The sequence below is a fragment of the Cupriavidus pauculus genome (assembly GCF_008801835.1).
GTDB classification, from domain to species: Bacteria; Pseudomonadota; Gammaproteobacteria; order Burkholderiales; family Burkholderiaceae; genus Cupriavidus; species Cupriavidus pauculus.
In genome coordinates, this window is sequence record NZ_VZOW01000046.1 from 1 (window position 1) to 40,927 (window position 40,927).

The following is a 40,927-nucleotide window of genomic DNA, read 5'->3' on the forward strand; positions in this document are numbered from 1 at the left end:
AACAGGACCGTGAAACGACTTTGCGCCGATGATAGTGCGGACTACCCGTGTGAAAGTAGGTCATCGCCAGGCTCTTATCCCCAAAACCCCCAAGCCCTAAAAGCTTGGGGGTTTTGCTTTTGAGCGAACGGTTTACAGCGCCCATCCGATCTCGGAGTCGGAGTGCTCTGAAGCCGCCGCCAGGGCCTCGACAACTCACTATTCCAAGCGGGCCATTCTGGTCAGCCGCTACCAATCCTGTAGCCGCTTTCACGGTATGATCGGCAACGCCATGACCGTCGAAAATGATCTCCCGCCGCAGGAAGAGACTCCCTGGTTTCTGTACTTGATCGAATGCGAAGGTAATTCGATCTACACCGGCATTACCACGGACATCCAGCGCCGCTACGCCCAGCATCTGGCCGGGACAGGCGCGAAATATACCCGCGCCCGCAAGCCCTTGCGGTTGCTGGGCTGGGTGCAGTTTCCCAATAAATCAGAGGCCTTGAAGGCCGAGATACGAACCAAGAGCATGTCTCCCGCGCAAAAGCGGGCATTATGTGCCGGCATGCCGGAGATGCAGCAACGGTGCGAAATAAAATGAGAACGCCGGCTAATTGCCGGCGTTTTTGCGTCTACCTGCGGCAGGGCATTACACGACGACCAAATTGACGTCGATATTCCCGCGCGTCGCGTTCGAGTACGGGCAGACCTGATGTGCAGCTTCCACCAGCTTCTGGGCCGCATCCTTTTCCATCCCCGGCAGCGAGATCTTGAGTTCCACCTGGATACCAAAGCCCTGGGGAATCTGGCCGATGCCGACCGCACCTTCGATCTTGGCATCCGGCGATACGGTAATCTTTTGCTGGCCGGCGACAAAACGGATTGCGCCCAGGAAGCAAGCGGAATATCCGGCGGCAAAAAGCTGCTCGGGGTTCAGGCCATTGCCTGCGCCGCCCATTTCCTTGGGTACCGCCAACTTGACGTCGAGTTGCCCGTCGGACGTCACGGCACGACCGTCGCGACCACCAGTGGCTGAGGCGTGGGCGGTATAAAGGACTTTTTCCAGTTTCATTTGTACTCTCCTAGTTTGCCCAGAAGGGCTGCGAATAAACATGCCGATATCGGCGATTAATCTTCGGAGCGCGCATCTTCCAGCGAGGCCCGCAAGGCATGCAGGCGTGACGTCAATTGCTGAATCTCGTCGATCGAGCACTGCGTCGCGCACAACAACTTTTCCGGAATGTCATTCGCCTGCTCGCGCAGTTTCCGGCCGGCAACCGTCAAATGGACCAGAACGCGGCGCTCGTCTTCTACATCGCGCTGACGATTCACAAAGCCAGCTGCTTCGAGCCTTTTCAGAAGCGGCGTCAAGGTGCCTGAATCCAGCTTTAACCTGGTGCCCAAATCCGAAATCGTGATTCCACTCTGTTCCCAAAGGACCAGCATCACCAGATATTGCGGATAAGTAAGTCCAAGCTTACCCAGCAGTGGCTTGTAGATCTTCGTCATGGCCAACGAAGTCGAATACATGGCAAAGCACAACTGCCGATCTAACTGGAGCCAATCGTCCGTCTGCGGGGCACTTGTCGATGTCGTCGTCATGTAGCTATCTTATACACAATTAAATTGTGTGCAAGATATTTTTCCAATCGGGCTCATAGAGCATAGGTCCCATGTGTACTGGATCAAAGTCGGAGCTGCCGCCCGGCGAATCCAGGCGCTCCTTAAGTCTGGTTTAAGTGTGCGTCCCTACTATGGCTCTGTCACGCCATACCGCATCGGCGTTACCCATCCTCCAGAAAGGAACGCATCATGATTCGCCAGACTCTTGCCCGCTCCGCTGTCGGTGTTGCAGCCCTTGCCGCGCTTGCCGGCGGCTACGCCTATTTGCAGAAGGATGCCATTACCCCGGGCTACGCCGCGCCAACGCCAGTCACCGCGAGCGCGCCGGTTGCCGTCGCTACGCCAACCGATTTCTCCGGCATTGTCGATCAGTTCGGGCCGGCGGTCGTCAACATCAGCGTTACCGCCCGCGCACAACATACTTCCGCGCAAATGCCTCAGGGCATGGATCCGGACGATCCGCTGTTCCAGTTTTTCAAGCGTTTTGGTCCGCAATTCCAGGGCCCGCAGAATGCGCAGCCGCAATTGGTGCGCGGATTGGGCTCCGGTTTTATCGTCAGCCCGGACGGTCTGATTCTTACCAATGCCCACGTCGTCGATAACGCCACGGAAGTCACGGTAAAGCTCACCGATCGCCGCGAGTTCAAGGCAAAGGTCCTGGGCAGCGATCCGCAGACCGATATCGCGGTGATTCGCATCGATGCAAAGGACCTGCCCACGGTACGTCTCGGCGATCCGTCAAAGACTCGCGTCGGTGAACCGGTGCTGGCCATCGGCTCGCCCTATGGATTCGAAAACACCGTGACGGCCGGCATCGTCAGCGCCAAATCGCGCTCTCTGCCCGATGACACATACGTGCCCTTCATCCAGACTGACGTCGCGGTGAACCCCGGCAACTCGGGCGGCCCGCTGTTCAACCAACGCGGCGAAGTAATCGGCATCAATTCGCAGATCTACAGCCAGACGGGCGGCTATCAGGGCCTGTCGTTTGCCATCCCAATCAATGTTGCGACCAAGGTGCAGCAGCAACTGGTGGCCCACGGCAAGGTCACGCGCGGGCGTCTTGGCATTTCGGTGCAGGAAGTCAACCAGGCGCTGGCGCAGTCGTTCAACCTGCCACGCCCGGCGGGTGCGTTGGTGAATTCCGTGGAGAACGACAGTCCTGCAGCCAAGGCCGGCCTGAAGCCTGGCGACGTGATCGTGCAGCTCGGCGACGACGTGATCGATCATTCCGGCGATCTGCCGGAGCACGTCGCCGACATCCGGCCCGGAACGGAGATCAAGCTCAAGGTCATCCGCAAAGGCGAGCCGATGACGCTGGCCGTCAAGGTCGGCGCAGTGAAGGAAGACGCGGTCGCGCAAGGCAAGAATGGTGGCGAAACAGGCGGTCGTCTCGGACTTGCGGTGCGCCCGCTTACGCCGGCCGAAAAGCGTGACAGCGGCATCGATGGCGGGCTCGTCGTCGAAGACGTTGCCGGTCCGGCCGCGCGCGTTGGCATTCAGCCGGGCGATGTCATCCTGTCGCTCAACGGCACGCCGATTTCCTCGGCCGAACAACTGCGTGCGCTTGTGTCGAAGTCGGGCAAGCAGGTCGCTTTGCTGGTGCAGCGCGATGATGCGCGAATCTTCATTCCGCTGGACCTCGGCTAAGCCTTGTCGCAGATTTTTACCGAAGCGGTATACGCGTCATGCGGCGCGTATACGGCAGGTATACATGGGCGTATACGTGGGGACGTATACGCCCGCAAACCCAAGCCAGAGGCCGATTCCGGGGTGACAAAACGCACCAAAGACGCGTTTGAACGGGTATGATCTCGACTGCGATGCATGAAACTTGCGGAGACGCGCGTCTCCGTTTCTGGTTCTGCTAAATCGACAGAAGAAGGAAGTCTATGCAGTTGGATTTCACCCGCGCCCCTATCTCGCCGGGTACCGACCTGGCACGGCGGTTGACGTCAGCCACCGCCAAGCCGACACCGCGTCGGCGCAAGAAGGAAGCCCCGCCCCACTGGGAGCGCGGCTATCGTTCCCACTATTACCGCAGTGAACGCGGCGACAAGCTCGGCGAAGTTCGCTTGTCCGATCGCGGCGAATGGCCCGTCGTGTATCGCTGGGCTGCCGGCAATTATTCAGGCGCCGAAGGTTCGCTTGCGCATGCGCGCGCGCGCGTAGAAGAGACCGTTGGTTTCGGAATGCGCCAACTGTCGCTGTTCTGAGCAGCCGATCCGCTGAACCGCGAACAACATTTGCGGGCATCAGCAGCCCATCCGTGGCGGCGACGCGCCGTCATAGCGTATAGCGTCCCCATCGTCCCGACAGCCGGGATTTGTCCCAGCGTCGATGCCTGCGGACGCAGCCTGTGCAGCACTGCCTGGCGTTGCAAACACCTGGGCTAATCCAGCCGGCGTTGTGCCAGCATGAAGACCGCAGCCACTACGGCAAGCGCGGCAATCAATCGATACAGATCTTCACAGGCGATCAGCCGCGCCTGCTGATCGACGATGGCCGACAATTGCGCCAATGCGCCGGCATGGGCCTGACCGGGATCGAAGCCGCGCGCCATCAAGGCCGTCTGGGCGGCATGCATCCATTGTTCCGTTTCCGCCGGGCGCTGGCCCATTGCATGCACCAGGCTCGTATGCACCGCGAACTGCCGGTTTTGCAGCAGCACGGCACCCAGGGCCGACGCAAACGAGCTTGCGATCTGTCGAACCAGATTCTTGCTGCGATAGCCATGCGCAAAGTCATCGCCCGCGAGCGAGCGGAATGTCAGGCCGGCGATTGGGATGATCACCATCACGCCGAACAGTCCCTTGCCAAACAATCCCAAGACTAAAGCCGAGGGACCGACGTCGGGCGGCATGAACGAAAACCACGTCATGGCCGCCGCCATGAGGAGCAGGCCAGCAACCATGATCGGCTTCTTGTGCGTGAGCTTGCGGGCAATCTGCAGGTAGATCCAGATGCCGACCAGACTGATGCCGGCGGCCAGCGTATTGAGCCATCCCGTCGTAGCCAGCGGAAAGCGCAGCGCCTGTTCCGCATAGATCGGAAACACATAGCTGCTGAGATTGCTGATCATGTAATAGACGAAGTACATCGCCAGTCCGGTCATGTACACGGGCTGTCGCAGCGCCCGCAAGTGAAGTACCGGCGAGATGTGATGCCATTGATGCCAGATGAATGCGCCGAGCAGTGACAGCGCGACAGCCGCGACGATGGCGACGCGCAGCGGATGTGAAAAGATGTCGAAGCGCGCTTCGGTCATCGATGCCTGTAGGGCCACGATCGCAACGCCGAACAGCAGGAGCGGACCAAGTGCCGGTCCTTCCATGTCATCGCGGGGCTCGGCATCGGGCAGAAGTACCCACGCGCCCAGCGTTGCGAGCGCGGCAAATGGCAGCACGCCGTAGAACACGTCTTGCCAGACTCCATGGTCGACCAGTTCCGCGGCCAGCGCCGGCGCAAGGGCCGATGCGCCGAAAATTCCCAACATGAAGATGCGCGACGCGCGCGGCCGGTCTGCCGGCGCAAACATCAAGTTCACCAGAATCCGGCAGCTTGTAAACAACGCGCCGCCGCCGACGCCCTGCATGAAGCGCGCGGTCACCATCTGCGGTAGCCCGGTGCTGGTCGCGGCTACCAGCGTGCCCGCCATGAAAAGCAGAAGTGCCCCGGTCAGATAGCGGCGATAGCCAAACCGCTGCGCCAGCCATTGCTGCTTGAGGATCATCATCATGCTGCCCACCGCATAGGCGGCCTGCACGAGCGCAAAACTGCGCGGATCCGCGTCGATGCCGCCCACGATGTGGCTCGACGCAAAGACGAACATGATGTTTTCCAGGAATTCGACGCCGGTGGTCAGGCCCAGCAGCATCATGACCAGCGTCTGGCGTTGCTGCCGGCTCAGCAGCCGCAGCCAACGCAGGCTGGCCCGCCAGCGCCGGCGGCTAGCGTGCCCGATCACGGCTTGATTGCCTCGAGCGAGACCAGATGCTGATGCAGCCGCGACAGGTCGCGCGTGGCCACGGCCAGCCCGCTTTTGCCGATGGGCGCCCATGCCTCGGCGTATGCGGCGTGCACGACAGGCGCGACCTTTTCCAGCAACGCGCGTGCGGCAGGGGACAGCGTCAGCTCAAGACTGCGGCGATCGTGCTCCGACGTCTTGCGCCGGACCAGTCCGCGCGCCTCCAGTCCATCGATCAGCCGGGTCATCTGCGTCCGCGTGGCGTCGATGGTCATGCCAAGCTCCGAAGGCATCGTCGGCTCGCTGGCGTCGATCGCCAGCAGACTGATCACCAGGTATTGGTTCAGATCGAGGTCGTATGGCGCAAGCGCGCGCTCGATATGGTGACGCAGCAGTCGCGCGGTCCGCAACAGAAGGCGCGAAGCCAGAATCAGATCGCGCGGTGCTTCGGGATGTTCGGCACAAAAACGGTCAATGCGTCGTTCGAACGACATATAGTTTCATTCGGGATAATTTCGAATGAAACTATATGAGTGGCCGCGGGTAAAAGCAAGGTCGGCGACAAGAACAAACTGATCGTCTGGCCGGATATTCCGGCATGCCGCTCAGCGACGCAGACTCGCGGAGAGGTCGCGCAACGCGGCGCGCAGATCGTGCACGATCACGCTTTCGGCCAGCGAGCCCGGCGCACCATAGCGCGAGGCGACGTAGCTGTCGGTGAACAGCCGCACCGCGGCGGCGGCACGCGGCAGCGCCCGCGCGGCCCGCGCGCCAAAATCCCGCGGTCCTTCCGAAGCCATCCGCACGCAGCCGTGCCGTGCGAGCAGCGCACAAAAGCGGTCGTAAAGGGCCTGAACCGGATCGACATGACGCCGGCGCAGCCACATCGGTGCCAGCGCCAGCAGCCCGAGCACGCTGAGTCCCGCTGCCAGCACGCTCGGCAACTGATTGCCGAAGCCGATCTGATCTAGTAACCGGGTCTGCTGGCCGCGGTCGTACTCAAGCACCCAACGCTGCCACTTGTAGGCCAACCCGTCGAATCCCCAGCGAAGATCGCGCAGCCATCCGGGGGCGCGCAGTTCACGTAGGGCCGACAAATCTTCCCCGGCCAGCGCGGCGTCCACGCCCTCCTCGACCCGGCTCGGCGCTACCGCGCTGGTCGGATCGACGCGCACCCAGCCGCGCCCATCGATCCAGACTTCCGACCACGCATGCGCATCCGACTGACGAATCACGTAGTGCCTGCCGACCGGATTGAACTCGCCGCCCTGATAGCCCACCACCACGCGGGCGGGCACCCCGGCCGCCCGCATCAGAAAGACGAAGCTGCTGGCATAGTGCTCGCAAAAGCCACGGCGCGTATCGAACAGAAAGCTGTCGACCTGCTGCTTGCCCAGCGGCGGCGGCGACAGCGTGTATGCAAACGGGGCGGCAGCGAAAAGCCGCATGGCCGCCTGCACGCGTTGCCACGGATCGGGGTATTGCGCCGCCCACTGCGCGGCCAGTTCCCGGCTGCGCGGATTGCCTTCCGGCAAGCTGAGCGACAACTGCAGTGTTCTGCGTGTCAGAGGCTGCGGCGCGCCGGACAGCGACGATTGCGCGCGATATCGCAGTGGGCGATCCACGGGCGTGCGCGCGAAGAACTCGCCGTCGGCCGAAACCTGCGCGGACAAGCTGCCGGACACCGCCGTACCGCGGTCCAGCAGATAGAGCCACGTCTTTTGGGTGGGCTCCAGCGTGACGTTGTACTCGCGCAGCCCCGCCTTTGCCGTCGCGCTGGGCGCGTCGTCGGCGACATCATCGCGCAGGGCCTCCGCCAGCGGCATCGGCTGCGGTATCGCGGGGCGCCAAGCCTGGCCATCGTAGTCCCACAGCACCAGCGCACGCCAATACAGCGAGCTGGCCGGCAGCGGCGCGCCGATGATGTCGGCGCGAAACGCGACTTCCGGCGAGCGAATCAGATCGCCCACGCTGCCCGGCTTCAGCGTGTCGGTGATACCGGTCCTGCCGGTGGGCTCCGCTTGTGGCAGGCGCCAGAGCGGGTGGTCCAGCCGCGGAAACAGCACGAACAAGAGCAACGCCCACGGCAGCCCGAACAGCGCCATGCGACCCAGCAACGGCCAGATCGCAAGCCGGCCCCGTGCTTCCGGATGATGGAACAGCAGCCAGTTTCGCAAGATCCATGCGCCAATCACCATGCTGTAGATGGCCAGCCAGAATGGCTGGTCGACCAGATAAAGCGTGAGCAGCAAATAGAACGACAATTGCGTCACCAGCGTGGCGTCCGTCAATGCGCGCGTTTCCATCAGTTTCAGGATGACAAACGCCGCCAGCAGCGCCACGCACAGTTCCCGCCCGAGACTGCCGCCAGACTGCCAGATCAGCGCCGCCGCAATCACCAGCACCAGTACGGCCGTCAAGCCGACCATCGGTTTCGACGGAAGCGGCGCGTGCTGTCGCCATAGCAGCCATCGCCAGCCCAACAGCAAGATCAGTAACAGGCTGACCGACACCGGCAAGGTGCGGGTCTGCGGCGCCAGGACTAACGCCAACTGGCCGATCAGCATGCCGTGCTCCTGGTGTCCCAGGGGCCGGGCCGACATCGCGGTGGTCTTCATGGCGCGCGGCGCTCCGGCCAGACGGCAAGCGCCTCCAGGCACGCCCTGCGATGGGCAGCGCCGCGCGCGGGCGCGACTTCCACGCCCGGTAATCGCAAGCCGACGTCCATCGTGTCCCCGGCTGCCAGGACCCACGCGCAAAGTCGCGATAATCGCGCCTCGGTTTCCATCGACAGCGGCAGTGCGTTCCAGTCGATCCAGCATTCGGGCTGACGCTGGCTGTGGCCCGTCCGGCTGAGCCAGCGTCCGGTGCGCGCGCTGTGTTTCCAGGCGATGCGGTGCAGCGGATCGCCCGGTCGGTATCTGCGCAGTTGATCCACGCCGTCGTCTGACGCGGCGCTGTCGGTGCCCTGGTCGCCTTCGTCGGCGTGCGGCGCCACGGGCAACGGCGGCGCATTGGCTTCTGGTGACGGATAGACCAGGGTGGCGAGCGGAAAATCGGCGTAGCTCCAGACGTGGAACAGGCCGAAGGGAAAGCGGCTCGAGATCGTCACTCGCGGCAACGCCAGCCTTCCTCGGCGCGGTGCGGGAAGGTGGATGGTCAGGTCGCCGGCGCCTTGGCTGTCCAGCGTCAGCGAGGCCGGCTCATGCGGTGCGGTGGAGGCTGTGCGCGCTTCCACGCCGATCCGCGCGCCGTCGTCGCGGTTGGTCGCGCGCAAGGCAAAGGTGGCCGGGTTGCCTGCAAACGTTGAAGATACGGCGCCGGCCGATAGCTCGAGGTCAAGCAGGTTCCGATAGGCCATCCACATGCACGCCATGCCGATGCCGGCCAACAGGAATGTCAGCGCAAAGCCCAGGCTGATGTTGTAGTTGAGCGATGTCGTCAGCATCGCCAGCAACAGCACGAAAAAGCCAAGGCCGCCGCGCGTGGGAAGGATATACAGATGTCGGCGATCCAGCGTCACCACGCCATTGACCGGCCGGCGTGGACGACGCGGCCGCGGCGTCAAGGCCGATGGCGCGCCGCGCGAGCCGGGTATCGGAGTGGCGTTCCGCATGGCTGGGTCGGGACGTGGTCGCAGTGACCGCGCATCAAGGGATGGCAACGCCAGCCAGCAAACGGTCGATCGCGGCGGCGCCGTGACCCGACGGCAGAAGCCGGTGCGCCGCAACAGGTTCGAACACGGCCTGGACGTCTTCCGGGACGACCATTTCGCGCTGATCGAGCAAGGCCCACGCACGCGCGCACGCCAGCAACGCCAGCCCGGCGCGCGGCGACAGCCCGGCCGGAAACGCCGCGTCGGCGCGCGTGGCCTGCACCAGCGCCAGCACGTAGTCCACCAGTGCCGGGCTGGTGTAGACGCGGGCCGCCGCGGCCTGGAGCGCCTGCACTTGTTCGGCGTCCATCACGGCAGTGGCTTCCTGAGTGGACGCGCCGCCCAGGTACAACACGCGCTCGAACGCGGCTTCGGGATAGCCGAGCGAGATCCGCATGGTGAAGCGGTCCAACTGGGATTCCGGCAGGGCGTGTGTGCCGATTTGCTCCAGCGGATTCTGTGTGGCGATAACGAAGAACGGCGCGGGCAACGCATGCGTGACGCCGTCGTGCGTGACCTGGCGTTCGGCCATGGCCTCGAGCAAGGCGCTTTGCGTCTTCGGCGGCGCGCGGTTGATCTCGTCGGCCAGCACCAGCTGCGCGAAGACGGGGCCGCGATGGAAGCGGAATTCCCCGGCATCGCGCATGAAAACCGATACGCCGACCAGATCGGCCGGCAGCAGATCGCTCGTGAACTGCACGCGCTGATACTGCAGGCCCAGCGTCTGCGCCAGCGTATGGGCAAGCGTTGTCTTGCCAACACCGGGCACATCCTCGAGCAGCAGATGGCCGCCGGCCAGCATGCACGCCAGCGCCAGCCGCACCTGTCGTGGCTTGCCCAGGACGATGCGTCCGAGCTGATTCTGGGCTTCGGCCAGCGAAGCGACAATTTTGGGACGGGCAGTCACGGTGGCGGCATCCGTTGGAGGTTGGCTGCGGCGTTACATGCGGCAGGGTCCGGCCATTGTAGCGGCGCAAAGCGGGCGCCGGACAGTGGGTTTGCGCACGCTTGCCGCCCCTGACAGATCGCTTGCGCGCGCGGAAAACCCGCCCATTCACCCGCCAGGCCGCGCCGGATCTCGCGGGTTCTGGCATCATCGGCCTGTTGGCGCCTTTGCCATTTTCCGAATCGTCTCATTCGCTGCAATGACTGCTTCGCAACAGCGCACCCCCGGCGCGTCCCGTTCCCTCGATTTCGATTCATCTGCCCCGCTCGCCGACCAGGCCGGGCTGGCCAGCCTGGCGCGGGAATTCCATGGCGGTGGCTATATCGTGTTGCGCAACTTTGCGGACGAGGCCACCTGCGCCGCGCTGGAAGCGGTCACGCGCCAGCACCTCGCGGGGGCGGTGCCGCCGGTGGAATTCGAAGCCGATCTCGGTTATCCCGGCGCGCCGGCCACGCGGCAGGCGGCTGGCGGCAGCACGGTGCGGCGGCTGCGGCAGGCCTATGGCCGCGACGAGGTGTTTCGGCGCTGGGCCAGCCACCCGCAGGTGGTGGCCACGGTCGAGGCGCTGCTTGGCGAGCCGGTGCGCCTGACGCTGGCGCACCACAACTGCGTGATGACCAAGCATCCGCACTACGGCAGCCAGACAGGCTGGCACCGCGACACCCGGTACTGGGCCTTCGTCAAGCCGGATCTGGTCACGGTCTGGCTGGCGCTGGGCGACGAAGACGAGCGCAACGGCGTGCTGCGCGTGATCCCGGGCTCGCACCGCGCCCGGCTCGATCCGGCGCAGCTCGATCCAGCCGAATTCCTGGTGGAGGCACATCCTGCCAGCCAGGCGCTGCTCAAGGGCGCCATGCCGCTGGCGCTGCACCGGGGCGATGTGCTGATGTTCGACAGCCGGCTGTTCCACGCCGCGGGCCGCAACGATTCGGACGCCGTGAAGCTGTCGGTGGCATTCGCGTATTTTGGCGCCAGCAACCGGCCGCTCAGCGGCACGCGCTCGGCGGAATTCGGCAGTGTGGAGATGCCGCCCGCCTTGCTGTAGCCGAATCGAATCGGCCGTCGCGCCGATCAGCCCCGCCACAAGACAAAAGCCGCCTCGATGAAGGCGGCTTTTTGCTGGGGCCTGCGAGCGGGCGGCTCAGGCCGCGTTGCGTCGCGCAGTCGCGCTGCGGAACAGCGCAAACAGATCGGCAAAACGGAAGGGCAGCAGCGGCGTGGCGTGGCGGACGGCGTCACGGCGTGCGAAGTGGCTCAGAAGCTGCTCGCCCACCGGACGGTCGAAATACGAAGCCTCCGGGTAGTTCATGGTCATTCCCTATTGTGGTCAACAAACGCCTACAGTATACACCGCGATGGTGCACTGCGCCATTTCACGGTGCGCAACGGGGATTTGTGTGACCAGAAAGGGTGCGGACTGCATCCCCGGCATGCCTGGGAGGCATGCAGGACGGCATGCAGAACGGCCGGCATGCACGCCCGGCATGAACTGCCGGCAGCAGCGCGCATCAGGCCGCGTCGCCGCCCGCGCGAGCAATCAGCCGTGGCTGCCGGCCGTCGGCGCGGTGGTTTCGCCGCTATTGCCCTGCATCGATTCGACCGCCTTGGCCGCGCTGAAGACATGGCGCGTGGCCAGTAGCGCGGCCAGATCGGCATCGCCGGCGATCACGGCCTGCAGAATCTGCGCGTGCTCGTCCCAGTTGATGCGGGCGCGATTCAGATTGGCTGGCGCAAACAGCAGCGCCGTGCGCTCGCGCAGCGATCGCATCATGTCCTGCAGCACGCTGTTCGCGGCGATATTGCCCAGCACTTCGTGAAAGCGGGAGTTGAGCTCGACAAAGCGCTCGGTCTGGCCGCTGTCGACCGCTTCGTTGCCTTCCTTTAGTACCTTCTCGAGTTCCTGGATCAGCGCCGGATCGCGGCGCTGCGCCGCCAGCTTGGCGTTCAGTCCCTCGAGCGTGGCGCGTACTTCCACCATCTCGCGCGCGATATTGGGCGACAGCCGCGCCACCGATGCGCCGCGGCGCGGTTCGATACGCACCAGTCCTTCGGCCGACAGCGCGCGCAGCGCTTCGCGCACGGGAATGCGGGAGACGCCAAGTTCCAGCGACAGCGTGTTTTCCACCAACCGCTCGCCTTGTTCATAGTGGCCGGCGAGGATGCGTTGCCGCAAGGTGTCGGTCACCAGCGCGAAAAGAGGGGAATGCTGGGCGCCCAGGCTAGCAGCCGGGGTGTCCGGATTCAGCTTGGTGGCACTGGCGGTGGCGTCGTTCATGGTCGGGATCGGCCGTCGGGATTCTGTGAAGCGCCGCGGTCGGTTGGCCACGGCGTGAATGCCGCTATTGTATACCGTCACCTCCGTATCGAAGACATTTGGCAGACATCCACGCGTATCCACGCGCACCCACTCAACCGGCCGTGTGCTGGAACGTGAACCCGTCGGCGTAGATAAACGGCGCCTGTGCACCCAGCACCATGAAGGTCTCTTTGGCGTCGCGGATCATGTTGGGCGATCCGCAAAGATAGATCGCGTGTTCCGACAAATCGCCCAGATCCGCGGCGACGGCCTCGTGCACGTAGCCGCGCCGGCCTTGCCAGCTATCGTCGGCGCGCGACAGCACGGGCACGTACTGGAAGTCGTAAAGGCGCTCGGCCCAGCCCGCGATCTCGTCGTGCAGATACAGGTCGGCTGCGCTGCGCATGCCCCAGTAGAGCCACACGGGCGGGCAGTCCGGATCGTCCATCAGCGATTCGAGCATGCTCTTGATAGGCGCCAGGCCAGTGCCGGTGGCCACCATCAGCAGCGGCCGGTAGTCTTCCTTGCGCAGGCTGAAGTTGCCATGCGGCAGTTCCACTTCAAGCGTATCGCCGGCGCGCAGTTGCGGAAGCTGATGCGACGTGAAGCGTCCGTTTTCGATCTGGCGCACATGAAAGTCGACCACGCTGCTGCCCGGCGCCGATGCCATCGAAAAGCTGCGGTGGCTGCCGTCGTCGAGCAGCACTTTCAGGTACTGGCCAGGTGCGAACTGGAACGGTTCCTCATCGGGCAGCGCCAGATGCAGGTGCAACACCTCCGGGCCGAGCGGCGCCACCGACTGGACCGTCGCCGTGGTGCGCCGCGCCGGCGCCAGTCCGTCCGCGCCGCGCGCCGTGCTGATCACGAGATCGCCATTGGGCCGCGCCTGGCAGGCCAGCGCGAATCCTTCGGCGCTTTCCGCCTCGCTCAGCCCCATCGGAAATTCCTCGTACGAGACCGACCCTTCCAGCACGCGCATGCGACACGTGCCGCAGCCGCCAAACGTGCATTCGTGGGCCAGGCGGACGCCGCTGCGCAGCGCGGCGTCGAGCACCGATTCGCCGGGCGCGACGGTGAACACCTGCTGCGTTTCCGCGATTTCTACGCGATGGGACATGACATCTCCTTGGCGCGATCCATGGCGGCTTACTTCTTGATGTCGGCCTGCGCGAGCACGGTCAGGTCCTCGGCGGCCAGCAGGTCGCGCAATGCTTCCAGCGCTGCCACGCCGCACGCGGTGTCCTGCTCGCCATTGCCCCCAGACAGGCCCACGCCGCCGATCACCTCGCCGTTGACCACGATCGGATACCCGCCCACGAATACGGCGAACTTGCCGTCGAAGCTCCACTGGATCCCGAACGCCTCGTTGCCGGGCAGGGCGGGGCCGTTGGGCGGCGTGTTGAACAGATGCGTGGACCGCTTGTGGCCGGCTGCCGTAAAGGCCTTGTTCCATGCGATCTGCGGCCCTGTAATGCGCGCGCCGTCCATGCGCTCGAGCAGCAGCGGATAGCCGCCGTCGTCGACAATGCACACCGATTCCAGCACGCCGATTTCCTCGGCCTTGCGAATGGCGGCCGCCACCATGTGGCGGGCTTCCTTCAATTCAAGCTTGATGGCTTTCTTCATGTCAGTGTCCTTGCGATGCTTTTGTCTGGCGTGGCGCCAGAGTGGCGCTAGACGCCCTGGTAGACGGTCTTGATCTGCGTGTAGAACTCCAGCCCAGCGCGGCCCGATTCGCGGAAGGTCGACGTGCTGGATCGCTTGAGCCCGCCAAACGGCGCATTGACGAGATTTCCCGTGGTGGTGCGATTGATCTTGACGGTGCCCGATTCGATATCGCGGGCAAACGCGTGCATATGGCGCGGATTGCGTGTGGCGATGGCCGCCGACAGGCCGTATTCGGTGTCGTTGGCCTTGGCGATCGCGTCGGCATAGCTGTCGACTTCGATGATCGCCAAGACGGGCCCGAAGATTTCCTCGCGCGCGATCCGCATCGCCTGCGTCACGTCCGTGAATACGGCGGGCGCCACGTAATAGCCGTGCGCGAATTCGCCGTCCGTCAGTTGCTGTCCGCCGCACAGCAGCGTGGCTTCCTGCTTTCCGGCAGCGATGTAGCCGAGCACGGTTTCCAGTTGCTTGCGCGTGGCCAGCGGGCCGAGATCCATGCCCGGCGTCATGCCGTTGCCGATCTTCAGCGTCTTCACCTTGGCCACCAGCTTTTCGGTGAATGCGGCCTTGACCTCGCGCATCACCAGGATGCGGCTGGTGCCCGTGCAAGCCTGGCCCGACAGCGACAGTCCGCCCTTGATGGCCAGGTCGACCGCGCGGTCCAGGTCGGCGTCTTCCATCACGATCAATGGATTCTTGCCGCCAAGTTCCATCTGCGTGCGCGTGGTCATCGGCACGGACTTGTGGATCTGCTCGCCGGCGGCGGTCGATCCCGTGAACGATACGGCGCGCACGGCGCGCGATTCGACGATCGTCGGACCCACTTCCGCCGCGCTGCCGGTGATGAAGTTGAGCACGCCCTTCGGAATGCCGGCCTTCACGAAGGCCTCGGCCAGGCGATAGCCGGACAGCGGCGCATCTGATGACGGCTTGAACACCACGGTGTTGCCCGTGATCAGCGCCGGTGCGATCTTCCGCGCCGGAATCGACACCGGAAAATTCCACGGGGAAATCACGGTGACCACGCCCAGCGGTTCGCGCAGGCTGTAGACCAGCATGTCCGGATCGTCGTTCGGATAGCTTTCGCCGCTGAAGGTCTGCCCTTCCACAGCATAGAAGCGCAGCGTCTGCGCGGACCGCATCACCTCGTCGCGCGCCAGGTTCAGCGACTTGCCTTCCTCGCGCGTCAGCTCCGCGGCGATGGCATCGGCGTTGGCTTCGAGATGCGCGGCGGCATCGTTGAGGATTTTCGCGCGCTTGCCGATCGGCGTCGCCTTCCAGGCGTCGAACGCGGCGGCTGCGGCGGCCACGGCGGCGGCCGCGTCGTGCGCATCGGAGGCGGCGTGGCGGCTGACGATGTCCCGCGTATCGGCGGGGTTGATGTTGTCGGAGGTGCGGCCGCTGGCGCTATCGCACCATTCGCCGTCGATGTAGTTGCGGTACGTCTCGGTCATCTTGCGGGGCCTGTTCTGGAATTCGGAAAAGGCCGGACGCGCAGCGCATCCGGCTTGAGCGCTTCGCCTCAGGCCGCCACGGCTTCCTGCTGGGTGTTGACGTAGTCGTAATAGAGCGCGGTGGTATAGAGCAGCCGCATTTGCGCGCCGATTTCGCAGATCTTCAGGCAGCGCTGCTGCAACTCAGGCGTATTGGCGTGCTCGAGCACGATCTGGTAGCCGCGTTCGCCGTGGATTTCATCGGACACGATATGCAGGTCGAAGAATTCCACCTCTTCGTCGGTGAAACCGTACTTTTCGCGCAGCGTCGGGGTTTGCTTGCGATAGATCGACGGCACCTGCGATTCCAGGCCCACCACCAGGCCGGCGACGGCCACCACAGGGTCCTCGCGCATGGCCACGGCATAGCACCAGCTCTGCAGGCCGCGCGTGGTCGGCGACATGTTGTCCGGGTTGACCACGCGCTCGCGCGTGGTGCCGCACGCTTCGGCAAAGCGGATCAGCAGGTCGGTGTGGCGATCGCCGCCGATCTCTTCCTCGTACATGTTGGCCAGCAGGAAATCCTTGGCCTCCGTCATGTGGTCGGGCGTGCGGGCGTAGATATAAGCCAGGTAATCGGCGAAGGGGCCCACGTAGTGATAGTGGTTTTCCGCCCAGCGCGCCAGATGGTCGCGGCTCAGCGTGCCGCTGGCCCACGCCTTGCTGAACGGCGCCTGGTTGGCGCTCTTGCCTTTGATGGCGTTTTCGAGGGCGGCACGGAAATCTTCACGGTTCATCAGTTCGGCCATTTGGGGCTCCTGTTTTTGACGCTTCGGGGTTGGATGTCCGCGGCGCGCAATGCGTCTCGCGGCGTTTCGTGATTTGTATACTTTCTACAACAATGAATCGGCGAAAAAAAATCCGCGCTGGGCGGCACTTGCTGCATAAAAACGGTCAGGCGGCTGCGGACGGCTCCTGGGCGGCGGCGATGCGTTGCCATGCTGCGCCGGCCAGCGCGACATCCTCAAGTCCCACGCCGACCGACTTGTAGATCACGATGTCGTCGGCATGCTGGCGAATCGGGCGGGTGTCGAGCAGCACATCGGCAAGTTCGACGATCTTGCTGTCCGGCAGCACGGCTTTGTCGGCCAATACCAGATCGCCGGCTTCGCGCAGCGATTGCTGGCGCCACTCCACCACCACCGTCGCGGCGCGCGATAACAGCGTGTCGTCCAGTTCGCGCGTATGCGGCAGGCTCGATCCGATAGCGGCCACGAACGTGCCGGGTTTGACGAGTGCGCCGGAAAACAGCGGCGTGGTCGATCGCGAAGCCGTCACGATGATGTCCGCCGCTGCGGCGGCGTGGTCGGGCTGGCAAAACTCCACGGGCACGCCGCATTGGTCGGCAAGCCGTTGCGCCGCGCCGGCGTCGGCATACGGATCGCTGATCAGTACACGCGTCAGCGGCAGCGCGGCGCACAGCTGCAACGCGTGCTGTACGCCCTGCGTGCCGGCGCCGAACAGCGCCAGCGTTTGCGCGCCGGGGCGGGCGAGGCGGTGCGCGGCCAGCACGGTGCAGGCGGCGGTGCGCAACCGGGTGATCGCGCCGGCATCGAACGACGCCAGCGGGCGGCCGTCAACCGTCGAAAACAGCAGGATGACAAACGAGAACTGACCGGCGATGGTCGTGTAGACCTTGGCGCCGGCCACGTGCTGATCGGGAATGACCGCGCCCAGCGTCGACAGCTTCACGCCGCCCGCTTCGGTGCGAATACGCTCCTGCATGGCGGCGTCGCCTCGGCCGAAGCTGCGGAAGGCTTCCAGCATCGCGGCCTGCGCGTCGGCGGCCGTAACGTGGCGATCAATCATTGCATCGGTGACATGAAGCATGGGCTAGGCGTCTTATTGGCTATTTCGGTATACAGTCTACACAAAGTTTAGAAAAACACCAGAGGGTTTTCCCAACGCGACAGATGCTCCCGAACTGGTGCGCAATGCGCTGAAACCGTGCTTGGGAGCGGATTTCAGCACCGTGCGGGTGATTTCCCTAGGTCAGGCAGTTTTTGCTTGTTCTTAGATCTAGTCGGGATATAGTATACAAAACTAGTAACGTCACAAAATTCCTATACCGCCCCCACCAGGGCCTCCATGAATCAGGGGAGCCTCATGCATCAAACCGTAGAGATTGGCCTGGCACATTGGGTATATCTGCTAGGTGTCGCAGTGATCGTGTTGACCATGATCCTGCGGGCCAATGTCGTGGTGCCGTCCATCGTCGGCACGTTCCTCGTGATTCTGGCCATTACGGGCAACCCGGTCAGCGCGCTGGGCGGAATCTTTTCCGCCAGCCTTGTTGCCGCAAAGGAGCTCTTCAATATCTTTCTCGTGATCGCGTTCATGACGGCGCTGCTCAACGCGCTGAAGTCGCTGCGATCCGATATCCGCATGGTCGAGCCGTTCCGCGTGGTGATGAAGAACGGCCACAGCGCCTATTTCATCCTTGCCGGCATCACCTATGTGATATCGCTGTTCTTCTGGCCCACGCCGGCCGTGCCGCTGGTGTCGGCCATTCTGCTGCCCGCCGCGATCGCCGCCGGATTGCCGCCGCTGGCCGGCGCCATGGCGATTGCCATCGCGGGCCAGGGCATGGCGTTGTCGTCCGATTACGTGATCGGCGTGGCGCCCGGCATCAGTGCCAAGGCGGCCGGCGCCGCAGTCAGCGCGGCGGTGGTGGCGGATCGCGCGTTGATCTTGTCGATCATCACCGGCGCGATTGCGCTCTCGTTGGCGTACCTGTCCATGCGCCGCCACATCGTGCCGGCTAGCGGCGCATTGCTCGATCGTTGGCAGGCGCGCGCCACGGGCGTCGATCCCGCCGTCGAGGCGACCGGCACGTTCGACAAGGCTGAAATTGCACGCGGCACGTCGCATTCGGAACCGCTGGTCACCGAGGCCAATATCGAACAGAGCCTGGCGATGGTGGCGCGGCGCCGTATCAAATGGTCGAAGTTCTTTGCGGTGGTCACGCCGCTGGCCTTTGTCTGCGTGGTGACGTTGATGGTGCTGCCGAAGATCGCCTCGGGCATGCCCGATCTGAAAGGCGGAGCCGCCGCGGCGCTGGTCGGCGGCGTGGCCGCGCTGCTGATGATGCTGGCCACGCTGGCCGCCGAGGGCCCGCGCAAGATGCTCGACGTCTGCCCGGAGCACATCACGGACGGCTTCGTGTTCGCATTCAAGGCGATGGGTTCAGTGCTGCCGATTGCAGGCTTCTTCTTCGTCGGCGCCGGAGAAACCGCCGCGCAGATCCTTGGCGTAGATGCGGGCAAGGCGCCGAGCCTGCTGTTCGAACTGATACAGGCTTATCAGCACATGATTCCCGACAACCACGTGTTCGTGGCGTTCGGCGTGTTGCTGGTGGGCATGATCACCGGCATCGACGGGTCCGGCTTTGCCGGCTTGCCGCTGACCGGCACGCTGGCCGGGGCGCTGGGTCCGGTGGTGGGCTTCGATGCGGCCACGCTGGCAGCGGTCGGCCAGATGGGCGCGGTGTGGACGGGCGGCGGCACGCTGATCGCGTGGTCGTCGCTGATCGCGGTGGCCGGCTTCGCGCGGGTGCCCGTGCTAGACGCCGTGCGTGCGCTGCTATTGCCGGTGGTGACGGGGCTGATCGTTTCCACCATCTGCGCCATGCTGATCTGGCGCTGACGCCGGTCCTTCCTTTTGCGATTTTTCTGAATAGTCCTATGCCGAAAGTTGTTTTCCACAAGAACGGACAGGTGTTCGTGGACGAGGTCAAGCCCGAGACCAATCTCGTCGTGCGCGCTGGCATCAAGCAGTTTCCGTATCCGAATCTGCGCTACGAATGCGGCATGGGCAAATGCTCGAAATGCGCATGCCGCGTGCTGGCCGGTGCCGAGCATCTGCCGCCGCCGAACTGGAAAGAGAAAAAGCAGCTCGGTGATCGGCTGGAGCAGGGTTTCCGGCTGGCGTGCCAGATCTGGCTGACGCATGACATCGAACTCGAACAGGAAGAGCTGAAGGTCTGACATGTTCGTGATTCTGACCAGCAAGCCGGGCCAGTTCCGCACCGAAGCCGTGGCTGGTGTGCAGCCCCTGGAGACGTGGGAATACCTGTTCTACGGGCGTACCAAGGCCATCTTCGTGATCGCCGAACTGGTGGAAACGCAAAAGACCGTGAAGGTGCGCGTGATAGATGAAACGGGCGACGCCGATGCCGACCCGGTTGTGAATCATGTGCCCACCAAATTTCTCGAGCGCTTCGACACGCTCGACGCTGCCCACGCCGCGCTCCAACAGCTCGCGCACTTCGGCAGCATGGATCTTTCCCTGAGGAAACAACAATGATGGCCGACACCGAAGCGGGTGCCACTGTGATCGACGATACCCAAGCCCCGGCAAAGACGCCCACGGTTGAAATCACCTTCGTGACCAACCAAGGCAAGACCGTACGCGCGCCGCACAACAGCAATCTGCTGCGCGTATCGCTGCGCGAACAGGGTGGTATTCCGTTCAAATGCGGCGGCGGCATCTGCGGTACGTGCAAGTGCCGGATCGAACAGGGCCTGGAAAATACCGACGACGTGAAGCCGAAGGAGCGCAAGCATCTGAACGATGACGACCTGCGTGCCGGCTATCGCATGGCGTGCCAGACCTTCATCAAGGGCGACGTCGCGGTGTCGTGGGAGCCGCGGACGACGCCGCGCTGAATGTCGAGGGAGCGACGCCGATCGTCACTGGCAAAGCAATGCGCACCGCAGCCGGTTCAGGTGCGCAGGCCCACCATCGCGGAGATTTTCTCGGCCGCTTCCAGTAACGGCGGCAGGAACTGGTCGACCATTTCCTGCGCGCTCGTGCGGTTGGCCTGGCCGCTGATATTGATCGCGGCGATGACTTGTCCGGCGCGATTGCGGATCGGCGCTGCCAGCGACACCAATCCTTCTTCCAGTTCCTGATCGTTCTGCGCCCAGCCGCGCGTGCGGATATCGGCGATCAGCGATTTCAGCGCGTCGATATCGGTCACGGTACGACGCGTGCGCCGTTGCAGGTCGGACGCGCGCAGCACGCGGTCCAGCTCCGCGTCGTCGAGTCCGGACAGCAGCACGCGGCCCATCGACGAACAATACGCGGGCAGCCGGCTGCCGATCGACAGATTGATCGTCATGATCTTGCGCGCCGGCACGCGCAGCACGTAGACAATCTCAGCGCCATCCAGCACCGATATCGAACAACTTTCGTGTACCGATTGCGAAAGCGCCTCCATGACCGGTTCGGCCAGGTTCCAGAATGGCATCGAGGTCAGATACGCAAAACCGAGATCGAGAATCTTGGGCGTCAGCCGGAACAGCCGGCCGTCGTTCTGCACGTAACCGAGCCCGACCAGCGTCAGCAGGATGCGCCGCGCGCCGGCGCGGGTGAGGCCGCTGGCTTGGGCGATTTCCGTAAGCGTCTGCGCCGGATGGCTGGCATCGAACGCGCGGATCACCGACAGCCCGCGCGCAAACGACTGCACGTAGCTGTCGCTCGGCTTTTCGGTGGAACCGGCAAGCGGTGCGCGGGACGTTGCGGAGTCGGCAGGGTTCGCCATGGGTCTGAAAGGGCTCGGAAAGGCCGAAAGGGTAGAGGAAATGCGCGGGCATTGCCAGTCCCGGCATCCTGTCGCGCGCGACTGTTCGGGCGCAGAACTTTCTTGCGGACTGCCGGGACCAACCTGTCTATCGCATAATGTGCGTTTGCACAACGCCGCAACCCGCCGGCGACAAGCGGTTTCGACAACCGTGTGAACAAGGAAAACCAGTGCTGTGAACGAGACAATCCAGTGGAATGATTGGGAGGCTTTCTGCTGTGTGGTGGAGCAGGGGACATTCACGGCGGCGGCGCAGACGCTGAACTGTCCGAAATCGCGGGTTTCGGCCGCGGTGGCCCGCCTGGAAGAGGCAATCGGCGCAAAGCTGCTGGAGCGAACGACGCGCCGCATGCGCCTGACCGACGCCGGCGGCGCGGTCTATCGCGACATGGCGCCGCTGTTTGCCCGCCTGCGCGAGATCCGCCAGGAGACGCTGGCGCGGGAAGAGCGCGTGCAGGGCATGCTGCGAATCGCCACCCCGTACGAGTTCGGCGCCCAGCAGCTCGGCGGCGTCATCTGCCGCACGCTTGCCGCCCATCCGGCGCTCGATATCACGGTGGAAATCGCACAGGGCCTCGTCGATCCGATTCGCGAAGGATTCGACATTGCCTTCGTGACCGTCGACGCAGACCTGCCCGATTCCGGCACCATCGCGCGCCGCATCTGGCACGTCGAACGCGGCCTGGTGGCGGCGCCATCGCTGGCGGCCAGCTTGCCGGCGCAAATGCAGCCGGAAGACCTGTCCAACCTGCCGACGCTGGCCACGCCGGGCGTATCGGTCTGGGAATTTTCCAGGGATGGACAGCGGATCGCCGTACCCATCCGCCCGCGCATGCAGACGTACAACGCCGAATTGCGGATGCAGGCGGCACTGGCGGGCTTGGGTATCGCGCGGGTGCCGATGACGTCGGCCGGATCGGAAATCGCGCAGGGCAGGCTGGTGCGGGTGATGCCCGACTATCCGTTGCCGCCGCTGCGGGTGTTTGCGCTACTGCCCGACCGGCGGCTCCAGCCGCGCAAGGTGCGGGCCTTCATGGAAGCCATCGAATCGATGATGGGGGCGGATCTCGACGATCTCGGGCAGTAGCTTGCGCTGTCTGGACGTTCGATCGGCGTGGGGAGCGCCACATCGAACTGGCCGCGCCTGGAGGGCAGCGCGGCCGAGCGCTTGGAAGTGCTTCAGGGACTTAAGCGCCTTCGCTGTAGATGTCGCGCTTTTCGGTGACGGTGCGGGCGCCTTCGGAGTAGACGTCGCGCTTTTCGGTCACGTCGCGCGCGCCTTCCGAGTACACGTCACGCTTTTCGGTCACGCTGCGCGCGCCGTCGAGGTACGGGTCGATCTTGCGGCCGATGCTGCCATCCAGGCGGGCGAGGTCCGAAACGGGTTGCGATGCCTGGGCGGCGGTGGCGCCGGCCGACAGGCCGATGGCGCAGAGCAGAGAGAGGGCGAGGGTCTTCATGGTTGTGCTGTTTTCCTACTTTTGGCAGAGATCGCGGTTGGTTCCGCGTTGGCTGTAATGTAGGCTTCGGCACGCCCAGGAAAAAGGGCGAATCCTCGACACACTGTCCATTGTCTCGAACAATACGGGAAAACCCTAGGGTGACGCTCGGTGCTACGGGGGTATTTCCGCCACCCGTGGGCGGTGTGGGGTCAGTGATCGCTTACACTACGCCGCGGCTCAGGCCGGCGATTACCATCAGCAGAATCTGCGCGATCACAAACAGGATCAGCGGCGAGATGTCGAAACCGCCCAGGCGCGGCATCACGCGCTGGATTGGCCGCAGCAGCGGCGCGGTCAGATGCCAGATCGGACCGGCCAGCGGCGATTGCGGATTCACCCACGACAGCACAGCCATCAGCAAGGTGACCCACATGACCATGCTGATGCCCCACTTCAGCATCGTCAGCAGCGCAATACCAAGAATCACCGGCAGGAACGCGATCGGGTCGGCCTCGAGCACCAGTGCACGGCAAACAAGGAAGGCCACGGCGGTCAGGTAGGCCGCCAGCACCGTCGCCCAGTCGATCCCGCCAATGCCCGGGATGATCCGGCGCAGCGGGCGCACCAGCCAGTCGGTGACCTGGAAAACCCCTTGCGAAACCGGATTGCGGGATGGCAGGCGGGTCAGTTGCATCCACAGGCGCAGCAGCAGCGCCATGCCAAAAAGCGTAAAGACGGTGTCGAGCAAAAACAGGATGATTTCCGTGAACATCTGGCGGATTTCCCTTTTCAGGCGTTAAGGCCGCGGAAGCGGCGGTAGACGGCGACAGGGTGTCGGCGACCGCACAGATTCTGCCATACCGCGCTGCCGTCTCTTTGAGGAAATGCGGGGCAAATGCGGCCTGTCGCACCGGAAGCGCAGTCATCGCCTCATATAATGGCCGGCCAATCTTCCCGCAATGCTCGCCCCGTCTATGCCCCGCAAGCCCGCCTCCGCGAAACCGCCCAGCGCATCCGCCGCACTGAGCAAACAGGATTTCGAAGCGCTGTCCGATTTTCGCTATCAGTTGCGTCGCTTCCTGCGGTTTTCGGAGGACGCGGCGCACGCCGAGGGCGTCACTGTGCAACAGTATCTGCTGATGCTGCATATCCGCGGCAGCCGCGACCGCAACTGGGCGTCGATCGGCGAGCTGGCCGAACGCCTGCAGGCCAAGCAACATGGCGTGGTGGCGCTGGTCAATCGCTGCGAGGCGTCCGGACTGGTGACGCGGCGCACCCACCCCGAGGATCGGCGCGTGGTGCAGATCCATCTGCTGGCCAAGGGTGAGCGTTGCCTGAACCGGCTGGCCGCGCTGCATCGGGCGGAACTCGAATCGCTGCGCGGCACGTTTCGCGTGGCCCGTATCACCGCGTTCAACGACGACGAATCGGAACGCGACTGAGCGACTGAGGCATCGGCGGACCGCAGGAGCGAGCCCGCGTTACAGCCGGTTACCCATCACAACTTCCCGTGACACCTGCCGCGATGGCGCGGCCCTAGACTCCCGCGCAATATCAACACGCGCAGCGACGCAGGAGCCCCCATGATGTCCTTCCCATCGAGTCTTGCCACGCGCACGGCCGCCAGGTCGATAGCAGTTGCCGCAATGGCCGTTGCAGCGCTGGCGGGCTGCGCCGCACCGTACGGGACCGACTTCGGCAATGGCTACGGCACGGGATACCAGCCGCAGGCCGCCTATCCAACCGGCTACCAGAACGGGTATCCGGCCGGATATCAGACGGGCTACAGCAACGCGGGATACGGCAACACCGGCTATGCCAACACCGGATATGGCAATACCGGATATGGCGCCCCCTATGGCACGTCGGGTACGCAGATCAGCGGCGCGCCCGGCTATGCGCCGCCGGCCCAGTATCCGGCGTACCCGCAGCAACCGGGCTATGACCAGTATGGCTATCCGCGACAGGCGCAGGGCGGCAACGACAACAGCTACGGCGGCAATGCCAGCGGCTATGGCGATCCCTATGCGGTGCGCTACGGCTGGGTCGAATCGATCGAACAAGTGGGCGGCCAGCCCGCCGACACCAGCGGCGCCGGCGCGGTAATCGGCGGCGTGGTCGGCGGTCTGCTGGGCCATCAGGTGGGCGGCGGCCGCGGCAATACCGTGGCGACGATCGGCGGCGCGGTAGCCGGTGCGCTGGCCGGCAACGAGGTGGAAAAGCGCTCGGGCACGACGGCGCCGGCGTTCCGCGTGCGCGTACGTACCAATGACAACGGCAGCCTCACGCTGACGCAGGCCAGCCCCTACAACCTGCGCACGGGCGACCGCGTGCGGATCCAGAACGGCGTTGCCACGCCGTACTGAATGTCGCGCGGCGCGCCGCGAGCGCCTTTAGCCAGCGTTGTCGATCACGACAGCGCGTTGGCCAGGAACGTCAGCGCGCGGCCATGCGCCAGCGCTGCGGACCGCTGGTGGTACGACTCGCGCGCCCAGCAGTTGAAGCCGTGGTCGGCCTGGTCGTAGACGAACACTTCGGTGCCGCGCTTGCCCGCCACCGCCTGCCGCACCTTTTCCACATCGTCCGGCGTGATATGCGCATCGAGCGCGCCGTAGTGGAACTGCACCGGCACGTTGAGCGCGGCCGCCTCGTGCAGATTGTTCTGGATGCCGCCGCCGTAGTACGGCACAGCGGCGTCCACCATGCCGCGCGCGGCGGCCAGGTAGGACATCAGCCCGCCAAAGCAGTAGCCCACGGCCGCCACCTTGCCGCCAGCGCCGATTTCCCCGCGCAAGGCTTCGATGGTGGCGCCGATGTCAGAAAGCGTCGCTTCCACATTGACGGCCTTGCGCAGCGCCATGGCCTGCTCCCAGTCCTTGCCGGAATAACCGAGTTCCACATGCGGTGCGCTGCGCCAGAACACATCGGGGGCCATCACCACGTAGCCGTCCGATGCATATTGGTCCGCCACCGAGCGGATGTGCTCGTTGACGCCGAAGATTTCCTGTACCAGCACGATGCCGGGATTTGCGACCTGCTTGCCCGCAGGCGGCAAACTCAGGTAGGCGTCGAAACTGCCGTCGGGGGTGTCGATTTGAATCCAGCGGCTATTGGGCGAATTGCTCATGATGTGATGGCTCCGGGGCTGCGTGAATGACTTCAGGACGTATCGGGCTCTCGCAGGGCCGACGGCTCCGCGCAGAGCCGAAAGTGTGCCACCGGCCCGCGAATCGTGCAGGACATCCGCGTTCACGCTTCCGACCACACAACCGATCGCGCAAAAAAATGCCGGCATCCGCGGGGCGATGGCCGGCATGGCGTCGCACCATCGTGCGACGCAGTACTGCTTGACTCTCGGTTAAGCGCTGTCGTTTCGCGCCATCGTTAAGGCGCGCCTACCAGCGCAACTGCACATTCTTTTCGCCGGGGCTCAGCGTCGTACGTTTGGACGTGCCATCGTACGTCGCCACCACCTGATACGACGCGCGCGGCCCCTTGATCAGGCAACGCGGGCCGGTCGAGGTAAATTCCGCCACCTGCTGGCCGTTGCGCATCAACTTCACGTTAACGTCCGACAGGTACTCGCCGCGCCCGCCCTGCGTGAACAACAAGCCCATGTCGTAGTTGCGCGCCTCGCTGTTCAGTTGGGCTTGCTCGTCGGCCGCCACGCCGCCGCAAACATAGGTGAACGGGCCGGCGCTGGCGGTGCTCATGTCGGCATGCGCAGATAATGACAAGCCCATCGATGCGGCCAGCACGGCGGCTGCAAGAACCACGCGGCCCTGTCGGCGCAGCGGCAACTGCATTTCAATCGAATCGGTTTTCATCGCTTCCTCCTGCCAGGTTGACCGGATGACGCGAGGCGGGCCGTGGTGCAGGTTCACAGCGGGCACACAGGCGCGGAAAACAGCCTGTCGCGGCATCCGCGGATACTCACCTGTAGTAGACGCCGGGCCGCGGCGACGTTCTGTCGGCGTTTCGCTGATCTTCCTGCGGGACGACGCCGAGGCATACGTGGAACAGCGGGGATTTCTCCCGCTTTCAGTCAGACATCGTGCGAATGAGAGGCTGCGCACACATCGATTGCAACGCACATGGCCGCGGTTTGCAGCGATGCATGCCGCGCCGCACCCGCCGCTCAATATGCCGTCGATTGTTCGAAGCGCGTGTGCCAGTTGTCGGAATACGCCTTCACCACGGTCTTGTCACCGCGGATCAGCATGCCGTTCTCGGCATTGCGTTCCTGCGCAGATTTCGTGAAATTGAACGATCCGGTAAACACGGCCTGATCGTCGAACACCATCACCTTGTTGTGCGCAATGGCCGGCCGCTTGTCGATCACCACGGGAATGCCCGCATGCTTGAGGAACGTGGCGCTGGTATAGCGCTCCGACACCTGGCTCTTGTCAACGATGACGCGCACGTCCACGCCGCGCTGATGCGCTTCGGTAACGGCCTTTGCAATCGGCGCGCTGGTGAAGGAATACGCCTGGATCAGCAGTTTGCTGCGCGTCTTGTTGATGGCGTCGATGATCATGTCCTGGCAGCTCGGGCCGTCGGGCACGAAGCAAAGCGTGTACGTGCTGCCGCTGGCGAACTGGTTGGCTTGCGCGCGCGGCGCGGTCAGCGCGTCGGCCAGGCGATCGAGCGTCGAGGTGCTGCGTGCCTGCGCGGTGCTGGCGCAAACGGATGCCAGCGCGAGCAGGCCCATCGCGCTCGCCGTAGCAAGCTGCCTGCGTCGATTCAAGGGAGGAAACATCAGGTTACACGGGGTGATGAAAATGCGGGGCACGCAGCGTAACAGGCCACGCGCATCTTTCGCAACAGGAAACCGCGCAGTTTGCCCGCGGATGCATTGGAGAGGAACTGCAATCGATCTTGGGACTCGATCCGGTGATGCCTATGATGAATGGACATCGCGCGCGGCGGCTCGTCGCACCGCGTGAACCGAACAAAGGAGACCCCTATGTCCAGCCACACCTACAAGCTCGTGGAGATCGTTGGATCGTCGCCCGACGGCAGCGACGCCGCCATTCGCAATGCGCTCGCCAAGGCGGCCGAAACCATCAAGCATATCGATTGGTTCGAAGTGACCGAGACGCGCGGCCATGTGGAGGACGGCAAGGTCGCGCATTTCCAGGTCACCCTCAAGATCGGCTTTCGCGTCAATTGAGCCGCATGGTGCGAACAACGATGGCGCCGCTCGCGCTATGAGCACGTAAGTGCGTGAGCGCGTCGGCGGCGCCTTTCAGTCGAACTGGTACGACCAGAGCAGGTTGATGCGCGGCGAGCGGTGGCTGGCATTGGTCGGTTTGTCGCCCACGGGTTGCGCCACCGAGACATCCATCGTGTAGAAGCGGCGATCCGAAAAACGCAGCCCGATCGCCACCGACTGCAGCGTGCGATGCGACAGCGATACGCTGTTCGAATACACGCGCGCCATGTCGGTCACGATGAACGGCTGCAACGTCTTCAGGTACGTGAAGTCGACGGTGAACAGCCGGTTGATTTCCGCCGACGCGCCCCAGCCCTTGTCCCCGGCCACTTCCCCGGCTGGATAACCGAGGCCGAAGAAACGGCCGCCGAAGCTGATCTGCTCGCTCGACGCCAGGCGGTTGTCGCTGTACTGGCCGGCGGCGGACAGCGCCATGCCGAAACCGAACGGCAGGTCGTTGGCCTGCGACACCAGCAGCCGCGTGCGCCAGAAGCTCAAGTCGTTGAGATTGTTCTCGCGATTGGCACCCAGCGCATCGAAGCCCTTGTAGAGGCCGAGCGTGGCATTGCGCGTGACGCCGGTGCCGCGCTGCAGATACGACACCTCGGCACTGGCAACGCGCACGCTGGTGGAAAGTTCCACCTTGCGTCCCGCGCCCGGATTCACCGCCTGCGTGTAGCGTTCGAACTGGCTCGTCGCGTAGAAGCCGCCGGTCAGCGTCAGCGCATGGCGGTTGTTGAGGATAAGCGGATAGGCCAGCGTGCCGCCCAGGCGCTTTGAGTCGTTGACATAGCGCGATTCAAAGCCGATGGGCGCCAGCGATGCGTTCTCCGGCACGCCGCGATAGTGCGAAGCGGTGATCTTCGCCAGCATGCCTTCGGTGCCGAGCGGCTGCGCGTAGGTGGCGGCGTAGTATTCCTCGCTGTCGCGGCCTTTCGGGAACAGCGTCGAGAACGACAACTGTTCGCCGAACGGCGTCAGGCTGTTGGTGGTGGCCGTGGCGATGGCGCGAATGCCGGGCGACATCCATTCCACGCCGGTGCCAAACGTGAACGGTTTGCGCTTGACTTCCAGAACCATCTCGCAGGCGCCGTCGGTGGTGGTCGGCGGCTGCACCGTTGCATTGACCTGCATGCCCGGCTGTTGCGCCAGCACGTTGACGTAGTGCTCGAAGCTTTCCTGGCGCAGCGGGCGGTCCTTCTTCAACTGCTCGGCAATCTTGCGCAGGCGGCCTTCGGCCGGGCCGGGCTTGCCGCGCACCGTGACATTGGCCACATAGCCTTCCACCACGGTAATCAGCACCGTGCCGTTCTCGAACGCTTGCGCGGGCACGAATGCGAACGACAGCGGATAGCCGGCGTCCTTGTACATCTGCGTGACGGACTCGGCCGCCTGCAGCAATTCGGCGACCGTGATCTCGCGATTGGCCAGCGGCGTGAATTTTGCGGCGATCTGGTCGAACGGCAGCGTCTTGGCGCCTTCGATCTTGAAATGCCTGGGCGTGAGCCGCGAGGCCAGCAGGTTCTGCAGCGCCGAATCCGGGCGCTCCACCTGCACGGTGACATTGCTTTGCGCGGGCTTGCTAGGTGCGATGGCGGGCAGCGTCTGGGTAGGATCGCCCTGTACCGGGCCCCGTTCCGCATGAGACAGACCACTGTGCATGGCGCCGACGCCGATCAACAGCGCGGCAACGCGTTCGCGTGTACGCATGGTATTACCCCTCGATCGAAAATTGCATTGCGGCTATTGAGGTCGCGTGCCACGGGCGGAAGGAATGCCGCTCTTCCTGCCGCCCATCTGTAGCCGTGACGCTTTGCTGATACGGACGCGCGCACGCGCCCGGACGTGTCTTCCGCTTTGTCGCTAGCGCTTGCCGCCCAGTGCACCGGTCACGCCGCCGAGCAGTCCGCCGACCAGACCCGTTACCGGGGCCAACGGATTGGCGGGTTTGCCGCCCGAAGTGCCAGTGCTGCCGGTGCTGCCGGACGCCGGCGCGTTGCCGCCGGTCAGGCCCGCCACGATGCCGGTAACCGGTGCCAGCGGACCGGCGCTGCCGCCCGTTGCGCTGGTAAGGCCGCTGGTGATGCCGCCGACAAGTCCCGTCACCGGCGCCAGCGGACCGGCCTGGCCCCCGGCCGCGCCCGTCAGTCCGCTGGTGATGCCGCTGACGAGACCCGTTACAGGCGCCAGCGGGCCGCCACTGCCGCCCGTCGCGCTGCCGAGGCCGCCGGTAAGGCCGCTGACCAGGCCGGTAACCGGCGCCAGCGGGCCCGCGGAACCGCCCGTGGCGCCACCGAGCCCGCCCGTGAGCCCGCCGATCAGTCCGGTCACCGGTGCCAGAGGGCTGCCGCCGGCGCCGCCTGCGGGACCGTTCACCACGCCGCCCAGCGATGCCACCGTATTGCCCGCGCCCGTGACGACACCGCCCACGCCCGAGACCACCGGCGTGTTGGTATTGGCCAGTTGCGTGCCGGCCGTCGCCAGCGTGCCGCCCACGGTGGCGAGCAGGTTGTTGACGGGCTGGCCCAGACCGGTTGCCGCGCCCAGTGTTTGCGTGCCGTTGGTCAGCGTCGAGGTCAGCGGCACGATGGCCTTGCTGACGCTGCTGGTCAGCTGTTCGACGGGGCCGGTGGATAGGGCCGTGCCCAGCTTGTCGCCGAGCGTGTTGACGGCGCCGCCCACTTGCGAGACCACGCCGCCCAGCGGCGTGGTCACCGCGGCCAGCGGCGCCAGTGCGCCACTGCCCAGGCCGCTGACCGCGCTGCCGGCGCTGGTCACGGCATTGCCGACTTGACTCACTACGCCGCCGGTGCTTGCGACCGTGGTGCCCAGCGGGTTGGTCGCGTTGGGCATGTTGCCCAGGCCCGATTGCACGCCGGTGCCAAGCACGCTGACCGCATCGCCCAGCGATCCGACCACGCCGCCGAGGCCGCTGGTGGTCTGCTTCGGTACGCCGGGCAAAGTTGCGCTCTGGATCGCGTCGCCCACGCCGCTGACGGTGTTGCCGACACCGCCGACGATCCCGCCAGCGTTGTTGACGATGGTGCTGGTCGGCGTCAGCGCGGCGGTGCCACCGCCGTTGTTGTTGTCGCCGCCACCATTGTGGTTATCACCCCCGCCGTTGTTGTTGTCGCCCCCGCCCCCGTTGTTCTTGGTGCCGCCGTTGTTGGCGGTGTCCGTGCTGCCCGATCCACCGGTAGCGATAGATCCGGTCGATCCCGTCGATCCACTCGAGCCGCTGGTACCCATCGAGGTGGAACCGCTGCCGCTTGCGCAGCCGCCCATTGCCAGCAAAGACCCCAGCAGCGCGGTAATTACCACCTGCCTTGCAAGACGTTGTTGTTGACGCATGACCTTGTTCCTTTCGTTGTTATGAGTCGCTTCCCGACCAGGTTCACGTGCGCGTCCGGATCTCGATGCTTTGCTGCAGCGTGTGCGGCGTGCCGTGTCTGACATGCATTGCGCAAGCGGTGTGCCAATGCGAAGCGCCGCGCGCAGCGCACCCCGCCAAAGCCGGAGGCGCGCGTCGCAAACGCCCGTCTGACAAGGCTTTGCGGGCGGCCGATCAAACGCGCGCATAAAGCGGCCGCGCGTTGCGAGGCGCGTGTTTCGCGCTGGTTTCGCGTTACGCGTTACGTAACGCGCGGTGACGCCAAGGGAACGGAAACAGGGACTTGATGGACGGTGCGGCGCGGACTCGGGCATCCACGCGACGCGATTGCGACGAAGCAGGTGCGGTCAGCTCGGTGACTGTCGTGTCGCGAGCGGGCGTACTCGCGCGCATGCGTGGGACGTCGACATGGAAAGCGCGTGCCGCGGCAGACCGAAGCCGTGCCAGCCGCGCGCATCGCATGCATGACGCATCGCGACGCACCCGCATCGTGGGAACACGCCGCGTAACACGTTACGTAGCACGTAACGCGCGCGCAGCCTCTGCGACGGCTTGCCGCGCCTGCCGCGCTGGCGCCAATCGGTTCTCGACATCGCACCGCAAAGCCGCGCCGCGCAAGGCTTTGGGGGACGCATGGCGCGCACCCGCAGCGCTCGAATCGAACGTGCGATTGAGCCTGGCACAGCGATTGCGCTATCGGGTTGCGACGCCACACCAGTCAACGCTCATATCGCAATGGGGTAGATCAGGGTCGCGGCGATGAGCGGGAAAACCCGAACACACAGAACATCGAAGGAGATCAGGTCATGAAAGCAACGATGCAAACGCGCTCACTCAACATGATGGCCATCGCTTGCGCCGCGGCTGCCGCGTTGCTGGCGGGCTGCGCCTCGGGCGGTTCGAGCGGCGGTGTCAGCCCGGCGTCGCCCACCACGCCGACCAATCCCGGCACGACCAACCCGACGCCGACCGCCGAAACCACGCCCACCGCCAAGGTGCTGGAAGGCGCCGGCAACACGGTGACCGCTACAGGCAATGCCGTGAGCCAGATCGGACAGCAGATCAAGGACACCAACGTGCCGCTCGTGCCGGCCGGCGCCAAGAACGCCACCGGCGATGTGGTGATCAACGCGGGCGAAACAGTTGCCACGCTCGGCGCCGGCGTGCGCGACGGCCTGGGCAAGATCGGCGCGGTCGATAACCCTGTTGGCGTAACGGTGGCCAATACCGGCAACGTGGTGACGCAGGCCGGCGTGACCGTGGTCAGCGCCGGCGATCTGGTCAAGGCCGTGGGCAGCGATCAGCTTGCGCCGCTGTCACCGGTCACCAATCCGGTCGGCGGCTTGGTGCAGACCGTGGGCGGTGCGGTGATCGCCGGCGGCAGCAAGCTGGGCGACGCGCTCTCCACCGGCCCTGTCGCGCAGCTGACCGACAGCACCAGCAAGGCCATCGTGCCGCTGACGACGACGCTGACCAACACCACGCAGACGGTGGGCGCGGCCACTGGCCTGGGCGCACCGGTGAACAATCTGCTCACGCAGGTTGGCGGCACGCTGGCCACCGGCGGCAGCATGATTTCCGGCACCAACACGCCAATCGTCTCGCCGCTTGGCGGCGTGGTGACCGAAGCAGGCAAGACCGTCGCGACGGCGGGCGTGCTGCTCAATGGCAATGGCAGCGCGACAGGCAGTCCGCTGGGCGGGCTGCTCAACACGCTGCCGCTATCTGGCCTTGGCGGTGCCGCAGGCGGCAGCAGTCCGCTGGCGCCGGTGACAGGTCTGCTCGGCGGCGCGTCGGGCGGCAGCGGCCCGCTGGCTCCAGTCACCGGATTGCTCGGATCCGTGGGCGGCGCGGCGGGTGGCACGTCTGGCGGCAGCAATCCGCTCGCGCCAGTCACCGGCCTGCTCAATACCGTGACCAGCGGGCTGACCAGCGCAACGGGCGGCGCCACGTCCGGCAGCGGCAGCGCGGCTTCCCCACTGGCACCGGTCACCGGCCTGCTTGGCGGACTGACGCGCCACTGATTCCCGCACGGATGACACGGGACTTTCCCTGTCATCCAAAAAGACTACTTTACGGTGCGCTGTCGTCCTTACCCCGCGCGGCGCATCCTTTTATTTCTTGCCGTGCGGTGAGCCTGCATCCATACGTGCAGGCCGCCGCACGGCATGCTGCATTTATTGCGCGTTCTTTAACAATTCGCTTTTGTTCATGCCGATAGTCAGTGCGGATCGGCCGTTGTTTCAAACGTCTGTGCCACTTTAAGCTGGCGCACCCCTAGTTCGAATGGGGGGTATGGTTGAGACATACCATGTCTTATAAATGTTCTGTCAGCGGATAAAACAAATAATTACGTCACAGCTTCACAAGATGACAAATCGGATCGGGTCAGGAATTGCCGCTGGGATCCAATTAGGGGTAAAACCGCACTTCGGGAGTGACTACCATGAACAAGAAGCTGGCGCGCTTCAACCATCGTCAACGCGGCGCAACCGCGATCGAATATGGCCTGATCGTAGGCCTCATTGCCATTGCCATCGTCACGGGGGCTACCAATCTCGGTAACAACCTCGGGACGGCTTTCGACGGACTGGCGACGAAAGTCACCACCTGGTTCAAATAACGGCGAAAAGGCGCGTCTGTCACGCGGGCTGATCGCGTGGCAGGCGAACTTACCTTTTACGAAGTACTGCAATGCATGCGTTTCCGCATGAGCGTCCGCTCGTGCGCGGGACGGATATCGTCCTGACGTCTGCGGTGCAGTGCTTCGCTTTCGACCTCATCGGTACGACGGATCCTGGCGATCGCGTTGCGGACGCGGTTCGTCCTGTCGCTTGCCGGTAGGCATCGCAGTCTGCATCGGAAGTGGTAGCACGGCACTGGCCCGCAGGCAATCACGGACGGCCAGGCAAGAGAGATAAGAGTGGTGCCAAGTCGCGGTACGTTGTAGGTGTACGCCCATAAGGCAAGCCGTCCGCTGGCGTTGGCAACGCGCCGGCGCCAGCGGTACGGTGTTTCGTGGGATCTGATTGCGCGATTAAAAAAATACCGGGTAAAGCATGGCGTCACGGGGGAATGCACGCCGTCGTAGTGGCGGGGTTGCGGCGATTGAATTCGCACTGATTTTTCCGGTGCTGCTGGCATTGATTTTGGGCATTGTCTATTACGGCATGGTGCTCGCAATGCAGCAGGCCCTCACGCTCGCGGCCGAGGAAGGCGCGCGGGCTGCATTGCGTTATCCGCTGACTTCCAACGGCGGAACGCTGGCCAACACCATCGACTTGCGCGTGGCCGCCGCCGAGCAGACCGCGCGCAGCACCCTGCCCGCGAGCATTGCCGCGCATCTGGCCTCGGGCGCGTTGGCCCAGCCCGTTGCATGCGCCGCGCCCGCGGGCGCCCAATGCGTGCAGGTCACGCTGAACCTGCTCACGCAATCGATGCTCCCCACTGTGCCCTTCATGCCCGTGCCTTCCAGTCTGACGGGATCGGCCGTCGTCCAGCTTTCTCCAGATACCTGAGGACATGATGCAGAGCCGTCGCGTCTCATCGCTCCCAAGCCATCCCAATCCAACCCGGACAACCGTGACATGACCAGCAAACAGATAAGGATTCTTGCGGTTGTTCTGCTTGTGCTGGCGGGTTTGCTCGCTGTGCTGGCCTGGCAGGTGGCGCGCCACCAGCGCGTGCCGTTGCCCACGCAGAACGCCGTGGCTACCCATGCGGTGGTGGTCACCACGCGCGCCGTCGAAGCCGGCAAGCCGTTGAGCACCGACGCGCTGACCGTGATGCAGTTGCCGATCGATCCGACCGGCGCCTACCAGGAAGTGGCGCGCGTGGCCGGACAAGTACCCGTGATCAATCTCGGCGCCAATGTGCCGGTGCTGGAAAGCCAACTGGTATCCGGGCTGGCGCGCCAGATTCCGGAAGGCGATCGCGCGCTTGCCGTGGCGGTCGACGAAGTGGTCGGTGTCGGCAACCAGGTGCAGCCTGGCGATTTTGTCGATGTATTTGTGATCCTGCGCCGCGACAACCAGGAGATCGGCGAAAGCCAGACGCGTCTGCTGCTGTCGCATCTGCGTGTGCTCGCGTATGGCAGCGGGGCAGTCAATGAAGCGCCGAAAGCGCAGTCCGAACAGATGATGACGCGGCGCGAAGGCGCCAAGACCGCCGTGCTGTCGGTGCCGCTGGAACAGGTGAGCAAGCTGGCCATGGCGCAGCAGGCCGGACGCCTGATCCTTGCGCTGCGCAATCCGAAAGACGAGGCCATGCCGAGCGAAGGGATGTTCGCGGATCCGCCGCCGGTGTTGCAGGCGCGCGCGGGTGTGCCGCCGCAAGCCGAACGCGCGCCAGTCGATCGTGCCGTGGCTGGCGTCAGCCTGTCCGGACTGGTTGGCGACGCCGCGCCGCGATCGCCCGCGCCGGCCATGCGGCCCGCGACATTGCCCGCCGCCGCGACGCTGACGGCTGCCACGCCGCGCCGGCAGGCGCAGGACAACCAACAAGGCGTGGAAGTGATCCGCGCCGGCAAACGAGAAATCGAATAACGGACGACACGGCATGACCCATTCGATGAAAGACCGTGTGTGGACGCCAACGCGTCGAATCAGGCAGCAACTGGCCATCCCGGCATGGATGGCGATGGCGATGACGGTAGCGGTGGCCGTGGTGGCGGCGATCCGGCCGCTTGGCGCGCAGGAAATTGCCGCGAGTGCGCCGGTGCGGACCTTGCAGATGTTGGCTGGCGCGCAACAGGAAATCCGTCCCGGCCAGGCCCTGGAGCGCGTGGCGGTAGGAAATCCGGCGGTGGCCGATGCGCTGCTGCTCAAGCATCGCGGCGCGTCGCCCACCGTGCTGGTGGTCGCCAAGAAACCGGGCGTCACGGACCTGATGATGTGGAGTGGCGGCGCAGCGCCCGTGCGTTACGCAGTGCAGGTCAACGCCGTGGCGCAGGACCCCGGCGGCCCGCAGGTGGATCTGTCGACGGCAGGCGCCACTATCACCGGACAGTCGCAGGACGCCCGGGCCGCTGCACGCGCGCAGATGTCGGCGCGCGCGGCATTTGGGCGGTGTCGACAACAAGGGTGCGGTGGTGGTCGACCGCTCCACCGTGCCGGTATCGGGCACGGTGCAGGTCGACGTGAAAGTGGTGGAAATCAGCAAGACCGTACTCAAGCAGATCGGCCTGAATTTCGTGCGCAACAATGGCGGCTTCACCTTCGGATCGTTCAGCCCGACGTCGCTGACCAAGGCGACGATCGGCCCGAATCCAACGTTCGAAAGCACGCAGCCGATCAGCAGCGCGTTCAACCTCGTCGTGGCGTCGGCGTCGAAGGGCATCTTCGCCAACCTGAGCCTGCTGGAAAGCAATGGCCTCGTGCGCGTGCTGGCCGAGCCCAGCCTGGTGGCGCTGTCCGGCCAGAGCGCCAGCTTTCTGGCCGGCGGCGAGATTCCGATTCCGGTGCCCCAGGCGCTGGGCACGACGACGATCCAGTTCAAGCCGTTCGGTATCGGCCTGACCGTCTCGCCCACCGTGATCGCACGTGACCGTATTGCGCTGAAGGTGGCGCCCGAAGCCAGCGATCTCGACCCGTCGCGCGGCATCTCCATCAACGGCGCGTCGGTGCCCGCGATCGTCACGCGCCGGGCCGACACCACGGTCGAGCTGGGCGACGGCGAGAGCTTTGTCATTGGCGGACTGGTGAGCCGCAACACCGTCAGCAACGTCGACAAGATTCCTTTCCTGGGCGACTTGCCGATCATCGGCAGCTTCTTCAAGAACCTGAACTTCCACCAGGAGGACCGTGAACTGATGATCGTGGTCACGCCGCATCTGGTTCAGCCACTTGCCAAGGACTCGCAGGCCGCCGCCAACGTGGCGAACGACGGGCGCACCAGCGCCAGCCCCAATGTCTGGGGCCGTTTTGTATTGGGTGAATATGCCGATCCAACCCTGCCGGGATTTTCCCGCTAGGGCGGACCATGGAGCGAGACGAGCAGATGGATCACTTCCTGCTGAACACCACGCGTGACAACGTGCGCCACTGGCTGGGCCAGGCGCTCGCGGGCGTGGGCACGCTGGTGGCCGAAGACGGCGCGCAGGAGACCTTTGTCGAACAGATCGGCACCTTGCGCCCCGGTCTGGTCTTCCTGGATTTTTCGACGCCGCATACGGTGGCATCGACGCGGCTGGCCGAACAGATTGCGCGGCTGTTTCCGCAACTGCCGCTGGTGGCGGTCGGCAACGCCGGCGAGCCCGAGGCGATGCTGGCCGCATTGCGTGCCGGCGTGCGCGATTTCATCGACCTGCGCGGCGCACCGGCGCAGGCCACCGCCGCCGTGCAGCGCCTGATGGTGCCGCGGGCGCAGGTGCGCGCGGTGGCGCCCGCGCATCGCCACGGCAGGACCGTCGCGGTACTCGGCGCGCGGCCCGGCGTTGGCGTGACCAGTCTCGCCGTCAACCTGGCCGCCGCGGTGCGCCAGCGTGAAGGCGCCGAGGTGCTGCTGCTGGACTTGGGCCTGCCCGCGCGCGACGGTGCGCTGTATCTGAACATCGCGCCCGAATTCCATTTCGTCGAGGCCGTGCGCAACCTGCGTCGCTTCGACCACGTCTTCGTGCAGACGGCGCTGGCCCGCCACGCCAACGGCGTCTCGGTGCTGCCGCTGCCCGCCACGCTGGCCGAATTGCGCGACATCTCGTTTTCGGAGGCGCTGGCGCTGCTCGATCGCCTGCGCGCGTTCTTCGATCTGCAGGTGATCGATCTCGGCGGCTTTTCGAATGCCGAATTCATGGCGCAGATCGTCAAGGCCGCCGACGCCGTGGTGGTGGTGGCCGAGCAGAGCGTCGGCGCCATCGTTTCGGCCGCCGAACTGCTGCAGGAACTGAAGAAGCGCGAGATCGACCGGCAGGACATCCATCTGCTGGTGTCGCGCTTCGATCCCGATCTTGGCGTGGATGCCGGCGAAATCGCCCGGCGCATCGGCGTGGCTTCGGTCGATACGCTGCCGGACCGGCGCGCCGCGCTGCTGCAAGCCGCCAATCGCGGCGCGGTGCTGGCTGACCACGCACCGGCCGACCCGTACGTGCGCGCCGTGGGCGCGTTGATGGAGCGACTGGGATACCACGCCGGACCGACCACCGAACGCGGGCTCCTGGCCCGGATCAAGGACAAATTGCCCGAAGCATTGCGTGTCGCGCGTACTGCACGGGCAGGGAACTGACATGACCGACGCGATCGAATTCTCGGACAACCACGCTGCTCCGTTTCCTGTCTCGCAGGAATTCCACAAGATCAAGGAGGCCGCGCACGAGCATCTGCTCACGCGGATCGAGGAGCTCGGCGCGGAGTTCGGCCGCTGGTCGCGCGCGGCCATCCAGCGCTTTGTCGATCTCGAACTCGAGAGCTTCACGCGTTTGCGCCGCATTCCGATCAACGAGGCCGAGCTGCGCCAGATATCGGAAGCGCTGACCAAGGAGCTGGCGGGTTTCGGGCCGATCGAGGACCTGCTCAACGATGTGGCCGTGGAGGATATTCTCGTCAACGGCCACCTCGACGTGTACGTGTCGCGCCACGGCATCCTGGAGCGCATCCCGGTGCGCTTTGCGGACAACGGCCATCTGCTGCGCATCGTGCGCCGTATCCTGGCGCCGATCGGCCGGCGTCTGGACGAATCGAATCCGATGGTCGACGCGCGCTTGCCCGACGGCGGGCGCATCAACGTGATCATTCCTCCGTTGGCGCTGGAAGGCCCGGTGGTGTCGATCCGCAAATTCCGCAAGGATCCGCTCACGCCGCTGGACCTGCAGTCGCTCGGCACGATGAGCCCGGAAATCACGGAATTGCTCGAGGCCGCAGTGCGCGCGCGCTGCAACATACTCGTGAGCGGCGGCACCAGTTCAGGCAAGACATCGCTGCTCAACGCGCTGGCCACGTTTGTCCCGCCGACCGAGCGTGTCATCACGATCGAAGATACCGCCGAGCTTGCGCTCAACCACCCGCACGTGGTGCGACTGGAAAGCCGTCCCGGCGGATTCGAGGGCACCGGAACGGTCACGATCCGCGATCTGCTGCGCAACAGCTTGCGCATGCGTCCGGACCGCATCATCGTGGGCGAAGTGCGCGGCGGCGAAGTGCTGGAGATGCTGCAGGCGATGAGCACCGGCCACGATGGATCGATGGGCACGATCCACGCCAGCAGCCCGCGCGAATGCCTGTACCGGCTGGAAATGCTCGCGGGCTTTGCGGGCTTCCAGGGCAGCGAAGTCAGCCTGCGCCGCCAGATCGCCAACGCCATCGACTTCATTGTGCAGATCGGCCGGCTGTCCAGCGGCAAGCGGCGCATTCTGTCGATCACCGAAGTGACCGGGCTGGGCGACAACATCATCTCGACGCAGGAGCTGTATCGCCACGAGCCGGTGCAGAACCCGGATGGCACCGAGACCGATCGTTGGCAGTCGCTCGGCATCCTGCCGCATTCGCCAAAGCTCGCGCGCATGCGTCCCGCCAACTTCACGCTGGATGACCGCTTTGATCTCTAGCGCCGGCCTTTTCCTCTGTGCGTTGGCCCTGGTGCTGTTGGGACTGGGGCTCTTGATGCTGGCGTCCGCGCGCGGACGCGCCAACGCCGAGCGCGCGCGCGCCCATCTGGCCGCGCAGACCGAGCAGGTACGCGCGCGCTACGCCACGGCTGCCGAGCCGGCCATGCTCGCCAACGCGCAGGACTTGCGCAAACGCTGGTCGGACCTGTTGCGCCGCGCCGATCTCGCGCCTACGCGCAAGACCGGTCTGACATGGGGCGCGCCGGTAGTGCTTCTGACCATCCTGGGTGCGACGATTGGCGGCGTCATCGGCGCGATATCGATGGCGGTGATCGGCACGGCGGTCGCGGCGTTTCTACTCTGGATGCGGATCCGCCGCATCAAGGAAAAGATGCTGCGCCAGCTGCCGGGATTTCTCGATGGCGTGGTGCGGCTGATGACGATCGGCAGCAGCGTGCCGGCCGCGTTCCAGAATTCCGTGGCCAACACCGAGCCGCCGCTGCGCCAGTGCCTGGTGCAGACCATCCATCTGCAACGCGCCGGCAAGGAACTCGATCAGGCCGTGCTGCAGATGGGACGCGCCTACGCGCTGGACGAGCTGGTGATCGTCTCCTCGGTACTGCGGCTGTCCCAACGCTATGGCGGCCGGGCCGACATGGTGATGGAGCGCACCGCGGCGTTTATGCGCGACCGCGAGGAAGCGCAGCGCGAACTGTTGGCGCTGTCGGCCGAAACGCGGCTGTCTGCGTGGGTGCTGGGCCTGTTGCCGATCATCGTGGCCGGCGCGCTGTTCGTCATGAACGCGGGCTACATCATGCTGATGTGGCGCGATCCGGCCGGCAAGGCCATGCTGCTGACGGCCGCGGGCCTGGAAGTGGCCGGTGTGCTGATGCTCTACAAACTCGCCAAGTCGGTCTAGGTGCAAACGCCCATGCAGATCGATCCGACCACGCTGATCTCCGCAAGCCTGCTGGCCGGCGCCGTCTCGTTGCTGCTGCTCGCATGGCCACTGCTGCGCCAATGGCGGCAGCGGCGCGTCGCGGCGCGCACCATCGACGCCGCGCTGCATCGCCAGGCCGCGCAAGGCGCCGCGGCCAATGCGCCGGCCCCGCAGGCCGCCGCGCCGGCG

At 64.9% G+C, this 40,927-nt stretch carries 41 protein-coding genes and 2 pseudogenes; 21 read left to right on the forward strand and 22 right to left on the reverse strand.

From position 1 onward, the window contains the following. Positions 1–256: 256 nt before the first annotated feature. The gene (locus tag F7R19_RS27040; RefSeq protein ID WP_223506006.1) at positions 257–583 is read left to right on the forward strand and encodes a GIY-YIG nuclease family protein; all 327 of its coding nucleotides are present in this window, start codon (positions 257–259) and stop codon (positions 581–583) included. Between the two features lie 48 nt (positions 584–631). Here the strand turns inward: F7R19_RS27040 and F7R19_RS27045 are convergent, their stop codons facing one another. Together F7R19_RS27045 and F7R19_RS27050 are read right to left on the reverse strand one after the other, a co-directional pair. Continuing rightward, positions 632–1,054 carry an organic hydroperoxide resistance protein gene (locus F7R19_RS27045; protein WP_061959058.1) on the reverse strand — a complete coding sequence of 141 codons (423 nt, stop codon included), beginning with the start codon at positions 1,052–1,054 and terminating at the stop codon, positions 632–634. Positions 1,055–1,110: 56 nt separating this feature from the next. Next, on the reverse strand, positions 1,111–1,584 hold the full coding sequence (locus F7R19_RS27050) for a MarR family winged helix-turn-helix transcriptional regulator (RefSeq protein WP_150982643.1): 474 nt from the start codon (positions 1,582–1,584) through the stop codon (positions 1,111–1,113). Between the two features lie 210 nt (positions 1,585–1,794). Here F7R19_RS27050 and F7R19_RS27055 point away from each other — a divergent pair, with 210 nt between their 5' ends. Together F7R19_RS27055 and F7R19_RS27060 are read left to right on the forward strand one after the other, a co-directional pair. Beyond that, positions 1,795–3,255: a DegQ family serine endoprotease gene (locus F7R19_RS27055; RefSeq protein WP_061959056.1), complete on the forward strand. Its 1,461-nt coding sequence runs from the start codon at positions 1,795–1,797 to the stop codon at positions 3,253–3,255. 242 nt (positions 3,256–3,497) lie between these two features. Beyond that, positions 3,498–3,821 (forward strand): hypothetical protein, encoded by a 324-nt coding sequence (locus tag F7R19_RS27060; RefSeq protein ID WP_061959055.1) that lies wholly within the window; start codon positions 3,498–3,500, stop codon positions 3,819–3,821. Between the two features lie 176 nt (positions 3,822–3,997). Here the strand turns inward: F7R19_RS27060 and F7R19_RS27065 are convergent, their stop codons facing one another. The 5 genes from F7R19_RS27065 to F7R19_RS27085 all read right to left on the reverse strand — a co-directional run bounded on the left by F7R19_RS27065 (position 3,998) and on the right by F7R19_RS27085 (position 10,134). Then, positions 3,998–5,485: an MFS transporter gene (locus tag F7R19_RS27065; protein WP_223506330.1), complete on the reverse strand. Its 1,488-nt coding sequence runs from the start codon at positions 5,483–5,485 to the stop codon at positions 3,998–4,000. A gap of 83 nt (positions 5,486–5,568) precedes the next feature. Further along, positions 5,569–6,066 (reverse strand): MarR family winged helix-turn-helix transcriptional regulator, encoded by a 498-nt coding sequence (locus F7R19_RS27070; RefSeq protein WP_061959054.1) that lies wholly within the window; start codon positions 6,064–6,066, stop codon positions 5,569–5,571. Between the two features lie 111 nt (positions 6,067–6,177). Beyond that, positions 6,178–8,190, reverse strand: coding sequence for a transglutaminase family protein (locus F7R19_RS27075; protein WP_150982647.1), 2,013 nt, complete (start codon positions 8,188–8,190; stop codon positions 6,178–6,180). After that, entirely contained in the window at positions 8,187–9,188 is a 1,002-nt protein-coding gene (locus tag F7R19_RS27080; protein ID WP_150982649.1) for a DUF58 domain-containing protein, read from the reverse strand. Before F7R19_RS27080 ends, F7R19_RS27075 begins: the two co-directional genes overlap by 4 nt. Positions 9,189–9,222: 34 nt before the next feature. Beyond that, positions 9,223–10,134: an AAA family ATPase gene (locus F7R19_RS27085; RefSeq protein WP_150982651.1), complete on the reverse strand. Its 912-nt coding sequence runs from the start codon at positions 10,132–10,134 to the stop codon at positions 9,223–9,225. Positions 10,135–10,372: 238 nt separating this feature from the next. Here F7R19_RS27085 and F7R19_RS27090 point away from each other — a divergent pair, with 238 nt between their 5' ends. Beyond that, positions 10,373–11,218: a phytanoyl-CoA dioxygenase family protein gene (locus tag F7R19_RS27090; protein WP_150982653.1), complete on the forward strand. Its 846-nt coding sequence runs from the start codon at positions 10,373–10,375 to the stop codon at positions 11,216–11,218. A gap of 96 nt (positions 11,219–11,314) precedes the next feature. On the opposite strand, the gene F7R19_RS29925 is transcribed toward F7R19_RS27090, so the two are convergent. From F7R19_RS29925 to F7R19_RS27120, 7 genes are all read right to left on the reverse strand, one after another. Further along, positions 11,315–11,482 (reverse strand): hypothetical protein, encoded by a 168-nt coding sequence (locus F7R19_RS29925; protein WP_167585535.1) that lies wholly within the window; start codon positions 11,480–11,482, stop codon positions 11,315–11,317. Between the two features lie 228 nt (positions 11,483–11,710). After that, on the reverse strand, positions 11,711–12,448 hold the full coding sequence (locus tag F7R19_RS27095; protein WP_061959049.1) for a GntR family transcriptional regulator: 738 nt from the start codon (positions 12,446–12,448) through the stop codon (positions 11,711–11,713). Positions 12,449–12,581: 133 nt separating this feature from the next. After that, complete coding sequence (locus F7R19_RS27100; protein WP_150982655.1) at positions 12,582–13,586, reverse strand: 2Fe-2S iron-sulfur cluster-binding protein; 1,005 nt, start codon at positions 13,584–13,586, stop codon at positions 12,582–12,584. A gap of 29 nt (positions 13,587–13,615) precedes the next feature. Next, positions 13,616–14,095, reverse strand: coding sequence for a GlcG/HbpS family heme-binding protein (locus F7R19_RS27105; RefSeq protein WP_061959047.1), 480 nt, complete (start codon positions 14,093–14,095; stop codon positions 13,616–13,618). A 47-nt stretch (positions 14,096–14,142) separates the two neighbouring features. Then, the gene (locus F7R19_RS27110; protein WP_061959046.1) at positions 14,143–15,591 is read right to left on the reverse strand and encodes an aldehyde dehydrogenase family protein; all 1,449 of its coding nucleotides are present in this window, start codon (positions 15,589–15,591) and stop codon (positions 14,143–14,145) included. Between the two features lie 68 nt (positions 15,592–15,659). Further along, positions 15,660–16,379 carry a TenA family transcriptional regulator gene (locus F7R19_RS27115; protein ID WP_061959045.1) on the reverse strand — a complete coding sequence of 240 codons (720 nt, stop codon included), beginning with the start codon at positions 16,377–16,379 and terminating at the stop codon, positions 15,660–15,662. 145 nt (positions 16,380–16,524) lie between these two features. Next, positions 16,525–17,460 carry an ornithine cyclodeaminase family protein gene (locus F7R19_RS27120; RefSeq protein ID WP_150982657.1) on the reverse strand — a complete coding sequence of 312 codons (936 nt, stop codon included), beginning with the start codon at positions 17,458–17,460 and terminating at the stop codon, positions 16,525–16,527. A 276-nt stretch (positions 17,461–17,736) separates the two neighbouring features. Between F7R19_RS27120 and F7R19_RS27125 the strand changes: the two genes are divergently transcribed. Genes F7R19_RS27125 through F7R19_RS27140 form a run of 4 tightly spaced genes read left to right on the forward strand, consistent with a single transcriptional unit; the run spans position 17,737 to position 20,297 of the window. Next, on the forward strand, positions 17,737–19,275 hold the full coding sequence (locus tag F7R19_RS27125) for a hypothetical protein (protein WP_150982659.1): 1,539 nt from the start codon (positions 17,737–17,739) through the stop codon (positions 19,273–19,275). Positions 19,276–19,313: 38 nt separating this feature from the next. Then, positions 19,314–19,616 carry a 2Fe-2S iron-sulfur cluster-binding protein gene (locus tag F7R19_RS27130; protein WP_061959043.1) on the forward strand — a complete coding sequence of 101 codons (303 nt, stop codon included), beginning with the start codon at positions 19,314–19,316 and terminating at the stop codon, positions 19,614–19,616. A gap of 1 nt (position 19,617) precedes the next feature. Next, entirely contained in the window at positions 19,618–19,935 is a 318-nt protein-coding gene (locus F7R19_RS27135; protein WP_150982661.1) for a ferredoxin, read from the forward strand. Further along, positions 19,932–20,297, forward strand: coding sequence for a 2Fe-2S iron-sulfur cluster-binding protein (locus F7R19_RS27140; protein ID WP_061959041.1), 366 nt, complete (start codon positions 19,932–19,934; stop codon positions 20,295–20,297). The genes F7R19_RS27135 and F7R19_RS27140 overlap by 4 nt, the downstream gene beginning before the upstream one ends. A gap of 56 nt (positions 20,298–20,353) precedes the next feature. Here F7R19_RS27140 and F7R19_RS27145 read toward each other — a convergent pair whose 3' ends face one another. Beyond that, positions 20,354–21,175 carry an IclR family transcriptional regulator gene (locus F7R19_RS27145; RefSeq protein ID WP_061959040.1) on the reverse strand — a complete coding sequence of 274 codons (822 nt, stop codon included), beginning with the start codon at positions 21,173–21,175 and terminating at the stop codon, positions 20,354–20,356. Positions 21,176–21,389: 214 nt separating this feature from the next. Here F7R19_RS27145 and F7R19_RS27150 point away from each other — a divergent pair, with 214 nt between their 5' ends. Beyond that, positions 21,390–22,301, forward strand: a complete 912-nt coding sequence (locus F7R19_RS27150; RefSeq protein ID WP_061959039.1) for a LysR family transcriptional regulator — start codon at positions 21,390–21,392, stop codon at positions 22,299–22,301. Between the two features lie 100 nt (positions 22,302–22,401). Here F7R19_RS27150 and F7R19_RS27155 read toward each other — a convergent pair whose 3' ends face one another. Beyond that, positions 22,402–22,674 (reverse strand): hypothetical protein, encoded by a 273-nt coding sequence (locus F7R19_RS27155; RefSeq protein ID WP_150982663.1) that lies wholly within the window; start codon positions 22,672–22,674, stop codon positions 22,402–22,404. Between the two features lie 202 nt (positions 22,675–22,876). Further along, complete coding sequence (locus tag F7R19_RS27160; RefSeq protein WP_061959037.1) at positions 22,877–23,428, reverse strand: YggT family protein; 552 nt, start codon at positions 23,426–23,428, stop codon at positions 22,877–22,879. 202 nt (positions 23,429–23,630) lie between these two features. Here F7R19_RS27160 and F7R19_RS27165 point away from each other — a divergent pair, with 202 nt between their 5' ends. Beyond that, on the forward strand, positions 23,631–24,098 hold the full coding sequence (locus tag F7R19_RS27165) for a MarR family winged helix-turn-helix transcriptional regulator (RefSeq protein ID WP_061959036.1): 468 nt from the start codon (positions 23,631–23,633) through the stop codon (positions 24,096–24,098). 144 nt (positions 24,099–24,242) lie between these two features. Further along, positions 24,243–25,022 carry a glycine zipper 2TM domain-containing protein gene (locus F7R19_RS27170; protein ID WP_150982677.1) on the forward strand — a complete coding sequence of 260 codons (780 nt, stop codon included), beginning with the start codon at positions 24,243–24,245 and terminating at the stop codon, positions 25,020–25,022. A gap of 44 nt (positions 25,023–25,066) precedes the next feature. Here F7R19_RS27170 and F7R19_RS27175 read toward each other — a convergent pair whose 3' ends face one another. From F7R19_RS27175 to F7R19_RS27185, 3 genes are all read right to left on the reverse strand, one after another. Then, positions 25,067–25,783: a dienelactone hydrolase family protein gene (locus F7R19_RS27175; protein ID WP_150982665.1), complete on the reverse strand. Its 717-nt coding sequence runs from the start codon at positions 25,781–25,783 to the stop codon at positions 25,067–25,069. A gap of 268 nt (positions 25,784–26,051) precedes the next feature. Beyond that, entirely contained in the window at positions 26,052–26,483 is a 432-nt protein-coding gene (locus F7R19_RS27180) for a hypothetical protein (RefSeq protein WP_150982667.1), read from the reverse strand. Positions 26,484–26,794: 311 nt separating this feature from the next. After that, positions 26,795–27,403, reverse strand: coding sequence for a phospholipase D family nuclease (locus F7R19_RS27185; protein WP_223506009.1), 609 nt, complete (start codon positions 27,401–27,403; stop codon positions 26,795–26,797). 219 nt (positions 27,404–27,622) lie between these two features. On the opposite strand from F7R19_RS27185, the gene F7R19_RS27190 reads away from it, so the two are divergent. Then, positions 27,623–27,829 (forward strand): dodecin, encoded by a 207-nt coding sequence (locus F7R19_RS27190; RefSeq protein WP_061959061.1) that lies wholly within the window; start codon positions 27,623–27,625, stop codon positions 27,827–27,829. 75 nt (positions 27,830–27,904) lie between these two features. On the opposite strand, the gene F7R19_RS27195 is transcribed toward F7R19_RS27190, so the two are convergent. Both F7R19_RS27195 and F7R19_RS27200 read right to left on the reverse strand, forming a co-directional pair. Then, a complete protein-coding gene (locus tag F7R19_RS27195) occupies positions 27,905–29,581 on the reverse strand; it encodes a ShlB/FhaC/HecB family hemolysin secretion/activation protein (protein WP_061959032.1) in 1,677 nt (558 codons plus the stop codon). Between the two features lie 153 nt (positions 29,582–29,734). Further along, on the reverse strand, positions 29,735–31,222 hold the full coding sequence (locus F7R19_RS27200) for a collagen-like triple helix repeat-containing protein (RefSeq protein WP_150982670.1): 1,488 nt from the start codon (positions 31,220–31,222) through the stop codon (positions 29,735–29,737). Positions 31,223–32,068: 846 nt separating this feature from the next. Between F7R19_RS27200 and F7R19_RS27205 the strand changes: the two genes are divergently transcribed. From F7R19_RS27205 to F7R19_RS27245, 9 genes and pseudogenes are all read left to right on the forward strand, one after another. Further along, positions 32,069–33,286 (forward strand): collagen-like triple helix repeat-containing protein, encoded by a 1,218-nt coding sequence (locus tag F7R19_RS27205; RefSeq protein ID WP_061959030.1) that lies wholly within the window; start codon positions 32,069–32,071, stop codon positions 33,284–33,286. A 422-nt stretch (positions 33,287–33,708) separates the two neighbouring features. Further along, on the forward strand, positions 33,709–33,885 hold the full coding sequence (locus tag F7R19_RS27210) for a Flp family type IVb pilin (protein ID WP_061959029.1): 177 nt from the start codon (positions 33,709–33,711) through the stop codon (positions 33,883–33,885). A 436-nt stretch (positions 33,886–34,321) separates the two neighbouring features. Beyond that, positions 34,322–34,780 carry a TadE/TadG family type IV pilus assembly protein gene (locus tag F7R19_RS27215; RefSeq protein ID WP_061959028.1) on the forward strand — a complete coding sequence of 153 codons (459 nt, stop codon included), beginning with the start codon at positions 34,322–34,324 and terminating at the stop codon, positions 34,778–34,780. Between the two features lie 69 nt (positions 34,781–34,849). After that, positions 34,850–35,806 carry a Flp pilus assembly protein CpaB gene (gene cpaB, locus F7R19_RS27220; RefSeq protein WP_150982672.1) on the forward strand — a complete coding sequence of 319 codons (957 nt, stop codon included), beginning with the start codon at positions 34,850–34,852 and terminating at the stop codon, positions 35,804–35,806. Between the two features lie 100 nt (positions 35,807–35,906). After that, a pseudogene (locus tag F7R19_RS27225) lies at positions 35,907–37,233 on the forward strand (type II and III secretion system protein family protein). Positions 37,234–37,259: 26 nt separating this feature from the next. After that, positions 37,260–38,480 (forward strand): response regulator, encoded by a 1,221-nt coding sequence (locus tag F7R19_RS27230; protein WP_150982674.1) that lies wholly within the window; start codon positions 37,260–37,262, stop codon positions 38,478–38,480. A gap of 1 nt (position 38,481) precedes the next feature. Next, a complete protein-coding gene (locus F7R19_RS27235; RefSeq protein WP_061959025.1) occupies positions 38,482–39,798 on the forward strand; it encodes a CpaF family protein in 1,317 nt (438 codons plus the stop codon). Then, positions 39,791–40,717 carry a type II secretion system F family protein gene (locus F7R19_RS27240; protein WP_150982679.1) on the forward strand — a complete coding sequence of 309 codons (927 nt, stop codon included), beginning with the start codon at positions 39,791–39,793 and terminating at the stop codon, positions 40,715–40,717. The genes F7R19_RS27235 and F7R19_RS27240 overlap by 8 nt, the downstream gene beginning before the upstream one ends. A 12-nt stretch (positions 40,718–40,729) precedes the next feature. Beyond that, positions 40,730–40,927: pseudogene (locus F7R19_RS27245) on the forward strand (type II secretion system F family protein); the annotation flags it as partial.

Bases quoted from the DNA above. Each gene is read 5' to 3' on its own strand.
- F7R19_RS27040 (WP_223506006.1), top strand. From the start codon at position 257: ATGATCGGCAACGCCATGACCGTCGAAAATGATCTCCCGCCGCAGGAA.
- F7R19_RS27045 (WP_061959058.1), bottom strand. From the start codon at position 1,054: ATGAAACTGGAAAAAGTCCTTTATACCGCCCACGCCTCAGCCACTGGT.
- F7R19_RS27050 (WP_150982643.1), bottom strand. From the start codon at position 1,584: ATGACGACGACATCGACAAGTGCCCCGCAGACGGACGATTGGCTCCAG.
- F7R19_RS27055 (WP_061959056.1), top strand. From the start codon at position 1,795: ATGATTCGCCAGACTCTTGCCCGCTCCGCTGTCGGTGTTGCAGCCCTT.
- F7R19_RS27060 (WP_061959055.1), top strand. From the start codon at position 3,498: ATGCAGTTGGATTTCACCCGCGCCCCTATCTCGCCGGGTACCGACCTG.
- F7R19_RS27065 (WP_223506330.1), bottom strand. From the start codon at position 5,485: ATGATGCTGCTGGGCCTGACCACCGGCGTCGAATTCCTGGAAAACATC.
- F7R19_RS27070 (WP_061959054.1), bottom strand. From the start codon at position 6,066: ATGTCGTTCGAACGACGCATTGACCGTTTTTGTGCCGAACATCCCGAA.
- F7R19_RS27075 (WP_150982647.1), bottom strand. From the start codon at position 8,190: ATGAAGACCACCGCGATGTCGGCCCGGCCCCTGGGACACCAGGAGCAC.
- F7R19_RS27080 (WP_150982649.1), bottom strand. From the start codon at position 9,188: ATGCGGAACGCCACTCCGATACCCGGCTCGCGCGGCGCGCCATCGGCC.
- F7R19_RS27090 (WP_150982653.1), top strand. From the start codon at position 10,373: ATGACTGCTTCGCAACAGCGCACCCCCGGCGCGTCCCGTTCCCTCGAT.
- F7R19_RS29925 (WP_167585535.1), bottom strand. From the start codon at position 11,482: ATGAACTACCCGGAGGCTTCGTATTTCGACCGTCCGGTGGGCGAGCAG.
- F7R19_RS27095 (WP_061959049.1), bottom strand. From the start codon at position 12,448: ATGAACGACGCCACCGCCAGTGCCACCAAGCTGAATCCGGACACCCCG.
- F7R19_RS27100 (WP_150982655.1), bottom strand. From the start codon at position 13,586: ATGTCCCATCGCGTAGAAATCGCGGAAACGCAGCAGGTGTTCACCGTC.
- F7R19_RS27105 (WP_061959047.1), bottom strand. From the start codon at position 14,095: ATGAAGAAAGCCATCAAGCTTGAATTGAAGGAAGCCCGCCACATGGTG.
- F7R19_RS27110 (WP_061959046.1), bottom strand. From the start codon at position 15,591: ATGACCGAGACGTACCGCAACTACATCGACGGCGAATGGTGCGATAGC.
- F7R19_RS27115 (WP_061959045.1), bottom strand. From the start codon at position 16,379: ATGGCCGAACTGATGAACCGTGAAGATTTCCGTGCCGCCCTCGAAAAC.
- F7R19_RS27120 (WP_150982657.1), bottom strand. From the start codon at position 17,460: ATGCTTCATGTCACCGATGCAATGATTGATCGCCACGTTACGGCCGCC.
- F7R19_RS27125 (WP_150982659.1), top strand. From the start codon at position 17,737: ATGCATCAAACCGTAGAGATTGGCCTGGCACATTGGGTATATCTGCTA.
- F7R19_RS27130 (WP_061959043.1), top strand. From the start codon at position 19,314: ATGCCGAAAGTTGTTTTCCACAAGAACGGACAGGTGTTCGTGGACGAG.
- F7R19_RS27135 (WP_150982661.1), top strand. From the start codon at position 19,618: ATGTTCGTGATTCTGACCAGCAAGCCGGGCCAGTTCCGCACCGAAGCC.
- F7R19_RS27140 (WP_061959041.1), top strand. From the start codon at position 19,932: ATGATGGCCGACACCGAAGCGGGTGCCACTGTGATCGACGATACCCAA.
- F7R19_RS27145 (WP_061959040.1), bottom strand. From the start codon at position 21,175: ATGGCGAACCCTGCCGACTCCGCAACGTCCCGCGCACCGCTTGCCGGT.
- F7R19_RS27155 (WP_150982663.1), bottom strand. From the start codon at position 22,674: ATGAAGACCCTCGCCCTCTCTCTGCTCTGCGCCATCGGCCTGTCGGCC.
- F7R19_RS27160 (WP_061959037.1), bottom strand. From the start codon at position 23,428: ATGTTCACGGAAATCATCCTGTTTTTGCTCGACACCGTCTTTACGCTT.
- F7R19_RS27165 (WP_061959036.1), top strand. From the start codon at position 23,631: ATGCCCCGCAAGCCCGCCTCCGCGAAACCGCCCAGCGCATCCGCCGCA.
- F7R19_RS27170 (WP_150982677.1), top strand. From the start codon at position 24,243: ATGTCCTTCCCATCGAGTCTTGCCACGCGCACGGCCGCCAGGTCGATA.
- F7R19_RS27175 (WP_150982665.1), bottom strand. From the start codon at position 25,783: ATGAGCAATTCGCCCAATAGCCGCTGGATTCAAATCGACACCCCCGAC.
- F7R19_RS27180 (WP_150982667.1), bottom strand. From the start codon at position 26,483: ATGAAAACCGATTCGATTGAAATGCAGTTGCCGCTGCGCCGACAGGGC.
- F7R19_RS27190 (WP_061959061.1), top strand. From the start codon at position 27,623: ATGTCCAGCCACACCTACAAGCTCGTGGAGATCGTTGGATCGTCGCCC.
- F7R19_RS27195 (WP_061959032.1), bottom strand. From the start codon at position 29,581: ATGCGTACACGCGAACGCGTTGCCGCGCTGTTGATCGGCGTCGGCGCC.
- F7R19_RS27200 (WP_150982670.1), bottom strand. From the start codon at position 31,222: ATGCGTCAACAACAACGTCTTGCAAGGCAGGTGGTAATTACCGCGCTG.
- F7R19_RS27205 (WP_061959030.1), top strand. From the start codon at position 32,069: ATGAAAGCAACGATGCAAACGCGCTCACTCAACATGATGGCCATCGCT.
- F7R19_RS27210 (WP_061959029.1), top strand. From the start codon at position 33,709: ATGAACAAGAAGCTGGCGCGCTTCAACCATCGTCAACGCGGCGCAACC.
- F7R19_RS27215 (WP_061959028.1), top strand. From the start codon at position 34,322: ATGGCGTCACGGGGGAATGCACGCCGTCGTAGTGGCGGGGTTGCGGCG.
- cpaB (WP_150982672.1), top strand. From the start codon at position 34,850: ATGACCAGCAAACAGATAAGGATTCTTGCGGTTGTTCTGCTTGTGCTG.
- F7R19_RS27230 (WP_150982674.1), top strand. From the start codon at position 37,260: ATGGATCACTTCCTGCTGAACACCACGCGTGACAACGTGCGCCACTGG.
- F7R19_RS27235 (WP_061959025.1), top strand. From the start codon at position 38,482: ATGACCGACGCGATCGAATTCTCGGACAACCACGCTGCTCCGTTTCCT.